This window comes from uncultured Arthrobacter sp. (genome assembly GCF_964021775.1).
Lineage (GTDB): Bacteria > Actinomycetota > Actinomycetes > Actinomycetales > Micrococcaceae > Arthrobacter.
Genome location: NZ_CAXHZI010000005.1, coordinates 55,113 through 112,783 on the forward strand (window position 1 = coordinate 55,113; position 57,671 = coordinate 112,783).

49 protein-coding genes (2 of these 49 cut by a window edge) are annotated in these 57,671 nt (G+C 69.2%); 18 read left to right on the plus strand and 31 right to left on the minus strand.

Features of this window, described 5'->3' with window-relative positions; all coding sequences use genetic code 11:
- Positions 1-684: the 5' portion of an alpha/beta fold hydrolase gene (locus ABIN76_RS06970; RefSeq protein WP_346958984.1), read on the minus strand. Its footprint begins 654 nt before the window's first position; only the first 684 of its 1,338 coding nucleotides appear in the window; its start codon is at positions 682-684; its stop codon lies off the left edge, out of view.
- Positions 685-790: 106 nt separating this feature from the next.
- Between ABIN76_RS06970 and ABIN76_RS06975 the strand changes: the two genes are divergently transcribed.
- The 9 genes from ABIN76_RS06975 to ABIN76_RS07015 all read left to right on the plus strand — a co-directional run bounded on the left by ABIN76_RS06975 (position 791) and on the right by ABIN76_RS07015 (position 11,084).
- Complete coding sequence (locus ABIN76_RS06975; protein ID WP_346958985.1) at positions 791-1,282, plus strand: hypothetical protein; 492 nt, start codon at positions 791-793, stop codon at positions 1,280-1,282.
- A 14-nt stretch (positions 1,283-1,296) separates the two neighbouring features.
- Positions 1,297-1,809: a peptide-methionine (R)-S-oxide reductase MsrB gene (msrB, locus tag ABIN76_RS06980; protein ID WP_346958986.1), complete on the plus strand. Its 513-nt coding sequence runs from the start codon at positions 1,297-1,299 to the stop codon at positions 1,807-1,809.
- 148 nt (positions 1,810-1,957) lie between these two features.
- On the plus strand, positions 1,958-3,373 hold the full coding sequence (locus ABIN76_RS06985; protein ID WP_346958987.1) for a DUF6421 family protein: 1,416 nt from the start codon (positions 1,958-1,960) through the stop codon (positions 3,371-3,373).
- Positions 3,370-4,158: an SDR family oxidoreductase gene (locus tag ABIN76_RS06990; RefSeq protein ID WP_346958988.1), complete on the plus strand. Its 789-nt coding sequence runs from the start codon at positions 3,370-3,372 to the stop codon at positions 4,156-4,158. The genes ABIN76_RS06985 and ABIN76_RS06990 overlap by 4 nt, the downstream gene beginning before the upstream one ends.
- Before the next feature lie 44 nt (positions 4,159-4,202).
- Positions 4,203-5,312, plus strand: a complete 1,110-nt coding sequence (locus ABIN76_RS06995) for a low specificity L-threonine aldolase (RefSeq protein ID WP_346959131.1) — start codon at positions 4,203-4,205, stop codon at positions 5,310-5,312.
- A 69-nt stretch (positions 5,313-5,381) separates the two neighbouring features.
- Positions 5,382-6,026, plus strand: coding sequence for a DUF3000 domain-containing protein (locus tag ABIN76_RS07000; RefSeq protein ID WP_346958989.1), 645 nt, complete (start codon positions 5,382-5,384; stop codon positions 6,024-6,026).
- A gap of 63 nt (positions 6,027-6,089) precedes the next feature.
- A complete protein-coding gene (locus ABIN76_RS07005) occupies positions 6,090-7,493 on the plus strand; it encodes an HRDC domain-containing protein (RefSeq protein ID WP_346958990.1) in 1,404 nt (467 codons plus the stop codon).
- A 214-nt stretch (positions 7,494-7,707) separates the two neighbouring features.
- Positions 7,708-8,922, plus strand: coding sequence for an acetyl-CoA C-acyltransferase (locus tag ABIN76_RS07010; protein ID WP_346959132.1), 1,215 nt, complete (start codon positions 7,708-7,710; stop codon positions 8,920-8,922).
- Positions 8,919-11,084: a 3-hydroxyacyl-CoA dehydrogenase NAD-binding domain-containing protein gene (locus tag ABIN76_RS07015; protein WP_346958991.1), complete on the plus strand. Its 2,166-nt coding sequence runs from the start codon at positions 8,919-8,921 to the stop codon at positions 11,082-11,084. Before ABIN76_RS07010 ends, ABIN76_RS07015 begins: the two co-directional genes overlap by 4 nt.
- Positions 11,085-11,178: 94 nt before the next feature.
- Here the strand turns inward: ABIN76_RS07015 and ABIN76_RS07020 are convergent, their stop codons facing one another.
- The 12 genes from ABIN76_RS07020 to ABIN76_RS07075 all read right to left on the minus strand — a co-directional run bounded on the left by ABIN76_RS07020 (position 11,179) and on the right by ABIN76_RS07075 (position 26,395).
- On the minus strand, positions 11,179-11,529 hold the full coding sequence (locus ABIN76_RS07020; RefSeq protein ID WP_346958992.1) for a VOC family protein: 351 nt from the start codon (positions 11,527-11,529) through the stop codon (positions 11,179-11,181).
- Positions 11,530-11,641: 112 nt separating this feature from the next.
- Positions 11,642-13,216, minus strand: a complete 1,575-nt coding sequence (locus tag ABIN76_RS07025) for an ABC transporter ATP-binding protein (RefSeq protein ID WP_346958993.1) — start codon at positions 13,214-13,216, stop codon at positions 11,642-11,644.
- Complete coding sequence (locus tag ABIN76_RS07030; RefSeq protein WP_346958994.1) at positions 13,213-13,965, minus strand: energy-coupling factor transporter transmembrane component T; 753 nt, start codon at positions 13,963-13,965, stop codon at positions 13,213-13,215. Before ABIN76_RS07030 ends, ABIN76_RS07025 begins: the two co-directional genes overlap by 4 nt.
- Before the next feature lie 3 nt (positions 13,966-13,968).
- Complete coding sequence (locus tag ABIN76_RS07035) at positions 13,969-14,799, minus strand: ECF transporter S component (protein WP_346958995.1); 831 nt, start codon at positions 14,797-14,799, stop codon at positions 13,969-13,971.
- 59 nt (positions 14,800-14,858) lie between these two features.
- Positions 14,859-15,884, minus strand: a complete 1,026-nt coding sequence (locus tag ABIN76_RS07040) for a nucleoside hydrolase (RefSeq protein ID WP_346959133.1) — start codon at positions 15,882-15,884, stop codon at positions 14,859-14,861.
- Between the two features lie 74 nt (positions 15,885-15,958).
- The gene (locus ABIN76_RS07045; RefSeq protein ID WP_346958996.1) at positions 15,959-16,936 is read right to left on the minus strand and encodes an aldo/keto reductase; all 978 of its coding nucleotides are present in this window, start codon (positions 16,934-16,936) and stop codon (positions 15,959-15,961) included.
- A gap of 65 nt (positions 16,937-17,001) precedes the next feature.
- Entirely contained in the window at positions 17,002-17,220 is a 219-nt protein-coding gene (locus ABIN76_RS07050; RefSeq protein WP_346958997.1) for a hypothetical protein, read from the minus strand.
- A 97-nt stretch (positions 17,221-17,317) separates the two neighbouring features.
- Positions 17,318-17,875 (minus strand): hypothetical protein, encoded by a 558-nt coding sequence (locus ABIN76_RS07055; RefSeq protein WP_346958998.1) that lies wholly within the window; start codon positions 17,873-17,875, stop codon positions 17,318-17,320.
- A 97-nt stretch (positions 17,876-17,972) separates the two neighbouring features.
- Complete coding sequence (dxs, locus tag ABIN76_RS07060; protein ID WP_346958999.1) at positions 17,973-19,946, minus strand: 1-deoxy-D-xylulose-5-phosphate synthase; 1,974 nt, start codon at positions 19,944-19,946, stop codon at positions 17,973-17,975.
- Positions 19,947-20,089: 143 nt separating this feature from the next.
- On the minus strand, positions 20,090-22,903 hold the full coding sequence (locus tag ABIN76_RS07065) for an aconitate hydratase (RefSeq protein ID WP_346959000.1): 2,814 nt from the start codon (positions 22,901-22,903) through the stop codon (positions 20,090-20,092).
- 172 nt (positions 22,904-23,075) lie between these two features.
- Complete coding sequence (locus ABIN76_RS07070; protein ID WP_346959001.1) at positions 23,076-24,422, minus strand: TRAM domain-containing protein; 1,347 nt, start codon at positions 24,420-24,422, stop codon at positions 23,076-23,078.
- On the minus strand, positions 24,419-26,395 hold the full coding sequence (locus ABIN76_RS07075) for an APC family permease (RefSeq protein WP_346959002.1): 1,977 nt from the start codon (positions 26,393-26,395) through the stop codon (positions 24,419-24,421). The genes ABIN76_RS07070 and ABIN76_RS07075 overlap by 4 nt, the downstream gene beginning before the upstream one ends.
- A gap of 155 nt (positions 26,396-26,550) precedes the next feature.
- On the opposite strand from ABIN76_RS07075, the gene ABIN76_RS07080 reads away from it, so the two are divergent.
- Positions 26,551-27,222: a TrkA family potassium uptake protein gene (locus tag ABIN76_RS07080; RefSeq protein ID WP_346959003.1), complete on the plus strand. Its 672-nt coding sequence runs from the start codon at positions 26,551-26,553 to the stop codon at positions 27,220-27,222.
- The gene (locus ABIN76_RS07085) at positions 27,223-27,990 is read left to right on the plus strand and encodes a TrkA family potassium uptake protein (protein ID WP_346959004.1); all 768 of its coding nucleotides are present in this window, start codon (positions 27,223-27,225) and stop codon (positions 27,988-27,990) included.
- A 156-nt stretch (positions 27,991-28,146) separates the two neighbouring features.
- On the opposite strand, the gene ABIN76_RS07090 is transcribed toward ABIN76_RS07085, so the two are convergent.
- From ABIN76_RS07090 to dut, 5 genes are all read right to left on the minus strand, one after another.
- Positions 28,147-28,812 (minus strand): DUF1349 domain-containing protein, encoded by a 666-nt coding sequence (locus ABIN76_RS07090; RefSeq protein ID WP_346959005.1) that lies wholly within the window; start codon positions 28,810-28,812, stop codon positions 28,147-28,149.
- 209 nt (positions 28,813-29,021) lie between these two features.
- Complete coding sequence (locus tag ABIN76_RS07095; protein WP_346959006.1) at positions 29,022-29,726, minus strand: DUF3159 domain-containing protein; 705 nt, start codon at positions 29,724-29,726, stop codon at positions 29,022-29,024.
- A complete protein-coding gene (locus tag ABIN76_RS07100) occupies positions 29,723-30,121 on the minus strand; it encodes a hypothetical protein (RefSeq protein ID WP_346959007.1) in 399 nt (132 codons plus the stop codon). Before ABIN76_RS07100 ends, ABIN76_RS07095 begins: the two co-directional genes overlap by 4 nt.
- Positions 30,114-30,827 (minus strand): DUF3710 domain-containing protein, encoded by a 714-nt coding sequence (locus ABIN76_RS07105; RefSeq protein ID WP_346959008.1) that lies wholly within the window; start codon positions 30,825-30,827, stop codon positions 30,114-30,116. The genes ABIN76_RS07100 and ABIN76_RS07105 overlap by 8 nt, the downstream gene beginning before the upstream one ends.
- Positions 30,828-30,906: 79 nt before the next feature.
- Positions 30,907-31,416 (minus strand): dUTP diphosphatase, encoded by a 510-nt coding sequence (gene dut / locus ABIN76_RS07110; RefSeq protein ID WP_346959134.1) that lies wholly within the window; start codon positions 31,414-31,416, stop codon positions 30,907-30,909.
- A 165-nt stretch (positions 31,417-31,581) separates the two neighbouring features.
- On the opposite strand from dut, the gene ABIN76_RS07115 reads away from it, so the two are divergent.
- Complete coding sequence (locus ABIN76_RS07115; RefSeq protein ID WP_346959009.1) at positions 31,582-32,067, plus strand: DUF3093 domain-containing protein; 486 nt, start codon at positions 31,582-31,584, stop codon at positions 32,065-32,067.
- 74 nt (positions 32,068-32,141) lie between these two features.
- On the opposite strand, the gene ABIN76_RS07120 is transcribed toward ABIN76_RS07115, so the two are convergent.
- Entirely contained in the window at positions 32,142-32,441 is a 300-nt protein-coding gene (locus ABIN76_RS07120) for a DUF4193 domain-containing protein (RefSeq protein ID WP_138769577.1), read from the minus strand.
- Positions 32,442-32,765: 324 nt separating this feature from the next.
- On the opposite strand from ABIN76_RS07120, the gene sepH reads away from it, so the two are divergent.
- Positions 32,766-34,172, plus strand: a complete 1,407-nt coding sequence (sepH, locus tag ABIN76_RS07125; RefSeq protein ID WP_346959010.1) for a septation protein SepH — start codon at positions 32,766-32,768, stop codon at positions 34,170-34,172.
- 27 nt (positions 34,173-34,199) lie between these two features.
- Here the strand turns inward: sepH and ABIN76_RS07130 are convergent, their stop codons facing one another.
- The 3 genes from ABIN76_RS07130 to ABIN76_RS07140 are packed head-to-tail and all read right to left on the minus strand — an operon-like array spanning position 34,200 to position 38,991.
- A complete protein-coding gene (locus ABIN76_RS07130; RefSeq protein WP_346959011.1) occupies positions 34,200-35,492 on the minus strand; it encodes a nucleotide pyrophosphatase/phosphodiesterase family protein in 1,293 nt (430 codons plus the stop codon).
- A gap of 1 nt (position 35,493) precedes the next feature.
- Positions 35,494-36,237: a DUF5998 family protein gene (locus ABIN76_RS07135; RefSeq protein WP_346959012.1), complete on the minus strand. Its 744-nt coding sequence runs from the start codon at positions 36,235-36,237 to the stop codon at positions 35,494-35,496.
- Between the two features lie 45 nt (positions 36,238-36,282).
- A complete protein-coding gene (locus ABIN76_RS07140; RefSeq protein WP_346959013.1) occupies positions 36,283-38,991 on the minus strand; it encodes a GNAT family N-acetyltransferase in 2,709 nt (902 codons plus the stop codon).
- Between the two features lie 99 nt (positions 38,992-39,090).
- Here ABIN76_RS07140 and ABIN76_RS07145 point away from each other — a divergent pair, with 99 nt between their 5' ends.
- Positions 39,091-41,613: a DNA topoisomerase IV subunit A gene (locus ABIN76_RS07145; protein WP_346959014.1), complete on the plus strand. Its 2,523-nt coding sequence runs from the start codon at positions 39,091-39,093 to the stop codon at positions 41,611-41,613.
- Positions 41,614-41,673: 60 nt separating this feature from the next.
- On the opposite strand, the gene ABIN76_RS07150 is transcribed toward ABIN76_RS07145, so the two are convergent.
- The gene (locus tag ABIN76_RS07150; protein WP_346959015.1) at positions 41,674-42,057 is read right to left on the minus strand and encodes a VOC family protein; all 384 of its coding nucleotides are present in this window, start codon (positions 42,055-42,057) and stop codon (positions 41,674-41,676) included.
- A 64-nt stretch (positions 42,058-42,121) separates the two neighbouring features.
- On the opposite strand from ABIN76_RS07150, the gene ABIN76_RS07155 reads away from it, so the two are divergent.
- Complete coding sequence (locus ABIN76_RS07155; RefSeq protein ID WP_346959016.1) at positions 42,122-42,640, plus strand: DinB family protein; 519 nt, start codon at positions 42,122-42,124, stop codon at positions 42,638-42,640.
- A gap of 30 nt (positions 42,641-42,670) precedes the next feature.
- Here ABIN76_RS07155 and ABIN76_RS07160 read toward each other — a convergent pair whose 3' ends face one another.
- The 4 genes from ABIN76_RS07160 to ABIN76_RS07175 are packed head-to-tail and all read right to left on the minus strand — an operon-like array spanning position 42,671 to position 49,920.
- Positions 42,671-43,693: a GNAT family N-acetyltransferase gene (locus tag ABIN76_RS07160; protein WP_346959017.1), complete on the minus strand. Its 1,023-nt coding sequence runs from the start codon at positions 43,691-43,693 to the stop codon at positions 42,671-42,673.
- Between the two features lie 22 nt (positions 43,694-43,715).
- Complete coding sequence (gene cydD / locus ABIN76_RS07165) at positions 43,716-47,231, minus strand: thiol reductant ABC exporter subunit CydD (RefSeq protein WP_346959018.1); 3,516 nt, start codon at positions 47,229-47,231, stop codon at positions 43,716-43,718.
- A gap of 6 nt (positions 47,232-47,237) precedes the next feature.
- On the minus strand, positions 47,238-48,287 hold the full coding sequence (gene cydB, locus ABIN76_RS07170) for a cytochrome d ubiquinol oxidase subunit II (protein WP_346959019.1): 1,050 nt from the start codon (positions 48,285-48,287) through the stop codon (positions 47,238-47,240).
- A gap of 34 nt (positions 48,288-48,321) precedes the next feature.
- A complete protein-coding gene (locus ABIN76_RS07175; RefSeq protein WP_346959020.1) occupies positions 48,322-49,920 on the minus strand; it encodes a cytochrome ubiquinol oxidase subunit I in 1,599 nt (532 codons plus the stop codon).
- A 314-nt stretch (positions 49,921-50,234) separates the two neighbouring features.
- Here ABIN76_RS07175 and ABIN76_RS07180 point away from each other — a divergent pair, with 314 nt between their 5' ends.
- Positions 50,235-50,621 carry a BlaI/MecI/CopY family transcriptional regulator gene (locus ABIN76_RS07180; RefSeq protein WP_346959021.1) on the plus strand — a complete coding sequence of 129 codons (387 nt, stop codon included), beginning with the start codon at positions 50,235-50,237 and terminating at the stop codon, positions 50,619-50,621.
- Positions 50,622-50,626: 5 nt separating this feature from the next.
- The gene (locus ABIN76_RS07185; protein WP_346959022.1) at positions 50,627-51,613 is read left to right on the plus strand and encodes a M56 family metallopeptidase; all 987 of its coding nucleotides are present in this window, start codon (positions 50,627-50,629) and stop codon (positions 51,611-51,613) included.
- Between the two features lie 80 nt (positions 51,614-51,693).
- Here the strand turns inward: ABIN76_RS07185 and ABIN76_RS07190 are convergent, their stop codons facing one another.
- A complete protein-coding gene (locus ABIN76_RS07190; RefSeq protein WP_346959023.1) occupies positions 51,694-53,802 on the minus strand; it encodes a DNA topoisomerase IV subunit B in 2,109 nt (702 codons plus the stop codon).
- Positions 53,803-54,030: 228 nt separating this feature from the next.
- Between ABIN76_RS07190 and ABIN76_RS07195 the strand changes: the two genes are divergently transcribed.
- Positions 54,031-54,252, plus strand: a complete 222-nt coding sequence (locus tag ABIN76_RS07195) for a hypothetical protein (protein WP_175321658.1) — start codon at positions 54,031-54,033, stop codon at positions 54,250-54,252.
- A gap of 206 nt (positions 54,253-54,458) precedes the next feature.
- Here the strand turns inward: ABIN76_RS07195 and ABIN76_RS07200 are convergent, their stop codons facing one another.
- From ABIN76_RS07200 to ABIN76_RS07210, 3 genes are all read right to left on the minus strand, one after another.
- Positions 54,459-55,787: an RNA polymerase sigma factor gene (locus ABIN76_RS07200; RefSeq protein ID WP_346959024.1), complete on the minus strand. Its 1,329-nt coding sequence runs from the start codon at positions 55,785-55,787 to the stop codon at positions 54,459-54,461.
- A gap of 277 nt (positions 55,788-56,064) precedes the next feature.
- The gene (locus ABIN76_RS07205) at positions 56,065-57,498 is read right to left on the minus strand and encodes a DUF4192 family protein (protein WP_346959025.1); all 1,434 of its coding nucleotides are present in this window, start codon (positions 57,496-57,498) and stop codon (positions 56,065-56,067) included.
- An 83-nt stretch (positions 57,499-57,581) separates the two neighbouring features.
- A protein-coding gene (locus tag ABIN76_RS07210; RefSeq protein ID WP_346959026.1) for an MFS transporter crosses the window boundary here: on the minus strand, positions 57,582-57,671 show its end. 1,242 nt of this gene lie beyond the right edge of the window; 90 of the gene's 1,332 nt are visible here — the last part of the coding sequence; the start codon falls outside the window, past its right edge; the stop codon is at positions 57,582-57,584.

The window sequence follows — 57,671 nt, forward strand, 5'->3', positions numbered from 1 at the left end:
GACGGCCCGCAGGCCCTCCTGCCGCGAGGCGCCGCGCCCGTGCACCATGATCGCCCAGATGTCCGACGCCGGAGCATCGGCCGCCGGAGCATCGGCCGCCGGGGCGGCCCGGACCAGCCACGCCGGCGCTGTTCCGCCGTCGACCTCGATCTGCACGTCTTCGAACGGCAGCCCGATGGCCGCGGGATCCGGATGGACTGCCCCGCTCCAGTAGCCGCGGCGCGCCGTCGCCAGGTTCCCGCTGTAGACGGCCTCAACGTCGCGCAGGACGGTCTGCTCGGCCGGGGAGTAGGACAGGACCCGGCCCAGCCGGGCGTGCCCGCGGCCTCCGTCGAAAAAGAAACCGTAAACGCCCTCCACGGTGGAATCCGGGGTCGCCTTGAGGATGATCTGCTGCCCGCGGCCCTCCCGGATCACCGCCAACACCTCCTGGTCCTCCTCGCGGACCCGGACCGGGGTGATGACCCGCCGGGCAAAGTACAGGGCCAGCGCCGAGGACCCCGCAGCGAGGAGGCCGGCCGCGGCACCTCCGCCGATGATGCCGCCCACCGCCCACTTGGCGCTCCCCGGGACAGGCGTGTCCGGAATGGCGGTGTCCGGCACCGCCGCCTGCAGGCCGCGGGAGGCCCCGCGGGCAGTTGGGGTCCGGGGCTTTTGCGGGACGAGGCGCAGGGTGGATGCCATGGCACCATTCTTACCGAACTCCCGGCCAAGCCCGGCATCCGGCGCACCGCGGCCCATTCCGTGCCGGGGCGGCGGCCCCCGGCGCATTAACGGCTAGGCTGGGGGCATGAGCGACCCAATCGTCATCCTGACAGAAGAGCCCCTCGGCGCGGACGACCGCGTCAACATCGAAACCCTCGTGGCCGGCGGCGATTCGCCGCTGGTGGTCCTGGTCCCGGCGAACACCGAGCGTCACCTGCTGGTGGACTTCCTGGAGAACCTGTCCATGTTGGAGATCGCCAAGGCGTTCCGGGACTTGACCGCCAAGCAGCCGGATCCGGCCGTGGAACGGACGGCTGCCGCGGAAACCCTGGCTACCTCGCTTACCGCGCTGGGCGGCCTTGGCGGCGGCGTGACCGGCGAAGTCGTCGAGGGCCGGGCCGTGGACGGCCTGGTCGCCAAGGTCAAGGAACTGAACGCCGGGCAGGCTGTGGTCATCACCCGTCCGCACGCCGTCGCGGACACCTTCCACACCGACTGGGCCAACGAGGCACAGGACAAGCTGGGCCTTCCGGTGCTGCATTTGTACGCCGGATCGGGATTTATCGGCGACTCCTAAGCGTTATTGACGTCATGAGTATCTTCAGCAACAAGCCCAAAGTCTCGCCCGTCAGCTCCCCCGCCGGTGATGCCGCCGGCAACCCGCCGGCCGCCGGACCGGCACCGGTTGAAAAAACGGACCAGCAATGGCGCGAGGAGCTGAGCCCGGAGGAATACCGCGTGCTGCGCCAGGCCGGAACAGAACGGCCGTACACCGGCGAGTACTGGGACACCCATACCGAGGGCGTGTACCAGTGCCGGGCCTGCGGCGCTGAGCTCTTCACAAGCCGGGAAAAGTTCGACTCGCACTGCGGCTGGCCCTCGTTCTTCGCGCCGCTGGCGGACGGCACCGTGCGCTACATCCACGACCGCACCATGGGGATGGACCGTATTGAGGTGCGGTGCGCGGCCTGCGATTCACACCTGGGCCACGTGTTCGAAGGCGAGGGATACGGCACGCCCACAGACCAGCGCTACTGCATCAACTCGGTCTCGCTGAAGCTGGTCCCGCCGGCCGGCACGGCCGCCGCCGGCCCGGAGTCCTAAGCAACCCCCGGCCCGGCTGGAGCTGGGAGGCTTCCGGGCGCCCCCATGACTCAGAGTTCCTTATGCTCGACAGCTTTTTGGGTTAGAGCTGCTGTCTGCTTGCTACGCTCGCCGTAGACGTTCCAAGCAACCAGAAAGGCGACCGACGATGACCATGACCGCCCTCACCGCCCCTGCCCCGATCACCGCCGAATCCGCCGACTGGCAGCGGCTCAAGGCCGCCGCCACGGCCCTGCAGGCGCTCCAGATCCAGGACGGCTCCGTGCCGGAACCGGCCGACCACGAGGCCGCGGCCGGGCACGTCGCCACCATCGCGGCGGCTGTCGCGGCGCTCGCCCCGGCGTTCCCGCATGACGGACGCTACCTGGACCTCCTGGTTGCCGATTTCCAGCGCTGGGCCGACGGCGGCTTCGGCGTTCCCGACTTCCTGGACTCGCTCCAGGCGTTCCAGCCGCAGCAGCACCGCGTTAACGGCCTGCAGCACCTCGTGGTCTTCCCGATGTACACGCAGAACGGCAGCAGCAACCGCCTGGTCGAGGCCGTGCTGATCGAGGTCATCTGGCCCGAGTTCATCGCCGGACTGGAAGCGGGCGACTACTCCAACAAGCTCTTTGTCCCGATCCGCTTCCTCGACTTCACCCCGGGTTACGACACCAACTCCGCGGTGCTCTTCCCGGAAACCGTGGCCGTCCGTGAGACCCCCACCTTCACCTGGGGCGCCATCTTCGCCGACCGCGAGGCCGCCCGTTTCCGCCGCGTCCTGCGGGCCGCCGCGGACATCACCTCGCTGCAACTGCCCGAGGACGCCGCCGGCCTGCTCGCGGACCAGGAACTGACGCAGGAGACCTTCGTCATGTGGGACCTAATCCACGACCGCACGCACATGCGCGGGGACCTGCCGTTCGACCCGTTTATGATCAAACAGCGCATGCCGTTCTTCCTGTACTCGCTCGAGGAACTCCGCTGCGACCTCACCGCCTTCCGCGAATCGGTGAAGATCGAAAAGGACGAGGAAGCGGACCCGGAAGCCCGCCGGCACGCCAAGCTGGTCCAGTACGCCGTCATTTTCGACCGCATCTTCCGGTTCGCCATCACCGGCAGCCGCGTCCGCAACTACGACGGCCTTGGCGGGCAGCTGCTCTTCGCCTGGATGCACCAGCACCACGTGCTGCACTGGACCGACAGCAAGCTCAGCATCGACTGGGACGAAGTGGCCGACGTCGTCGTGGAACTCGGCGCCCGGATCGAGGAACTCTACTGGCGCTCGATCGACCGGCCCAAGATGGCCCACTGGCTCGCCGCCTACGAGCTCATCTCCGGCACCGTCACGCCAAACCCGGCCTCGGTCTGGGCCAAGGGGCCAGACGCCCTGCCGCTGGACGGCCCGCCGCGCGGCCTCACCGACCAGGTGCTCGACGACGAGTTCCCGCTCTCCATGTTCTACGAGGCGCTGGAAAAGAAGATGCGGACCGTGATCGAATCGACCGCCGGCATCACGGGGTCGACAGACACCCACCCGGACACGGCCGCCAGCCCCGCCACCCAGGCCATCAACGCCGGATGAGCAGCGGACGCACGCTCAACATCCTGGTGGCCGGCGGCAGCAGCCCGTCCGGAATCGCCGTGGCCCGCGCCCTCCGGGGCGCGGGGCACACGGTGTTCACCGTCGGCTCCGATGCCGCCCGCATCCACGCCGCCGCCGCCGACGCCGGCAGCGGCGTGGTGCCGCTTACCTGCGACCTCGCCGATCCGGCGGCGGTCCGGGACCTCCACGCAGAGCTGACGGCACGGGCCGGACACATCGACGGCGTGATCCACCTGGTGGGCGGCTGGCGCGGCGCGAAGGGCATCACCGACCAGAGCGACGAGGACTGGGAGTACCTGGAACGCAACGCCGTCACCACGCTCCGCAACGTCAGCCGGACCTTCTACGACGAGCTCGCTGCCTCGGACACCGGGCGGCTGGCCATCGTCTCCTCCAGCGCGGTGGCCAGCCCGACGGCGGGCGGCGCCAGCTACGTGGCGGCCAAGGCCGCCGCGGAAGCCTGGACCCTCGCCGTGGCGGACGGCTTCCGGCGCGACCAGGCCCGAAAGTCCGGAAACCCAACCGACGCAGCGAATGCTGCAAACCCAGCCGCCTCCGGAACGGCAGCAGGCCCGGAACAGCAGCACAGCGCCGCCGTCGTTTTCGTGGTGAAAGCCCTCGTCGATCCGGCCATGCGCGCGGCCTCCCCCGAACGTAAATTCCCCGGCTTTACCGACGTCGAGGAGCTGGCGGCGGCCGCCGTCGAGCTTTTCCGGACCCCCGCCGCAGAACTCAACGGCCGGCGGCTGCCCCTTAACCGGTAAGCCGGCACCCCTAGACTGAAAGCGTGAGCAAAGAGATGACCAGCATGGTCGAAACAAACCCGGTCGAAACCACCACCCCTGACGCTGCCCCCGTGGACACCGCGGCGCGGCTCCACGACCCCTCCGTCCGAGGCTTCGCCTCGGACAACTACTCCGGCGTGCACCCCGAGGTCCTCGCCGCCCTGGCCGCAGCCAACGAGGGCCACCAGGTGTCCTACGGCGAGGACGACTACACCGCCCGCCTGCAGGAACTGATGGAACAGCACTTCGGCGCGGGCATCGAGTGCTTCCCCGTCTTCAACGGAACCGGCGCCAACGTCCTGGCGCTGCAGTCGCTGCTCCCCCGCTGGGGCGCCGTCATCTGCGCCTCCACCGCCCACATCAACATGGATGAGAACGGCGCGCCGGAGCGGATCGGCGGCATCAAGCTGCTGCAGGTCCCGACGCCGGACGGCAAGCTCACGCCCGCCCTGATCGACCAGGAAGCCTGGGGCTGGGGCGATGAGCACCGGGCCCAGCCGCTGGCCGTGTCCATCACGCAGACCACCGAGCTGGGCACCTGCTACACCCCCGAGGAGGTCCGCGCCATCGCGGAGCATGTCCACTCCAAGGGCATGAAACTGCACATGGACGGTGCCCGGCTGGCCAACGCAGCGGCCCACCTGAAGGTGCCGCTGCGGGCCTTCACCCGCGACGCCGGCGTGGACATCCTTTCCTTCGGCGGCACCAAGAACGGCCTGCTCTTTGGCGAGGTGGTGATCGCGCTGAACCCCGAGGCCGCCCACGGCCTGGTCTACCTTCGCAAGATGAACATGCAGCTGGCCTCCAAGATGCGCTTTATGTCCGCCCAGTTCATCGCCTTGCTTGAGGGCGACCTGTGGCTGCGCTCGGCCTCGCACGCCAATGCGATGGCTGCCCGGCTGCGCGCCGGCGTCGAGTCGATCCCGGGCGTCGAACTGAGCCAGAAGACCGAGTCCAACGGCGTCTTCGCCGTCCTGCCCGCCGGGGTGGCGGACCGGCTGCGGAAGTCCTTCCGCTTTTACGACTGGAACGAGGCGGCCCGTGAGGTGCGCTGGATGTGCTCCTTCGACACCACCGAGGAAGACGTTGATTCCTTTATCGCCGCGATCAAGCGCGAGCTCGCGGACGGCTAGCAGCTCACCGGTTCCGGCCCGGCGGCGAGCCTGCCGGGCCGGGACGGGCCCGGTGCATAATCTTTCACTGTGAACCCACTCGACCAGGTTCCGGCGGATTTTCTCTTCGCCCTGGGGACGCTTCGAAAAGCACGGTGCCGCAGCGAGCTGCGCTTGGATGAGATCCCGGCTCCCGGCCGGCTCGCTCCCTACGCGGTGGCGCTCGGCGCGGAAGTGGTCGTCCCCGGCGACGCGGCACCGGGCGCGGTCCATGGCCCGGCGGCCGCCGCGCTGGCGCCGGCGTCCGGCAGCGACGACGTCGAACTTGCCACCGGCCGCTTTATCCTGCTGCACGACCCCGACGGCTCCGCCGTCTGGGACGGCGAATTCCGGATTGTCACTTACATCCGGGCCCAGCTGGAGCCGGACATGGGCAATGACGAGATGCTGGGCTCCGTTGCCTGGACCTGGCTCGTGGAAGCACTGGAAAACCACCAGGCGGAGTACCGTTCGGCTGGCGGCACTGCAACCCGGGTGCTCTCCGAGAGCTTCGGCACGCTCGCCGACCGGCCCGGAACCATCGACATTGAACTCCGCGCCTCCTGGACCCCGGCCGGCCGGGACATCACCGCCCACCTGGAGGCATGGTCGGACATGGTCTGCACCTTTGCCGGCCTGCCGCCGCTGCCCGAGGGCGTCTCCGCGCTGCCCCGACGGCGTCCGCGGCGGGCATGATCACGCCCGGAGCGCCGCAGCCTCGGCCGGCAAGGACAGGGTTGTCGGTAAACTGGAGTCATCATGACCCCTCATAATCCGGAAATCAGCACCGCGGGCACCGCCACAAACACCGCCACGAACTCAGCCGCAGGCACAGTCCCCAGCCCGACTGACGCCGCGGACACGGCAGCCCACATCACGGTCGAAGGCTTCGACAGCCTGGTCCCCGAGGTCATTGACCTCGACGCGCCCCGCGACGGCGTCCCCCTCGTCATTGAGACCCGGGCAGGACTGGAACGCTGCGCCGCCGCCCTGGCCGCCGGCCACGGACCTGCGGGAGTTGATGCGGAACGCGCCTCGGGATTCCGTTACGGCCAGCGTGCCTTCCTCGTGCAGATCCGCCGCGAGGGCGCCGGCACCTGGCTGATCGACCCGGAGCCCTTCGGGGACCTGCGCATCATCAACGAGGCACTGCGCGGCGTTGAATGGATCCTGCACGCAGCCAGCCAGGACCTCCCCTGCCTGTCCGAACTCGGTATGTGGCCGGACAAGCTCTTCGACACCGAACTCGCCGCCCGGCTGGCCGGGCTGCCGCGGGTGGGCCTTGCCGCCGTGATCGAACAGCTCCTGGGCTTCGGCTTGGCCAAGGAACACTCCGCCGCCGACTGGTCCACCCGGCCACTGCCGGAACCCTGGCTGCGCTACGCCGCGCTCGACGTCGAGGTCCTCACCGAGCTGCGCGAAGAGCTGATCGAACTGCTCACCGCGGACGGCAAACTGGACTACGCCGAGCAGGAATTCGCCGCGATCCTTGAGGCCGGCCAGACCCCGCCGCGCGTCGACCCCTGGCGCAAGACTTCCGGGCTGCACCAGATCCGCGACCGGCGCCAGCTCGCCGCGGTCCGCGAACTCTGGCTGGAGCGCGACTCACTGGCGCAAAAGCGCGACGTCGCCCCGGGCCGGCTGATCCCCGATTCGTCCCTCGTGGCCGCCGCCAAGGCCATGCCGAGCACCGTCCCGCAGCTGCTCGGCACCAAGGGCTTCCATGGCCGGGCCGCGCAGCGCGAGGCCCCCCGCTGGCTGCGCTGCATCAGCACCGCCCGGAGCCTTGAGGAGCTCCCGCCGCTGCACCTGCCCACCAATGCTCCCCCGCCGCCGCGCGTCTGGGCCGACCGGGATCCCGAGGCTGCCGCGCGGCTCGCCACCGCCCGGCCGAAGCTGCAGACCCGGGCCGAGGAACTGAACCTGCCGGTGGAAAACCTGCTCACCCCGGATTACCTGCGCCGCGTGGCGTGGCGGCCGCCGGCCGAGATCAGCGAGGAAGGCATTGCCGAGGAGCTGCAGAACCTCGGCGCCCGCCAATGGCAGATCCAGCTCACCGCCCCGCTGATCGCCGACGCCTTCCTCAACCCGCAGCCGCTGTCCCCGAAGGAAGCCAAAGCAGCCCCGGCGGAACCGGCAGCACCGACCGACGCCGGTTCCTGACGCCCGGCCCACCAACTCCTTGCCAGCTATGTTACTGATGAGTAACATAATTAGGGATGCCGCCTGATCAGGCCCGTCCATCCGAGCCCCCAACCGGCGGACGGAGATCCGGCACCCATGTCTCAATGAGGAGTAATACGTGAGCCAAGCCAGCAACGGAACCGACAGCGGCGCAAAGCCCAGCACCGGAAGACGCAACACCGTCCGCGACGTTATCTTCGTCGACGGCGTCCGCACCCCCTTCGGCCGCGCCGGCGAGAAGGGCATTTACGCCGGAACCCGCGCCGATGACCTTGTGGTCAAGTGCATCCGCGAACTGATGCGCCGCAACCCGTCCCTGCCGGCCGAACGGATCGACGAGGTGGCCATCGCCGCCACGACCCAGACCGGAGACCAGGTCCTGACCATCGGCCGCACCGCCGCCTTGCTGGCTGGTCTGCCGCGCACGGTTCCCGGCTTCGCGATCGACCGGATGTGCGCCGGCGCGATGACCGCGGTGACGACGACGGCCAGCGGCATCGGCTTCGGCGCCTACGACGTGGTGATCGCCGGCGGCGTGGAGCACATGGGCAACCACCCGATGGGAGCCGGCGCGGACCCCAACCCGCGCTTTATGTCCGAACGGATCGTGGACCCGGCCGCCCTGAACATGGGCAACACCGCGGAAAACCTGCACGACCGCTTCCCCGCCATCACCAAGGAACGCACAGACGCCTACGCCGTGGCCTCCCAGGACAAGCTGGCCGCGGCCTACGCCAAGGAACAGATCCAGCCGGACCTGGTCCCGGTGGCCACCATGAAGCCGGGCCAGGGCTGGACCGTCAACACTGTGGATGAGCCGCCGCGCCCGGGCACCTCGGTGGAGGACCTCGCTGCGCTGCGCACCCCGTTCCGCGCGCATGGCCGCGTCACCGCCGGCAACGCCGCCGGCCTCAACGACGGCGCCACCGCGGCCCTGCTCGCCTCCGCCGACGCCGCCGAGGAAATGGGCCTGCCGGTCAAGATGCGCCTGGTCAGCTACGCCTTCGCCGGCGTCGAACCGGAGGTCATGGGCATCGGCCCGGTCCCGGCGACTGAAAAGGCGCTCAAAAACGCCGGTCTCGGCATCGAGGACATCGGCCTGTTCGAAATCAACGAGGCCTTCGCCGTGCAGGTCCTCAGCTTCCTGGACCACTTCGGCATCGCCGACGACGACCCCCGGGTGAACCGCTACGGCGGCGCGATCGCCGTCGGGCACCCGCTCGCCTCCTCCGGCGTCCGGCTGATGAACCAGCTGGCCCGCCAGTTCGAGGAAGACCCCGGCGTCCGCTTCGGCATGACAACCATGTGCATTGGCCTGGGCATGGGCGCCACCGTCATTTGGGAAAATCCGCACCACGCCGACTACGGCACCGAATACACCCCCACCGAGACTGGAGCCGCAGCATGAGCGCCGCCGATTTCCACAAGCTTGCCGAACTGTTTCCCAACGAGACCGTGACGCACTCCTACGTCCAGGACATCCAGCTCCCCGCCGTCGACGGCAAGAGCCCCGGCACCTTCGCCCTCGTCACCCTGGACAACGGCCTGGACCACTCCAAGCCCACCACCCTGGGCCCGAACACCCTGATCGAGCTCGGCACCGTGCTGGAAGGGCTGCGGGAGCGTGCCGCGCGCGGTGAGATCGTCGGCGTCGGCGTGACCGGCAAGCCCTACTTCCTGGTCGCCGGCGCGGACCTCTCCACGGTCAAGTCGGTCAGCGGCCGTGAACAGGGCCTCTGGATGGCCCAGCTCGGCCACGACGTTTACGCCACGCTGGCGAACCTCGGCGTGCCCAGCTTCGCGTTCATCAACGGCCTGGCCCTGGGCGGCGGGCTGGAGATCGCCCTGCAGTCCACCTACCGCACGGTCTCCACCGGGGCGGGTGCGCTGGCCCTGCCCGAGGCGTTCATCGGGCTGATCCCGGGCTGGGGCGGGGTGTACATCCTGCCGCGGCTGATCGGCCCGGAGAACGCGGTCAAGGTGATGATCGAAAACCCGCTGAGCAACAACCGCACGCTGACCGGCCCGCAAGCCTACGAGCTCGGCGTCGCGGACGCCATCTTCGAGCCGGCCGACTTCGTCGAGCAGTCCGTGGCCTGGGCCGCGCAGGTGATCGCCGGCGCCACCGTCCCCGCGCGTACCAATGCCGTCGACCCCTCCGCCCCGGAGGTTGCCGAGCGCTGGGCCGCGTCTGTCGCCGCCGGCCGGGCGTTCGTGGAGGCGAAGACCTCCAATGCCTCCCCGGCACCGGCCAAGGTGCTGGATGTGCTGGAAGCCAACCGCACCCTGACGCAGGCCGAATCTGCGGAGCTGGAATGCCAGACCCTCGCGGACCTAATGCAGACGGACGAGTTCCGCTCCACGGTGTATGCCTTCCTGGACCTTGTGCAGCGCCGTTCCAAGCGTCCCGCCGGCGCCCCGGACCGCAAGCTCGCCCGCCCGGTGACGAAGATCGGCGTCGTCGGCGCAGGCCTGATGGCCAGCCAGCTGGCGCTGCTCTTCGCCCGCCAGCTCAAGGTGCCCGTGGTGATGACCGACATCGACCAGGCCCGCGTGGACAAGGGCGTGGACTTCGTGCATGCCGAGGTGGACAAGCTGCGGGCGAAGAAGCGGATCAGCGCGGACGCCGCCAACCGGACCAAGGCCCTGGTCAGCGGCTCGGTGTCCAAGGAAGCCTTCGCCGACGCCGATTTCGTGATCGAGGCTGTCTTCGAGGAGCTCAACGTCAAGAAGCAGGTGTTCAAGGAGGTCGAGGCGATCGTCTCGCCCGAGTGCATCCTGGCGACCAACACCTCCTCGCTGTCCGTCACCGCCATGGCGGAGGACCTGCAGAACCCGGAGCGCCTGGTGGGCTTCCACTTCTTCAACCCGGTGGCCGTGATGCCGCTGCTGGAGATCGTCCGCGCGCCGAAGACCGACGACGCCGTGCTGGCCACCGCGTTCGAGCTGGCCAAGGGCCTGAAGAAGTCCGCGGTGCTGGTCAAGGACGCCGCCGCGTTTGTGGTCAACCGGCTGCTGCTGCGGCTGATGGGAGAAGTGACTGCTGCCTTCGATGAGGGCACCCCGGCCGAGGTGGCGGACAACGCGCTGCGCCCGATGGGCCTGCCGATGACGCCGTTCACGCTCGGCGCGATGGTGGGGCTGCCGGTCGCGCAGCACGTCCAGGAATCGCTGCACGCCGCTTTCGGGGACCGCTTCACGGTGTCGAAGAACCTGCAGGCCCTGATCGACAACGGAGTCAGGTCCCTCTGGGATCCGGCCTCGGTGAAGGCCGGCACGCCGGTGATCCCGGCGGAGACCCTGGCCCTGATGTCATTCGGCGATTCACCCTCCACCGCCGAGGAAGTGCTGCGCCGCACGCAGGACGCCCTCGCTGAGGAAATCGGCCTGATGCTGGCCGAAGGCGTGGTGGCCGGACCGGAGGACATCGACCTCTGCATGATCCTCGGCGCGGGCTGGCCGATGTTCCTGGGCGGCATCACCCCCTACCTGGACCGGGTGGGCGCCTCCGAGCGGGTCAACGGCAAGAAATTCCTGGCACCGGGTGTGGCCTCGGAACCTGCCGCCTAGCAGCCGAAGACGAAGGCGCCGCCGCCCGTGCCGTGATGGCGGGGCGGCGGCACCTTTGTTCGTTCGGCCGGCCCGGCAGGGGCGGCCGCTGCCGTTAGCACTCGCAGATCATCAGCACGTTGCCATCCGGGTCCTTGAAGTTGAACCACTGGCCGTCCCGGATCTCCGTGACCTCCGCACCGGCGTCCTGCACATGGGCGTGCGCGGCCTGGATGTCGGAGGTGTTGAGATGGAACGCGGGCACCCGGAAGACCGCGTCAGCGGAGTAGATCTTGCTGTCCAGGACCAGGCCGGCCCCGTTCATCGGCAGCACATAGAGATGACCGAAGAGAATCTCGCCGTCCGCCGGGGCACCGAGCAGGGAGCAGTACCAGTCCCGGGCCTTGGCGATATCGCTGACCGGGACGAAGACCGTCCCGATCTCCGGGGCTATAGCGTTTGTCAACGGTTCCTCCTGGTCAACGGTTCCTCCTAGTCAGGGGCAGGCCCGCTCCGACGCGGGAAAACTCCAAGAAATATACAGTGCCGGGCGGCAGTTGGTTCGTAACCGGCGCTCGTCAGATTTCCCGCAGGCTGCCGCCGTCGAGAACCAGGACGCGGTGGGCGTTGGCGCTCGCGTAGGCGAGGTCGTGCGTGACCAGTACGACGCCGGCGCCGCGAGCCGCCTCCGCGGCAACGGCGTGCTGGAGCCGCTCAAGGCCGTCCCGGTCCAGGCCCACGGTCGGCTCGTCCAGCGCGATGACCGCCGGCCTGCGGGCCAGGACCGTGGCCAGGGCCAGGAGCCGCTGCCGGGACGAGGGCAACTCGGCCGGGTGCGCCTGCGCATCGGCCGCGAGCCCGACGGCGGCCAGCGCCTCCTGCGCCCGCCGGCCCGCCGCGTCCGCGCCGAGCAGCCGGCGCAGCCCGAAGCCGACTTCCCGCAGCACCGTCCGTTCAAAGAGCTGGTCACGCGGCTGCTGGAACAACAGACCGACCGAGGCGGCAACGCGGCCGGTCGGGATCCCGTGGATGCTTCTTCCGCCCACGAGCACCTCCCCGGTGTGCGGCCGCAGCAGCCCGTTCAGGAGGCGGAGCAGCGTGGATTTGCCGGTGCCGTTGGGACCGGTGATGGCGACAATTTCACCGGGCCGGACCGTCAGGTCCAGATCGCGCAGCAGGGCCGTGCGGGTCTCCTGCTGTGCGGGCCGGGCGGGCTTCCTCGCGATGGCCGGTGCCGGTCCGTAGCCGAAGCTGATGCCCCGCAGTTCAAGCACCGGGGCCGCGGCGGCGGCCGCGGCGGTCAGCTGCGCGGGGGTCTGGGCGCTGCCGGACTCCGTCACGACGCCGGCGTCGCTGAGCACGGGCCCGGCAGCCAGCCCGGCCGGCGGGCCTTCCGCGGTTGCCGTGCCGGCATCCAGGACGAGCCAATGCCCGGCACGGCGGGCCAGCGCGTCGGCCCGCTGGCTCAGGAGCACGACGGCGGTGCCGGCGTCGAGCAGGGACTGCACCAGCTCCGCCACCTGGCTGGTCCCTGCCGCGTCCAGGGAGGCCAGCGGGTCATCGAGGACCAGCACGTCGGGCCCGGCGATCACCGCGCAGGCGACCGCCAGCCGGCGCAGTTCGCCGCCGGAGAGCTCCGCAGGGTTCCGCTCCAGCAGTCCGCTCAGGCCGGTCTGTTCGGCGCTCCGGGCCACCTGCCGGATCATCTCCGGGCGGGGCACGCCGCGGTTTTCCAGCCCGAAGGCCAGCTCCTCGGCCACGGTGGAGCGCACCGAGGACAGCATGGCGCCGGCGTCCTGCGGCACGTAGCCCACTCGGCCGGACCAGGCGGCGGGGTTGATCCGGGGGTCGCCGGCGCCGCCGCGGAAGTCCAGGCGGTCCGCGCCGAGGGCCAGGCTGCCGAGCAGGGAGCCGGAGTGGCCGGCCCGGACCCAGCCGGCGAGCAGTTTGCCGAGGGTGGTCTTGCCGCTCCCGGAACCGCCCAGCACTGCGGTCAGGGATCCGGGCAGGACGGAGAGTTGCACGTCACGCAGCACCGCGCCGGTGTCCCCGTGGTAGCTAAAACTGGTGATCCGGGCAGCGGCCGCCGGCAGCGCGGCGGTGGCGGACTGCCCAACTCCTGCGGCTTGCCCGGCCGGCCCGTTACCGGTCACGAGGGCACCCCCGCCGGCCAGGCCGTGATCAGCCGCAGCAACACGGCGGCCGCGGCCAGCAGCAGCGCCGCGGCCCGGAAGATCCGCTGTCCGGGCGGGTCCTCCAGCTGCCGGTAGCTGGTCCGCGGGCCGGGGGCACCGAAACCCCGCGCGTCCAGGGCCTGCGCCCGGAGCCCGGCGTCCTCCACCATGCCCAGGACCAACGGAACCGCCTGCAGCCGCGCGGCCGCGAGCCGGGACAGCAGCCCGCGCCGGACCACGAGGCCGCGCGCTTCCTGGGCGTGCCGGATCCGGGCCAGCCGGGCCGCCATCGCGGGAACCAGCGTGAGCGTGGAGGCCAGCACAAAGCTGAACTGCGGCGGGAGGCGCCGCGCGGCCAACGCCGTCGTGAGGTCCGGGACGTTGACGGTGAAGGAGAAAAGCAGGAGCAGCAGGACACACGCGGCCGTCCGCGAGGCCAGCTCCAGGGCGAAGTTGAGCCCTTCGGCGGTCATGCGGGCCGGCCCCCACTGCGCCAGCACCGTATCCCCTTCCGGGAAGAAGAAGCCGTGCAGTACCAGCAGGGACAGGAACAGCGGTCCGAGGATGACCGTGCCCGCCCCCAGCACCCGTGCTGCCACGCCTGCGCGTGCGGCGAGCAGCACTGCGGCGAGGGCCACGCCGACGGAGAACGGCCAGCTGCCGGCCGCCGTCGTCATGACCGCGGCGCAGCAGGCAGCGGTCAAGGCCGTGAGCGGGTGCAGGGGCACGGCCTAGGCTGCGGGGTCCGCCGGGACCTTGCCGGCGAGCACCCGGAAGCGGCGGACAAAGGCGAACTGGAACGTGGTGCGCCGCGGCAGGGCGTAGGCCAGCAGTGCGGCGATCGTGAAGACGATCGCCTTGTCCATCGGGTCGGAGATGAGGGCCTGCTTTGTGATCGCGGCCAGCAGCGTGTCGCCCATGGCCCGGAACGCGCTGACGATCGCGCCGGTGCCCAGTCCCGCGGTTCCGCCGTAGACAAACGCCGCGATCGGGGCGGAGACGACGCCGGCGAGGATGCCGGTGACGAAGCCGGCCACGGGGGCGAAGTAGAAGCGGCGGAAGAGTCCGGCGCGGGCGGCCAGCCCGGCGAGGAAGCCGATCAGCGCCGCTCCGGCGGCGAAGGGCAGCACGGTGGGGTTGAAGAAGGACCAGACGATGCTGCCGAGCACTCCGGTGGCGGCGCCGGCGGCAGGTCCGGCGAGGACGGCGATCAGGACCGTGCCGATCGCGTCGAGATAGAAGGGCAGTCCGGTACTGCCCATCAGCTGGCCGAGGACCACGTTGAGCACGATCGCTACCGGCATGAGCACCAGGGTGGAGGTGGGCAGCACGGGCAGCACCGCCAGGAGCAGCAGCACCGCGCCAAGCAGGAAGCCGCCGAGGGCCACCAGGGCGGAGAAACTGGCGGGTCCGGTGGCGATGTCCGCAGGCTGGCTGAAGACCAGGAAAACGTAGGTTGCCGCGATGGCCGCGGCACCGGCAAGTTCGAGCAGCCGGCGGCGGCCGGGGGCCGTCCCGGCGCGGGCGTCGGTGTCGGGCAGGGTCAGGGGTTGCGGTGACATGGGAAAAGTCCTTCGGCTGGGGTTTGCTTCGTCCGCCTCATGTCACCTCGGCGCAGCTATCATCTTAGCGATCCGGCAGCCAACGAGCGCGCCAGCGCGCCAACGGAGGAGATCAGCTCGTCGAAGCATTGCCCCGGATCGTTGCCGGTGACGATCCGGGCGTTCGGCGGCAGTCCCCACAGGCCGCGGAAGTCGGCCACCGTGGTGCCGGCCAGCAACGGGGACTCCGTCTCGACGTCGACCGTCGCCCGCCGGGTGCTGACGGGGGTGCGACCGACGGCAGCGCAGGCGGCAAACGCGTCGTGCATGTGCGCCACATAGCCCTGGTCGTAGAGCCGGTGGAACTCCATGTAGAAGCGGATCGCGTCCGACAGGCACGCCACCAGCGGGCTGCTGGAGCTGCTGCGCAGTCCTTCGGGCTGCTCCGGGAGCACCAGTTCGGGTTCCGGCGCGCCGGCGGCCTCGCCGAGCCGCCGCAGGTGCTCCGGCAACATCTCGATCCGCTCCGTGGTTTCCAGCGCGCAGACCACGGGCAGCTTCTCCTCGGGCAACCCGCGGTAGGCCGCGTAGACCTCCTTGGCGGCGTGCGGGTCCACCGCGGTGTTCCACTCCGCCGTCGGCGTTGTGTTGCCTTGGTAGTAGAAGCTGCCGCCCATGATTACCAGGCCCTTGAGCAGCCTGGGGAGCTCCGGTTCGCGGCGCAGGGCCAGGGCAAAGTTGGTCAGCGGGCCGGTGATCAGCCCGGTGATCTCCCCCGGGTGCGCCCTGGCTTCCTCCACCCAGACGTCCACGGCGTGCCGTGCCGAGATGGCCTGGGCGGGGGCCGGCAACTCGGCATAGCCGATCCCCTGCGGGCCGTGGGTCTCCTCGGTGGTAACGAGCGGAATCTGCAGCGGAACCTCGGATCCGACCGCCACCTCAATCCCCGACCGGCCGCACAGCTCCAGCAGGGACAGGCTGTTCAGCGCCACCTGGCGTGCCCCGACATTGCCGGCGGTGCAGGTGATCGCCTGCAACCGGACCTCAGGCCGGGACAGCAGGTAGACGATGGCCAGGGCGTCGTCGATCCCGGTATCGACGTCCATCAGGACCCGGTGTCCGGCGGCGCCCGCTCTGGGCGGTGAAGCGTTCAGCACGGTAGGGCTCAGAGCAGGGAGGCTCAGAACAGGGCAATCTTCGGCGTGCGCGGGAAGATCTCATCGAGCTCTGCCAACTCTGCGGCGTCCGGCACCCAGGCCACGGCGGCGGCGTTCTGGCGGACCTGGTCGGGACGGGTGGCGCCGGCGATCACGCTGCTGACGGAGGGCTGGGCGGCGAGCCAGGAAAACGCCACCTGGATCTCGGTCAGGTTCCGCTCGGCGGCGAAGGCGGAGAACGCACCCAGCTGTTTCCAGTCGGCGTCGTGGACGAGGTTGGTGCGGGTGTGGCTCAGCCGCGATCCTTCGGGTGCCTCCCCCTCGGAGTACTTGCCGGTGAGCAGGCCGTTGGCCAGCGGGAAGTAGGGCAGCACGCCCAGGCCGTACGCTTCGGCGGCCGGGGTGACCTCCAGCTCGGCGCGGCGGTCCAGCAGGTTGTAGTGGTTTTGGCTTGAGATGAAGCGTGCTCCGCCGCGGCTGCGGGCCACGAATTCGGCCTCCGCAATCTGCCAGCCGGCCCGGTTGGAGTGGCCGATGTAGCGGACCTTTCCGCTGGTGACGAGCTCGTCGAGAGCCGCGAGGGTCTCATCGATCGGCGTCAGCGGATCCGGCGTGTGGAACTGGTAGAGGTCGATCCAGTCCGTTCCCAGCCGGCGCAGGGAGGCCTCGGCCGCCTTGATGATGTAGCGGCGCGAGCCGCGGGCACCGAAGTCGTTGCCGTTGGTGCCGCGCATGTCCAAGCCGAACTTGGTGCCGATCACGGCGTCGTCCCGGCGGCCGCCGAGGGCCTTGCCCAGCATGGTTTCGCTAAGCCCGGGCTCCCGGCCATAGGCGTCGGCGACGTCGAAGAAGGTGATCCCGTTGTCCAGGGCCGCATGCACGACGGCGTCGGTCCCCTCCTGCGTCTCGGTGGCCGTGTTTGCCCGGCCCAGATTGTTGCAGCCAAGTCCCACCACGGAGACGGTCAGTCCGGAATTTCCTACGCGTCGGTATTCAGTCATGGGATTCAGCCTATAACGGCCGAGGGCGGGTCCCGGGCAGGCTCCCGGGCGGCCTCCCGGGCAGGCTACCCCGCGGGCAGTTCCAGCCCGTGTTCGTCCATGGCGTCCTGGAGTTGCGCGAGGGTGCGCGGGCAGATGCCCGGCATCCCAGCCAGCCTCCGGCGGCCCAGCAGCACCAGGTGTTCCAGGGTTTCCACTCCCGCGTGCGCCAGGGACTTGCGCGCCGGCGCCGCCAGCCCTGCCGGTAACGGAGTGCTGCCTGGTCGAGGGGATTTACGCGTCATTGACGTACCTTCCAGTCGCTTGCCCCCAAAACTGATGTGAGCCGTGCCCGGCTCCTAACAGGTGGTGCCCGGAGTGCGTGGTGGCTGCCGGTGCTGCCTAGAGCGTGAAACTGTTGGCCGGTTTGGCCGAGTGCTTGAGCTTGAACTCGGTGCTGCCGAACGGGGCGGCGCCGATGCTCAGCTTGGTGAAGTCCAGGTCCTCGCCGCGGATGCAGACCTTGATCGCGTTGACGGTCTTGTTGACGTCCGGGGTGAGGCAGAAGATGTTGAGCTTGGCGTCGGCGAACTCGGAGCGGTCCACCACGCCGAGGCCGCGCCAGGCGAGGTGGCTGATCAGGGCGTCCTTGGCTTTTTCCTCAAGGTAGCGGTCGCGGCTGGTGCCGTCCTTGGTCTTCAGCGCGTATTGCGCCACCACCCAGAACTGTTCCTCGTCCGGGATTTCCGCGTAGCCGTCCTCGGCGCACTGCGCCGCGAAGGCCTCCATCAGCCCCTCGCCCGCGGCGGCGTCGGCAGCCTCGGTTTCCTCGGTCTTGCTCTGGTGCCCGACGACGCCGTGGTTCATCACGAACTCGTGGTATTCCTCGTCGATCCAGGCTTCCCGGAAGTGCAGGACTCCTTCTTCGTCGCGTTTGTAGACCCGGATGATGCCGCTCATGGTAAGTCCCTTCGTATACCGTCCGCGGTCTTTGCCGTCGAAGGGTGCTTGCTGTGCCTTGACGGCCTGGTAAAGCTGGTGGGGCGCGGGGTCGCGCTCACAGGATCGGCAGGCTGCCGGTGCTGGGGTGCTGTTGGCCGGGCAGCGGCCGCGCGAACGGGACCTTGGTTCCGAGGACCTGCGCGACGACGTCGTGGGTGATTTGCTGGGCGGTCAGTCCGACGCGCTCCAGGACCTGGCTGCGGCTCCCGTGGTCGAGGAACTCCACTGGCAGTCCCACCTCGTTGAGCGCGGTGTCCACCCCGGCGGCCCGCATTTCCTGCCGGATCCGGGAACCGACGCCGCCGGCCCGGACGCCGTCTTCGATGCAGATGACCAGCCGGTGGTGCGAGGCGAGGGCGATCACGGAGTTGGGCACCGGGAGGACCCAGCGCGGATCCACGACCGTGGAGCTGATGCCTTGGGCGCCGAGCCGGTTGGAGACGTCCAGCGCGAGTTCGGACATGGCGCCGACGCTGACGATCAGCACGTCGTTGTCGCTGGAGCCGGCCGGGCGGCGGGCCAGCACGTCCACGCCGTCGTTGAGCCGTTCGAGGGCTTCGACTTCGGCGCCGACGGTGCCCTTGGAGTAGCGGATCACGGTGGGGGCGTCTTCGACGGCGACGGCCTCGCGCAGTTCCTCGCGCAGCCGGGAGGCGTCGCGCGGCGCGGCGAGGTGCAGGCCGGGCACGATCTGGACCATCGCCATGTCCCACATGCCGTGGTGGCTGGCGCCGTCAGGCCCGGTGACCCCGGCCCGGTCCAGCACCACGGTGACGCCGGCCTTGTGCAGGGCGACGTCCATCAGCAACTGGTCGAAGGCGCGGTTCAGGAAGGTCGCGTAGACGGCCACCACCGGGTGCAGTCCGCCGAACGCCATGCCGGCCGCGGAGGTGAGGGCGTGCTGTTCGGCGATGCCGACGTCGAACACGCGCTCCGGGTGGCGGGCGGCGAACTTGTGCAGCCCCACCGGGATCAGCATGGCCCCGGTGATGCCGACGATGTCCTTGCGTTCGTCGGCGATGTCGGCGATCTCGTCCGCAAAGACCGAGGTCCAGGACTTCGCGCCGCCGGCTTCGGTGGGCTCGCCGGTTTCCGGATCGATGATCCCGACGGCGTGGAACTGGTCCGCTTCATGGGCGCGGGCCGGGGCGTAGCCGTGGCCCTTTTCGGTCATGGCATGGACGATTACCGGTCCGGCGTAGTTCTTGGCCGTGGCCAGCGCGTTTTCCATGGCCTGGAGGTTGTGGCCGTCCACCGGGCCGATGTACTTCATGCCCAGGTCCTCGAACATGCCCTGGGGCGCCCACCAGTCCTTGATGCCCTTCTTCATGGCGTGCAGGCTCTTGTAGGTGAACTGCCCGGCGGGGCCGCCGCTCTGCAGCCGCTTCTTCCACCAGTCCAGGGCGCCTTCGTAAGCCGGCGCGGCCCGGAGCGAATCGATGGTGGGGCGCAGTGAGGCGAGGTAGTCGGCGACGCCGCCGACCGTGGGGGCGTAGGAACGGCCGTTGTCGTTCACGACGATCACGACGCGGCGCTTCTTGTCCGCGGCGATGTTGTTGATGGCCTCCCAGGCCATGCCGCCGGTCAGGGCGCCGTCCCCGACGACGGCGATCACGTAGCGGTCCCCGTCGCCGGTCAGCTGCCGGGCGCGGGAGATGCCGTCGGCCCAGGACAGCGAGGAGGAGGCGTGCGAGCTTTCGACGATGTCGTGTTCGGATTCAGCCCGATCCGGGTAGCCGGACAGGCCGCCCTGCTGGCGGAGCGTGCTGAAATCCTGCCGCCCGGTGAGAAGTTTGTGCACGTACGACTGGTGGCCGGTATCGAAGACGATGCTGTCGCGGGGGGAATCGAAGATCCGGTGCACCGCAATGGTGAGTTCAACGACGCCGAGGTTCGGCCCGAGGTGCCCTCCCGTCTGGGAGACGTTGCCGATCAGGAACTCCCTGACCTCGGCAGCCAGCTGGTCCAGCTGCGCCTGGGACAACTTGCTCAGGTCCTGCGGATTCCGGATGGTCTCCAAGATTCCCAACGGCCCCTCCTTGCGGGTAGTAGACATGCCTTTTAACTCTAACGCCTCTTCGGCGGGCCCGGCGCCCGGCGGGTGCCGGAACGGGAAAGCCCCGGTCCGTCAGGGACGGACCGGGGCTTTCCCGTTTGGCTGCTTAGACCGCGCTAGTTAGCGGAGATCTGGCGTAGCACGTACTGCAGGATGCCGCCGTTGCGGTAGTAGTCGGCTTCGCCCGGTGTATCGATGCGCAGGACCGCATCGAAGGACGTGACGGTGCCGTCTTCGGCCGTGGCGGTGACCTTGAGGGTCTTCGGCGTGGTGCCTTCGTTGAGGGCGGTGACACCCTCAACCGCGAAGGTTTCCGTGCCGGTCAGGCCCAGGCTGGCGGCGTTCTGGCCGGCCGGGTACTGCAGCGGCAGGACGCCCATGCCGATCAGGTTGGAGCGGTGGATGCGCTCGTAGCTCTCCGCGATGACAGCCTTGACACCCAGCAGTGCGGTGCCCTTGGCGGCCCAGTCACGGGACGAGCCGGAGCCGTACTCCTTGCCGGCCAGGACCACCAGGGGGGTGCCGGCGGCCTGGTAGTTCTGCGCGGCGTCGTAGACGTAGGCCTGCGGGCCGTCGGCCTGGGTGAAGTCGCGGGTGAAACCGCCCTCGACGCCGTCGAGAAGCTGGTTCTTGATCCGGATGTTGGCGAAGGTGCCGCGGATCATGACTTCGTGGTTGCCACGGCGCGAGCCGTAGGAGTTGAAGTCCTTGCGCTCCACACCGTTGGCCAGCAGGTACTGGCCGGCGGGGGTGTCCGACTTGAAGGAACCGGCCGGGGAGATGTGGTCCGTGGTGACCGAATCACCGAGCTTGAGCAGTACGCGCGCCCCGGTGATGTCCTGGACGGGCTCCGGCTGGGCCTTCATGCCCTCGAAGTACGGGGGCTTCCGGACGTAGGTGGACTTCTCGTCCCAGGCGAAGGTGTCACCGGCCGGGGTGTCGAGCGCCTTCCAGCGGTCGTCGCCCTCGAAGACACCCTCGTAGCCGCGGGCGAACATGCCCTTGTCAATCGAGGAGTCGATGACCTGCTGGACCTCGACCGGGTTCGGCCAGATGTCCTTCAGGAAGACGTCGTTGCCGGCTTCGTCCTGGCCCAGGGCGTCGTTCTCGAAGTCGAAGTCCATGGTGCCGGCCAGGGCGTACGCGATGACCAGCGGCGGGGAAGCCAGGTAGTTCATCTTGACGTCCGGGTTGATCCGGCCTTCGAAGTTGCGGTTGCCGGAAAGCACGGCGGTGACGGAAAGGTCGTTGGCCTGGATGGCCTCCGAGATTTCGGCGTCGAGCGGACCGGAGTTGCCGATGCAGGTGGCGCAGCCGTAGCCGACGATGTAGAAGCCGAGCTTCTCCAGGTACGGGGTCAGGCCCGACTTGTTGTAGTAGTCGGTGACGACCTTGGAGCCCGGAGCCACGGAGGTCTTGACCCACGGCTTCGAGGTGAGGCCCTTGTCCACGGCGTTGCGGGCCAGCAGCGCGGCGGCCAGCATCACGGACGGGTTGGACGTGTTGGTGCAGGAAGTGATCGAGGCGATCGACACCGCGCCGTGGTCCAGCTCGAACTCGCGGCCGTCGGCGGTCTTGACGGCCACCGTCTTGGTCGGACGTCCGTTGGACTTCGGACCGTGCCCGTGCGGCGCCTGCTCCGTGAGGTGCGTCGCCGAGGCGGTGAACGACGGCGAGTCGGACGCCGGGAAGCTCTCGTCGATCGCTTCGTCCAGGCTGCCGTCCGGGAGTTCTTCCTTCACGTAGTTGCGCAGGTCCTCGCGGAACTGGGCCTTGGACTCGGTGAGGATGATACGGTCCTGCGGGCGCTTCGGGCCGGAGATCGACGGGACAACCGTCGACAGATCCAGCTCGAGGTACTCGGAGAACTTGATCTCGCGGGAGGGATCGTGCCAGAGGCCCTGTTCCTTCGCGTAGGCCTCCACGAGGGCCACGTTCTCGTCGGAGCGGCCGGTGAGGCGCAGGTAGTCGAGGGTGACGTCGTCGATCGGGAACATCGCGGCGGTGGACCCGAACTCGGGGCTCATGTTGCCGATCGTGGCGCGGTTCGCCAGCGGCACGGCCGCGACGCCTTCGCCGTAGAATTCCACGAACTTACCGACCACGCCGTGCTGGCGCAGCTGCTCGGTGATGGTGAGCACGACGTCGGTGGCGGTGGCGCCGGCCGGGATGGACCCGGTCAGCTTGAAGCCGACGACGCGCGGGATCAGCATGGAGACGGGCTGGCCGAGCATGGCCGCCTCGGCTTCGATGCCGCCGACGCCCCAGCCGAGCACGCCCAGGCCGTTGACCATGGTGGTGTGCGAGTCGGTCCCGACGCAGGTGTCCGGGTAGGCGCGGAGCGCGCCGTCAACTTCGCGGGTCATGACAGTGCGGGCCAGGTATTCGATGTTGACCTGGTGCACAATGCCGGTGCCCGGCGGGACGACCTTGAAGTCGTCGAACGCGGTCTGGCCCCAACGCAGGAACTGGTACCGCTCGCCGTTGCGCTGGTACTCGATCTCCATGTTGCGCTCCAGCGCGCCGGAGTTACCGAAAGCGTCGATCTGGACGGAGTGGTCAATGACCATTTCCGCCGGCGCCAGCGGGTTGACCCGCTTGGGGTCGCCGCCGAGTTCCTTGACGGCCTCACGCATGGTGGCGAGGTCGACAACGCAGGGCACGCCAGTGAAGTCCTGCATGATCACGCGCGCCGGCGTGAACTGGATTTCAGTGTCGGGCTCGGCGTTGGGATCCCAACCGGCCAGTGCGCGGACGTGATCGGCCGTGATGTTGGCGCCGTCCTCGGTCCTCAACAAGTTTTCAAGCAATACCTTGAGGCTGAACGGAAGGTTTTCTGCACCTTCAACGGAGTTCAACCGGAAAATTTCGTATTCGGTACCGGCTACATTAAGTTTGCCTTTTGAACCGAAGCTGTCCACAATGCTCATCGCAGGACTCCTCTCGCAACAGTTTCATCTTTGTCGCGCCGCAGACCCCTTGCTAGTTAGGTCATCCTAACTAGAGCTTTTCCTTGTTTGCACAAGGATCGGCGCTTGGGTGCAGGAGGTCAGCCGTGATTACGGAGCGCGACGTCGGACTACTCCGCCCATCCTAGTGGCCTCAGCCTCTGGGAGTCAGTAACGCCACAGTCTCCATGTGGTGGGTGTGCGGGTACAGGTCGAAGGCACGCAGTTCCTGAAGCCCCCAGCCGGCCTGCTGGAAGTAGCCCACGTCGCGGGCGAAGGACGCCGGATCGCAGGAAACGTAGGCCACCGCCCGGGGCCCGGCCGCGACCAGCTGGTTCACGACCGCCTTGCCGGCGCCGGCCCGGGGCGGATCAAGGATCAGGGCGTCGAAATTGCGCGGCTGCTGCCGCAGCACCCGCTCCACTTTCCCCTGGATGATTTCGACCTGGGCGGCGCCGTGCAGGTTCTTGCGCGCATCCCGGCTGGTGCCGTGCGCCCCTTCTAGGGACAGCACCGACCCGGTGACGCCGACGGCGTCGGCGAGCGGCGCGGTGAAGAGTCCGGCGCCGGCGTAGAGGTCCGCCACCACGGAGCCGGCGCCAAGGTAGCCGCCGTCGTGCAGGAAGCCGGTCACGGCCCCCACCAGGGTGTCCGGGGCGTCGCGGTGGATCTGCCAGAAACCGTCGCCGGTGACGCGGTAGTCGTGGCCGGCCGCGGTTTCCTGCACCCAGGTGCGGCCGCGCAGCTGGGTCACGGCGCCGGTGCCGGGGTCCACCTGCGCCACGGAGACGTCGGCGGGCAGTTGGGCGACGATGGAGCTGAGCCGCTTGGCGCGGGTGCCGGCGGCCGGGACCAGGAGCACCAGCGGCCGCGAACCGTTGGCGGGAGCTGCCACCTCAACCCGTTCGATCCCCTGCAGGTCGATGTCCCAGAGCCTGAGAGCGTTGATGCCCTCGACGGCCAGCGGCATCTCGCGGACCGGGAAGACGGCGTCGGAGCGGTGCGCGTGCATGCCCAGCTTGCCGCCGGGCGTCACGGCGAAGCCCGCGCGGGTCCGCCAGGCAAGGCCCGTGGGGGTGCCACCTGCGGCCTCCCCCACAGCTTCGACCGTGACAGGCACGTCGACGCCGGCCAACCGGTGCAGCTGTTCGGCCAGGACGTCGGCTTTGAGTCCGCGCTGGCGCTCCAGCGTAATGTGGCCCAGTTCGGCGCCGCCCACGGGCGGATGGCCGTGCGACCAGGACCGCTGCGCGTCGGCCGCATGCCAGAAGTGGTCCACCCGGTCCGGGGAGGGTTCCAGCACCTCGACGACGTCGGCGCGCCAGAACTTGGCGGAGTCGCCGTCGTCGGTGAGCCGGATCCGGACCTTTTCGCCGGGGATTCCGTGCCGGACAAAGATCACCCTGCCCTCGTGCCGGGCCACGCAGTGGCCGCCGTGCGCGACGGGGCCGACGTCGACGACGAGCTCGGTTCGGGCGGGGGTCCGGGTGTCGGTGCTCATTGGATATCCTGCAGTTTCTTGGCTTCTTCAGACGATTTCAGCTGCCACGGCACGCTGGCGACCATCACGCCGGGCTCAAAGTGCAGCCTTGTCTTGATCCGCAGCGCCGTCTGGTTGTGGACCAGCTGCTCCCACCATTTGCCGACGACGTATTCGGGGATGTACACCACGATCAGGTCCCGCGGTGAGTCGCGCCGCATGTTCTTGATGTACTCCATGATCGGCGTGACCGTCTCACGGAACGGACTGGCCAGCACCGTCAGCGGCACCGGGATCTCCAGTTTTTCCCAGTCCGCCAGCGTCTGCTCGGTCTCTTCCGGGCTGATGTCCACGGTGATGGCGTCCAGCCGCGAAGGCCGGGAGGCGCGGGCGTAGGCCAGTGCCCGGAGCACCGGTTTGCGCACGTGCGAGACGAGCAGCACGGCGTGGACCCGGGTGGGCAGCGCGCGGGGCGAAGAGTCCTCGTCGACGGCGAGTTCCTTGGCCACGTTGTCGTAGTGCGCGCGGATGCTCCACATGATCAGGAAGAGGATGAACATGGCCAGCAGCGCGATCCAGGCGCCCTGCTCGAACTTGGTGATCAGCACGATCACCAGGACCAGGGCCGTCATGCCGAAGCCGATCGTGTTGATGGTGCGCGACTTGATCATCCGCAGTTTCGCGGCCGGGTCCTTGGCGAGCTTCAGTTCGCGGCCCCAGTGCCGGATCATGCCGAGCTGGCTGAGGGTGAAGGAGATGAAGACACCCACGATGTAGAGCTGGATGAGCTTGGTGACGTCGGCGTCGAACGCGATGATCAGGACCAGTGCGCCGGCGGCCAGCGCCAGCACGCCGTTGCTGAAGGCGAGCCGGTCGCCGCGGGTGCGGAGCTGGCGCGGCAGGTAACCGTCCTGGGCGAGGATCGAGCCGAGGACCGGGAAGCCGTTGAAGGCGGTGTTGGAGGCGAACACCAGGATCACGCCGGTAGCGGCGACCACGATATAGAACGGGATGGAACCGGCGCCGAAGACCGTCTGCGCGATCTGGCTGATGGCCGGGTTCTGGATGTAGCCCTCGTCCAGCGGCTTGCCGTTGAGCAGGAACTCCGTCGCCGGGTCCAGCACAATGTGCACTTTGGTGGCATTGGCGAGGTAGATGATCCCGGCGAGCATGGCGGCGGCGATCGCGCCGAGCAGCAGCAGCGTGGTAGCGGCGTTCTTGCTCTTGGGCTTCTGGAAGTTCGGCACGCCGTTGCTGATAGCTTCGACGCCGGTCAGGGCGGCGGCACCGGAGGAGAATGCGCGCAGCAGCAGGAATGCGCCCGCCAGCCCCACCAGCCCCTCGTCGAAACCGGCAGCCGGGACGATCTCGAACGCCGCCGAGGGCGCCTGGCCGAGCTGGCCGGTGGCGGCCTGGAAGATGCCTACGGCGGTCATGCCGAGGATCGAGAACATAAAGATATAGGTGGGGACCGCGAAGACGCTGCCGGCTTCGCGGATGCCGCGCAGGTTCACGAGGGCCAGGATGACGACGCCGATCGTGGCGATCGCGGCCTGCTGGCCGTGCAGGGACGGGACGGCGGTGGTGAGGTACGCGGCGGCCGAGGACATCGACACCGCGACGGTGAGCACATAGTCCACCAACAGGGCCGAGGCGACCGTGAGGCCGGCGTACTTGCCCAGGTTGACGTTGGCGATCTCGTAGTCGCCGCCGCCGGAGGGGTAGGCGTGGACGTTCTGGCGGTAGGACGCCACCACGGTAAGCAGCACCACCATCACGGCGAGCCCCACCCAGGGCGAGAAGGCCACAGCGCTGACGCCGGCCAGCGCCAGGGTCAGCAGGATTTCATCGGGTGCGTACGCCACCGAGGAGAGCGCATCGGAGGCGAAAATGGGCAGCGCAATCCGCTTGGGCAGCAGGGTGTGGGCCAGACGGTCGTTCCGGAAGGGCCTGCCTACCAGCACCCGCTTCACGGCGTTGAAAATTGTCAGCACCAGACAAAGCTAGTCTGATTCGGACGCGATGTCATGACGGCGGAACCCGCCTGACGGCCGCCGGCTTGCCGCACCGCCGCCGGACCGGCTCCGGGGCCCGGGTGGCCGGTAGAGTTTTACGCAGCATCAGACACAGAAAGCTTGAGGAGGCACGGGTGGCGCACTTCGTGATCATGGGTTGTGGCCGTGTTGGGGCAACCCTGGCGCACACACTGGAGGACGCCGGCCACTCGGTCGCGATCATCGACCAGGACGACCGTGCTTTCCGGCGGCTCCGGACCGGTTTCACCGGCCGCAAGGTCACCGGCGTCGGCTTCGACCGGGAGACGCTCAAGCAGGCCGGAGTCGAGGAGGCCTACGCCTTCGCGGCAGTGTCCAGCGGCGACAACTCCAACATCCTGGCCACCCGGGTGGCCCGTGAGACCTTCCACGTGCCGCATGTCGTGGCGCGGATCTACGATCCGGGCCGCGCCGAGATCTACCAGCGCCTGGGCATCCCCACGGTCGCGGCGGTGCGCTGGAGCGCGGACCAGGTGCTGCGCAGGATCCTTCCCGAGCAGCACCTCGCCGGCGACTTCCGCGATCCTTCCGGCCGGCTGGTGCTGGCCGAGGTGGACGTGGAATCCGGCTGGATCGGGCACCCGGTCACCGCGCTCGAGAAGGCCGCCGACATCCGCGTCGCCTACCTCACCCGTTTCGGCGAGGGCATCCTCCCCGGGCCCGGAACCCTTTACCAGGACGGCGATACCGTCCACGCCATGCTCAGCGTGGACCGCACCACCGAGGTCGCCCACATTCTCGCCAAGTCCCCCGCCAAGGAGTCCTAAGTGAAAGTCGTTATCGTCGGGGCGGGCAGCGTCGGTTCCTCGATTGCCCGTGAACTGCTGGCCCACAAACACGAAATCCTGCTGATCGACCTCAAGCCCGAGGTGATCGGCCGCAGCGGGCTGCGCGGCGCGCACTGGCTGGTCGGCGACGCCTGCGAACTCAGCACGCTCAAGGACGCCCGGCTGGAGGACGCCGACGTCGTGGTGTCCGCCACGGGCGACGACAAGGTGAACCTGGTGGTCTCGCTGCTGGCCAAGACCGAGTTCGGCGTCGGACGGACCGTGGGCCGGGTCAACAACCCGAAGAACGACTGGATGTTCGACGATTCCTGGGGCGTCGACGTCGCGGTGAACACCCCGCAGCTGATGACCGCCCTGGTGGAGGAAGCCGTGGAGATCGGCGACCTGGTCCGGTTGCTGACCTTGCAGACCGGGGTGTCCTCGCTGGTGGAGTTCACCGTGCCGCATGATTCGCACGTGATCGGCCTGACGGTGGGTGATATCGAGTGGCCGGAGGACGCGACGCTGGTGGCGATCCTGCGGGACCAGGCGCCCATCACGCCCAGCCGGGACGACGTGATCGACGGTGGCGACGAGCTGTTCTTCGTCACCACGATCGCGGCGGAGGACGGGCTGCGGGCACTGCTGTCGGCGCCGGAGTCCGCCGACGACGCAGCCGGCCAGGCTTCCGGGAGCGGCCAGCGGGCCGGCACGGACCAGCACGGCCGCGAGACCCAGCCCGCCGGCGACGACGGTTTCGACGGCTGACCCGGGCGCTCAAAACGACACGCGACACGTTCCGGAAGGAAGCAGCCTGGCAACGCGACGAGTCAATGGGCTGATTTACGTTCCTTGTCCCGGGTGCGGGCGCAGGCTCGGATCCTTCACCGCTCCCAGTACGACTCACGGATGAGTGCTGCGGCTTTAGTCGTGTTCAGGGTGCAGGGTTGCATCTGCATCGGTCTCAACCCATCGGGTGAAGGTGGTCGTGAGGTTAGCCCGAGTGGGCGAGGCACAAAATGGGCCGACCTCGGCACTTACTGTTTCATCCAGAGGAGCAACGCGGACGAGCCGGAAAGGCTCATCCCCGGCGCGGGCCCTGATGGTGACGGCGTTACCGGCCCTGCTCAGCCGCACTGTGATTTCCCGATTGATCCACTCAGGGACAGGTGCCACCGACCAGTCGGAGACCCCATGTGTTACGACGGCCCCAACCTGTGGGACTCCGTCGGACACCTCCACACCGGCCTTGATCCAAGAAAGTTCCGAAACGTGAAGATAGATCCCCGCCTGGTCGAACTGCTCGGTGTAATTCAGAAGGAATGAAACCTCCACCGCCCCCTCAGCGGGCAGCGGTGCCAACAGGGCATGCGCGCTGTCATGGACGAAGCCGTACGAGGTGTGCCTCCAGGCGTCACTGTTCTCGGCTGCGGTTACCCGCAGAGTCCGACCATCCGCGACGACACGCACGGGCGGGTTGCGCCACCTTCCCCGGTCCCAGGAATCGTGTGCTTCCTTTCTCACTTGTGTCACGTCAGATCCCCTAAGTCGATAGTTCAGTCGGTAAGTCCTATTCAAGCAGTGGCACATCCAACACAACGGCGATTGCCCGTTGACCGATCGGCTAACGGGAACCTCTTGGCCGGGTGTCTGCGGAGTATTATTCCTCTGATTTCGCCCGCCCCTAGGCTGGGCTCATGGCTATTGTTCATAGAGCTACTCTGACTCCATCGAAAATGGAGCTCCTCGAACAGTGGCTCCACCTGCTTGACAAACATAGAAGCGTCAACAACTGCGAGTTAGTTGGGGCCGGCCGACCCGTCAACGGGGGCCGGGGCCGGGCGGGTGAGCAGCCACGCCACCCACATGCCCAGGATGTACAGCGGCGCGCCCATGATGAGCCGGGTGGTCGCGAGGCCCGCGAGGCCCTGCTCCCCCATCAGGTACAGCGGGACCTGGACGAGCAGGCGCAGGGCGAGGACCGCGATGATCACCCAGGTGCCGATCCGGTACGCCTTTACCCGGGCCGGGTGCTTGCGCCAGTCCAGGCCTTCGTTCCGGATAAAACCGAACAACAGCCCGGCGAAAGGCCAGCGCACGGCGATCGAAAGGGACATCGCGAGGATGTAGCCGAGGTTGGTGAAGAATCCCAGGACGTAGAAGTCCTCGGCCTTGCCGGTGGAGTTCGCCAGCCAGGCTGACAGCCCGACGCCGACTATACCGGCCAGCGCCTGCGTCAGCGGCTTGCGCTGGACCAGCCGCGCGACGGTGAACACCGCGGCCACGGCCAGCGCGCCGATCAGGGCCAGCGGGAGTTCCCGGGTCACCGTGTACGCGATCAGGAAGACCAGGCCGGGCAGGATACTTTCGGCGATGCCCTGGACACCGCCGGCGCTCTTGAGCACGTCGATATTGCCGTTGCTGGAGCGGTGCAGGCCCGCTTTGGCCGCGTAGCCTTCGGCGAGCTGGGCCACGGTGGGCTGCGGGTCTTCGGGCGTGCTCATTGCTCCTCCTTGCGGGAGAGTATTTCGTAGCGCGGATTGAACATGGTGGGCAGCCCGTCCCGGACCGTGACCATGCCCTCGAGCCGGAGCTCCAGGCCGGCCTGGACGCCGGGGATGCGGCGCCGTCCCAGCCAGACCACCCGGAGCCGGTCAGCGGCCACGGCGGGCCGCTTGCGGCCGGCGCCCTGCTGGGCGGCCTGGACGGACGACGCCGCCGGCCGCGCCTTGGCCGCCGGGGCGTCGTGGTCGGTGACGATCGCGGTGAAGGCGGCCACCTCGCTGGCCGGTGCGTACGTCACGGATTCAATGAAGCCGCGGCACAGCACCCGTCCGCGCTCAGGCAGCCCCCGCACGGGGACGGCGTCGGCGGGTTTCCTGCCGGGGGCATCAACCAATCTGGGTAATCTCCGGTCCGCGCTCGGGCTGTTCAAACTCCGGGGCGCCCTGCGGCGCCGAAACGCCGGAGTCACGGGGAAGGCGGAGCTGGAGCAGGTCGCGCGGCGGCATGGGGTTCTCGCCCCGCACCACAACGATCTGGCGGAACAGCTCTTCGAGTCCGGCGGCGGCGGCGCGGTCAAGTGCCGCTTCGCCGCCGAGCACACCGCGGAGGAACCAGCGGGGACCGTCGACGCCGATGAAGCGGGCCACCCGGTAGCCGTCACTGCCGTCACCGGCGGGGAGCTTGGCGACGAGCTCGATGCCGAAGTGGCCCTCGATCTCTTCGACCTGGCCGCCCTGGCTGCCGACGGACTGGCCGATCTGCTCGCGGATTTCGTCCCAGAGGCCCTCGGAGCGGGGCGCGGCGAAGGCCTGCAGCTGAAGGCTTGAGCTGTCCAGGTCCATGGTGACCGCCACCACGCGCTGGGTGGCTTCCTCGACCTCCAGCCGGAGCTGCAGCCCTTCGCGCGGGGCAATCAGCAGGGCGCCAAGGTCCACGTAGCCGTCCTGGTTTTCAATTTCCGAGACGTCGTAGGGACCGGCGCTGCGCGCGCCGTCGCTGGCCTCGGCCGGCGCGTCGGTTCCCACAGCTGCGTCCTCCGGGGTCTCACCGGCGTCCGTCGTCTGCTCCTGCTTGGCTTTTCTGCCACGCCCAAAAACCATGGGGTTTGTCTCCTTAGTTGTGATCCTGCGCGAAGGGCCCGACGGCCGCACAGGGAAGAGCTGCGTCTATCGGGCCGGTTTAGGCCTCTGGGGCGCCAAAGCCGCCGGTGGAGCCGAAACCGCCGGCGCCGCGGACTGAATCGCTGAGCTCCTGGACGGGCACGAACTCCGCGTACTCCACCCGCTGGATGACCATTTGTGCAATTCTATCGCCGCGGCGCAATTCAATCGCCTCGTCGCGGTCGGTATTGAGCAGGGTCACGGCAATCTCCCCGCGGTACCCCGCGTCCACCGTACCGGGCGCGTTGACCACGGTTAGTCCGTGCTTGGTGGCGAGGCCGGAGCGCGGGTGGATGAGGGCGACAAAGCCGTCGGGCAGGGCGATTGACACACCGGTCGGCACCAGCCGCCGCTCCCCCGGCCCGAGCACCACGTCTTCGCGGGCGCGCAGGTCCGCGCCCGCGTCGCCCGGGTGGGCATACGACGGCGGTTGCAGACCGTCGTCGAGCATTTTCAGCTGCACGGTCAGGGTGGGGGCTCCGTACGCGGTAGGGCCGCCGGCTGCGGGCTCTGCCGGCGGGGTGTTCACGGCAGTGGTTTCTTCAGTCACAGTTCCCCACTGTAACGCCCGCGGGGAGGATAGGCCTACCGTGGGCTGCTCCTCCGGGGCTCCCCGGCGGGCCGGGCGACGGCGGGCCCGGCTACGCGGGACGGCCAAGGTGAAATGGCCCGGGAAAAGTGGAAAGCTGGGCTCATGCCCGAATCCAGTGCAGCCGTGCCTGCCTCCAACAGCACCCCCGACGACGCCACCGTCCTGTTCAGCGAAAAACTGTGGCCGAATTTCTGGATCTGGCTGGTGGCTGCCGGGCTGGCCGGGGCCGGGATCCTGGTGTTCGCACCGATCAGCATCGCCGCGGGGATCACCGCGGCCGTGGTGCTCTTCGCGATTCTGGCGGTGTTGCTGGTGCTGTCCACGCCGTCCATCTCGGTCACGGCCGCCACCTTGCGCGTAGGGCGGGCGACGATTGAGCGCCGCTTCGTCGGCACCGTCCAGGCTTTCCGCGGCGCCGAGGCGACGGCGGAGCGCGGCACCCGGCTCAACGGGCTCGCCTTTATGTGCATCCGCGGCTGGATCGACCCGGTGGTCCGGATAGAGATCACCGACCCCTCGGACCGCACGCCATACTGGCTGGCGTCCACACGGCACCCGGATGAGCTCGTCGCCGCCCTGTCCCGCTGAGTGCTGAGCCGCCGCGTGCCGCCAGTCCCTGCCGGGCCCGGAGCCTCCGCGGTGCTCTTTGCCCCCGCAGTCCTTTAGCCCTCGCAGTCCTTGCAGTACTTCAGGCCGTCCTTTTCGCGGGCGATCTGCGAACGGTGGCGGACCAGGAAGCAGGAGGCACAGGTGAATTCGTCTGCCTGGGCTGGCAGCACCCGGACCAGCAGCTCCTCGCCGGACAGGTCGGCGCCCGGGAGTTCGTAGCCTTCAGCAAGGTCGGTCTCGTCTTCATCAACCACCGCGGAGGGCTTGTCCGTACGCCGCGACTTCAGCTCCTCGATGGAATCCTCGTTGAGGTCTTCCTCGGTCTTGCGCGGCGCATCGTAGTCTGTCGCCATTAGTAGTTGCTCACACTCCGCAGTCGTTTGGTTGGATCGCCGCGTCCGCACCGGCGGGGCTGGTAGCCCCGGTACGGCCCGGGTTTGGTTCACCGATGTCAACGCCGGACAAACGCTTTTTCTGCCCGATGTCGGGTCATTTTTGCGCACATCCCCTGCCAAACACCAGAGGCCAGTGGTCCGGCCGCATCTCCGCCGGACCTGGACGGGCCAAATGGGCCGGAAAGTCGCGGAAAATCACGGCGCGCCCTCCCTCCTACCCCGAATTGCGGCCCAACGGTGGCAGAGTTTCGAATGTTAGTAATGCCAGGGTGGAGGATTTGTATGCAGGATCTACGGCTTGTAGGCGTCCACGACGACGGGGAGCATCTCCTGTTGAGTGGCACCGGCGGCGAGATGTTCCAGCTGCCGATCGATGAGGCACTTCGGGCGGCAGCCAGCCGGACGCCCGCGAGGGCCGCTTCCGGCGTGGGCGCCGAGCCCATTGCCATGTCCCCCCGCGATATCCAGGCCAGGATCCGCAGCGGTGCCACCGCGGCGGAGGTGGCGGAGCTCTCCGGCATTCCGCTGGCCAAGGTGCAGCGCTACGAGGGCCCAGTGCTGGCCGAGCGCGAGTACGTGGCCCAGCAGGCCCGCAAGGTCGAGGTGGCTACCCCGTCCGCGGGACATGACAGCTACCGCTCCTTCTTCGGCGACCAGCCTGCAAACCTGGATGACATGGTCATGCACCGGCTTCGGGCGCACGGGATCGAGCCTTCCTCCGTGGAATGGGACTCCTGGCGCCGGCCGGATGGAAGCTGGAATGTGGTGGCGCGGTTCGAAACGCAGCCCGGCGCCCATGCAGCCATCGGTGAAGAGCCGCCGGCCATGTGGACGTTCAGCCCGGCGCGCAAGTCGCTGCAGAACGCCAACCGCTGGGCGCAACAGCTCAGCGAACTGGAGCCGATGGACGGCCCGGTCCCGGCCCGCCGCCTCTCCGCCGTTTCGGACCGGCCCTTTGATTTTGAAACCGACGCGGAAGCAGCCGCGCGCGGCGCGACCGCGCAACTCAGCGTCGTCCAGCAAAACAGCACCCAGCAGGAAAAGGACGCCGACGGACTGCTGGACATGCTCCGCACCCGCCGCGGCCAGCGCCTCGGCCTGGATGAGGACGCCGACGACGCCCTGGCGCTGCTGCTGACCAACGGAGTGCCCGCAGCCCACCCGCGCCCTTCCGAAGTCCCGTCGCTTGACGACGCAGAAGACGACGCGGCGGAAGTTGAGGCGCCCGCGGAGGACGCCGAGGCCGTGGAAGAGACCCCGCCCGCGGCGCCAGCCGAACCGCATTCGATTCCCAACCCCGACGTCCTCTCCCGCCGCAGGGATGCACGGCCGTCCATGCTGTCCCGCCTGAGCCTGGCGCCGCGGCACCAGGACAGCACCGACGACGACGCGCTGAAGCTCCACGAGGGGGTCAGCACCGAAACCCGGGAAATCACCATTGCCGCCTCACAATTGCGGCCGGTGCGGTCCGGACCCTCGTCGAGCCCGGGACTGGATGAGCTCGTAGGCGGCGGGCCGTCGCGGCGCGCGCAGCACGACTCCCCGACTGCTCCCCGCCCGGATGCATCCCGCACCGACACACCACGCGCCGAGCGGGAGCCCGAGACCCCGGAACGCCAGCCTTCCAAGCCCAAGCGCTCCAGTGTGCCCAGCTGGGATGAAATCGTCTTCGGGACCCGCAGCGACTAGGGCCGCGGCCAGCCGGAACGTTCCGGCTTAGCGGCGCGAAGCCTGCCCTGCGGCTTTTGCGCCTGCGGTCCTGGCGCCTGCTTTTCCTTCGGCCGCGAAGCACAACAGCGGCACCTCACGCTCCGCCTTGGTCAGCGAGCCGTGCTGCCCCACCACCTCGAGCGCCCGGGCCTGGACGCGGCGGGTGTCGTAGAAGGCCAGCGCGTCGCGCGCGGCGATCATCACGTCGCCGATCCGCGGTCCGACCCCGGCCCGGACCTCGCCGAACAGCCCGGCAGCCACGGCCTCTTCCCGGGTGAAGGCCCAGATCCGGTCACCGAACCGCGACCGCCATGCGTCCAGCAGCCGCCGCCGGCCGGCGTCGTCCGCTTCGTCGTCGAGGTAGAGGTGCACCATGCGGGGCTCCCCCGCCGTGTGCCGGACTCCGGCGATCAGCTCCGCCTCGGCGGAGTAGTCAATCCGCTGCGATGCCGGCACGTCCAGCATGCCGTGGTCTCCGGTGACCAGCACGGTGGTGCCGGCCGGAAGGGTGGCATTGAGCCGGCGCACGGTGGCGTCGAGCTCTTCGAGCTGGTGCTCCCATTGCGGTGACTGGCAACCGTACCGGTGCCCGGCCTTGTCCAGTTCGTGGACGTAGAAGTACATCAGCGAACTGTCCGCGCCGGCCATGGCCTCCGCGGCCGCCGCCGTCCGGGCGTGCGAGGTGGTCCCGGCCAGGAACCGGCCGCCCCGCAGCGCGGCCCGGGTCATGGCCGAATCACTGAACCGCGGCAGCGCGACCGTAGTCACGTCCACGTGCCCGGCGGCCCGCTCGAAGACGGTGGGCAGGGGCTGCCATTTCAGCGGGTCCACGCCGTCGTCCCAGTTCCCCAGCATGTTGACCACCCGGTCCTGGTCCGGGTCCAGGACGTCGTAGCCGACCATCCCGTGCTGCCCGGCGGGCTGCCCGGTCCCGAAGCTGGCCAGCGACGCGGCGGTGGTGGAGGGGAAGGCCGCATCGAGCCACACCGGCACGGCGCCCTGGCCGGCCTGCAGCACCGAGCGCAGGAACGGCGTGTGCGCGGACTTCTGCTTGAGCAGCTGGCGGCCCAGGCCGTCAGCCAGCACCACGCAGAGGTGCTTCGCGGCGGGAAGGTTCAACCGGTTGCCGAATCCGGGGACACCGAGGCTGGCCGCGGCACTGCTGAGCACCTCGGCAATGGAACGTTCCCCGTAGGCCGGGGGCGAGGGCAGCCCGGCTGCTGCGCCGGCCGGCGCTGACGCCGGGGCGGCTGGCTGCGCGGAGGCTACCGGGGTCTCGGCGGCTCGGTCCGGCCCCATCTCAGCGCTGGTGGCCGCGGCTGAGGCGGTTGCCGAAGACGCCGCTGCGGGAGCGCTGCGGAAGGGCGGAAACCCCGTGCGGGGCGGCCGCGGTCGACCCGGTGTTCACGGCCCGGAGCGCCCGGGCGAAGAGCTTGGCGTCCTGGACGGCCTGCAGGCCGTCCGCTTCGGCACTGATCCGCAGAACGATGTCCTCCTGCGCGATCGTGCCGCTGTAGCCGTGGTCCGCCTCGCACTGCGGGTCGCCGCAGCTGGCGGGGCCCATGTCGAGGCGCTGCCCGCCGGACCAGGCAATCGAGAGGGTCAGCTCACGCACCGGGTCCGAGGGCTTGTAGTCCTGCGGCTGGGCGTAGACGTAGCTGAGCACCACGGAGCGGATCTGTGTCACGGGGACGGATTCGGTGGAGACCTGGGCGACGATCTGCTCGCCGGCTTCGTCGAGCTGCTGGTCGTCGACGTGGGTGATGACCAGCATGTCCTCGGTCAGCACCAGCACGGTGATGTGCCGGCGCACCTCGGCCCGGTCGAAGTGGGTCTCCAGGTGGACCAGATGGGCCACGCAGTCGCGGCCGTCCAACGCGTCGGCGACGACGTCGGCCACCAGACGGGGGTAGAAGCCTGCCTGCTGGAGGGCGCCTTCCAGGCTCTGGCCCTGCGCGCTGTGGTCGTGCAGGCCGTGGTGCGGCGAGCCGTGGCGGCCGGGGACGGACACCTGGGGCTTGGATGCTGGAGGCTGGGAACTCATGGCTTCCATTTTCACAGATCGGCTGGGGACATGCTAACTGCGGCGCTAGCTGCGCATCGCGCGGCGGGCCGTGTCGGTGCGCTGGGCGGCGTTGGCAATCCGGACGTCGGCGGCCAGGATGACCGCGCCGTCGGGACCGGCCAGGACCGGGTTGAACTCGACCAGCACGATCTCCGGGTGGTTGTCCTTGAGCCGGGTCAGCCGGGCCGCGAGGTCCTCGAGTGCGGCGGCATCGACGGCGGGCAGGCCCTGGTAGCCGAAGAGTTTGCGGGAGGCACGGGGCGCGCGGATGAAGTCGTGGACGTCGGAGCCGGAGAGCGGCGGGACCCGGTGCGCCCAGTCGTCCAGCAGGTTGACGGCGTCGCCGGCCAGCCCGAACGACACCACCGGGCCCAGCAGCGGGTCCTCGATGGCGCGGAAGGTGCAGGCCTGACCCACCGGGGCCATGGACTGGACCTCCAGCGACGGCGAGCCGTAGCGCTGCAGCGACTTGCGCATCTGGGCGATGTTGCGGCGCAGCGAGTCGGCGTCCTGGATGTCCAGGCGCACCCCGCCGAGGTCCAGCCGGTGCCGCAGCGCCGGGTCCGTGGTCTTGAGCGCCACCGGCCAGCCGAGCCGGTCCGCTGCCGCGACGGCGTCGTCCTCGCCCTCGAAGCCTTCGGAGGGCAGCACGCGGATGCCGTAGCGGCCCAGCAGCTTCGCGGCGGAGTCGGGGTCCAGCCGGACCAGCTGTTCGCCGCCCACGGGCCGGAGCAGCTCTTCGAGGTCTTCGTGGGCGGCCTCCGGGTCGCAGCCCTCGGGCTCCACAAAGAGCCCCTGGTCGCGGACCACCCACTGGGCGTAGCGGACTACGGCCGCGAGGGCGGCCACGGCGGCGCCCGGGTTGGAGTAGCAGGGCACGCCGGGAGCGGCCTCAGGCGCAGCGTCGTCGGCGGCTGCCCCGACCATGCCCTCCACGTAGATTGACGGGTCAAGGAGGCCGGTGAACGCCGCGACCACCGGTTTCCCGGCCGCCGCCGAACACTCGGCCAGCACCGCGCCGATCTTCTCGACCGTGAGTCCGCGGGCCGGCAGCAGGGCCACCACCACGGCGTGCACCGAGTCGAGGGTCAGAGTTTCCTGCAGGCTGCGCCGCAGGGCTGGCAGCGCCCGGGACATGCCGGTGTCCAGGTCGACGTCGGCGACGATGCGTTCCACGCCGAGGCCGGCCGCGGCCGCGCTGTCCGCCACCACCTTGCCGAGCGCACGGGAGTTGCTGAAAACGGCCACACCGGGGCCCTGGGGCAGCGGCTGGCTGGAGACGATCTGTGCCACGTCCATGAGCTGTTCGATCGTTTCCACCCGGATCACCCCGGCCTGGCGCATCATGGCGTCCAAGGCTTCGGGGGGCGCCTGTGTGGTGCGCACGGCGTGGCCGGGCGGCAGGTTCAGGCCCATGGCGTCCGACTTGGCCACGATTACCGGTTTGGTCCGCGCCAGCCGCCGCGCCAGCCGGGAGAATTTGCGCGGGTTGCCGATGGATTCGAGGTAGAGCCCGACGGCGGTGGTGTCGGCGTCGTCCTCCCAGAACTGCATCATGTCGTTGCCGGACACGTCGGCGCGGTTGCCGGCGGAGAGGAAGGTGGAGAGGCCCACCCGGCGGCGGCTGGAGGCGGCGTAGAGCGAGACGCCGATCGCCGCGGACTGGCTGAACAGGCCGAGGCCGCCGCGGCGCGCCAGCGACGGCGCCATCGAGGCGTTGAGGGACACGGCGGGGTTGGTGTTGACGATGCCCAGCGAGGCCGGGCCGATCACGCGCATGCCGTTGGCGCGGGCCTGGCGGACCAGGTCACGCTGCCGGGCGAGCCCGCGTTCGCCGTCGTCCGCGAAGCCGGCAGTGGCCACCACAATTCCCTTGACCCCGGCGTCCCCGCACTCCTGCACCACCTTGGGCACCTCGTCGTACGGGACCGCGATAATGGCGAGCTTGACCGGGCCGGAGACCTCGGAGAGCTTGGCGAAGGACAGCATGCCGGCGAGCTCCAGGGCCTCCGGGTTGATGGCGTAGACCGGGCCGGTGAAGCCGCCCTCGATGATGTGTTCCAGCAGCTGGTACCCGACGGTGCCCCATTTGCGGCTGGCGCCGATCACCGCCACGGAGGACGGGGCGAGCAGTTCCTGGATGCTGCGGGCCTCGGCGCGGTGTTCGCGGGACTCCATCACGGCACGGGACTTGTCCGTGGGGTCGATGTTGAACTCAAGGCTGACGACGCCGTCGTCAAAGTGCCGCTTGACGTCGTAGCCGGCATCGGAGAAGACCATCAGCATCTTGCGGTTCTCCGGCAGCACTTCGGCGCTGAACTTGCGGATGCCGTTTTCGCGGGCCGCCGCGGCGAGGTGTTCGAGCAGGATCGAGCCGATGCCGCGCCCCTGGTGCGCGTCGGCAATGTTGAAGGCGACCTCCGCCTCTTCCGGGTCATCGAGCCGGTCATACCGGCCTATGCCCATGATTTCGCCGCCGATGGTGATCACCAGGGCCACCCGGTCCTTGTAGTCGACCTCGGTGAAGCGCTTGAGTTCCTTGGCGGAGAGCTTGGACTTGAACGCGAAGAAGCGCATGTAGATGGACTTCTGCGACTGGCCCACGTGGAAGGCCTGTACCGCGTCGGAGTCGGCGGGGTGGATGGGGCGCAGGTGCGCTGTCCCGCCGTCGCGCAGCACGACATCGGCTTCCCAATGTTCCGGATATACGCCGTCCGCGGGCTGATCCACCATAGGCTTAGCCTAGCCATAAACTTGAGCTGCCCGCCGTCATCGCGCCTCAACAGCCACGCACCATCAACTGAGTAACCCGTAGAAGGACCCACCAGCCCCATGGCACGCCGCCAAACCACGCCCCCGGCAGGGGAAGCCAGCCCGGATTTCACCGAGAACATCGTCGACATTGACGTCACTTCCGAAATGGAAGGCTCGTTCCTGGAGTACGCCTACTCGGTGATCTACTCCCGTGCCCTGCCCGATGCCCGCGACGGCCTCAAGCCCGTGCAGCGGCGCATCCTGTACATGATGAGCGAGATGGGCCTGCGCCCGGACCGCGGCCACGTCAAGAGCGCGCGTGTGGTGGGCGAAGTGATGGGCAAGCTGCACCCGCACGGCGACACGGCGATCTACGACGCGATGGTCCGGATGGCACAGGACTTCTCGCTGCGGCTGCCGCTGATCGACGGCCACGGTAACTTCGGCTCGCTCGACGACGGTCCGGCCGCCCCGCGGTACACCGAGGCCCGGCTGGCGGCGGCGGCGCTGACCCTGACGGACCACCTCGACGAAGACGTGGTGGACTTCGTCCCGAATTACGACAACCAGCTCACCCAGCCGGATGTGCTCCCGGCTGCGTTCCCGAACCTGTTGGTCAACGGCGCCACCGGCATCGCCGTCGGCATGGCCACCAACATGGCCCCGCACAACCTCGGCGAGGTGGTGGCGGCGGCGCGGCACCTGATCGCGCACCCGGACGCCTCCCTCGAGGACATCATGAAGTTCGTCCCCGGCCCGGACCTGCCCACCGGCGGCCGGATCGTGGGCCTGGACGGCATCCGCGACGCGTACGCCACCGGCCGCGGCTCCTTCAAGACGCGGGCCAAGGTGGAAGTCGAACAGCTTTCGGCGCGCCGCACCGGCCTGGTGGTCACGGAACTGCCGTACATGGTGGGCCCGGAGAAGGTGATCGAGAAGATCAAGGATGCGGTCAACGGCAAGAAGCTGACCGGCATCAGCGACATCGTGGACCTCACCGACCGCAAGCACGGACTGCGGCTGGTGATTGAGCTGAAGAACGGCTTCAACCCGAACGCCGTGCTCCAGCAGCTCTACCGCTTCACGCCGATGGAGGACTCCTTCGGCATCAACAACGTCACGCTCGTCGACGGGCAGCCGCAGACCCTGGGCCTGCTGGAACTGCTCTCCGTCTACGTCAACCACCGCATCAACGTGGTGCGCCGCCGCACCTCGTTCCGCCTGGGCAAGAAGAAGGACCGCCTGCACCTGGTGGAGGGCATGCTCATCGCGATCGTGGACATCGACGAGGTGATCCAGATCATCCGGTCCTCGGACGAGGCCGCCGCGGCCCGCACCCGGCTGATGTCCATCTACGACCTGTCCGAGGTCCAGGCCAACTACATCCTGGAACTCCGGCTGCGGCAGCTGACCAAGTACTCCCGGATCGAGCTGGAGAAGGAACAGGATGAGCTGCGGCGCGAGATCGCCGAACTCCAGGCCATCCTGGACTCCCCCGAGCTGCTGCGCGGGCTGGTCTCCGACGAGCTTGGCGAGCTCGCGGACAAATACGGCACCCCGCGCCGGACCGTGCTGCTCGAATCCGAGGCCGTCTCCCCCACGGTTGCCGCGGCCCTCACCGCCGCGCCCGGCGCCAAGGGCAAGACGGCGCCGCTGGCCCTGGAGATAGCGGACGACCCCTGCTGGGCGATCCTGACGGCGTCTGGGCAGATCGCGCGCACGGCCAACCAGGACAGCCTCGCCGAATCGGGCCCGCGGACCAAGCACGACGTCTTCCGCTCAGAGGTGAAGACCTCGGCGCGCGGCGAGATTGCCGCGGTCACATCCCAGGGCCGGATGCTGCGGCTCCAGGTGATGGACATGCCAGTGCTACCGCCCACGTCCGGGACGCCCAACATGGCCGGCGGCGTGCCGGCCAAGGACTTCATTACGCTGCTCAAGGGCGAGTCCCTCGTGGCGTTCGCACCGCTGGACCAGGTCCTCGCGATCGGGACCGCGCAGGGCGTGGTTAAACGCGTCCAGCCGGACTACCCGTTGAACCGCGAGGACTGGGAAGTGATCGCGCTCAAGGACAAGGACACCGTGGTGGGCGTTGAGCCCGCCGCCGCGGACGACGTCGAGCTGGTCTTCGTCACGCGCCAGGCCCAACTGCTGCACTTCAGCGCCTCGGCGGTCCGGCCGCAGGGCCGCACCGCGGGCGGCATGGCCGGGATCAAACTGGCCGCCGGTGACCGGGTGCTGCACTTCGGCACTGCCCTCGCCACGGACGACGCCGCCGTGGTGGTCACCATCGCCGGCACCGAGGGGGCGTTGCCCGGCACAGCCCCGGGCGCGGCCAAGGTCACGGCGCTGGCTGAATACCCGGCCAAGGGCCGCGGCACGGCCGGCGTCCGCGCGCACCGTTTCCTCAAGGGCGAGGACACCCTGCTGCTCGCCTGGGCCGGCCACGGCCCGGCGAAGGCGTCCTCGCTGGCCGGGGTGGCGCGGTCACTGCCGGGCGAGCACGGCCGCCGCGACGGCTCCGGTATCCCGCTCTCCCAGGCCGTCGACGCGATCGGCCCGAGCATGGCGTGGGCCGCGGAGGACGCCGCGGAGGGCTAGCGGCCCGCGGCTGACCCAGGGCCGCCGCCTGGTGCGGCCGCCCGGGGTCAACCGTCGGGCTTACATCCCCGAGTTCAGGTTCAGGATGTTGCCCTCGCTGTCCAGGAACCACGCCGCGGTGCTTCCGTCCGGGAGGGTCGCAACGCCGTCCTCGGTCTTCAGGCCCGGGAAATCGTAGTCCTCGAAGACGACCCCCGCCGCGCGGAGCTCGGCGACGGCGGCCGGAACGTCCGGAACCATCCAGCCCATCTGGGTGTTTTTGGCCGATCCGGCGTTGGGCGTCAGGTACACGAGAAATCTGCTGCCGGAGCCGCAGGTGTATTGCAGGTTGTCCTCGGCACCCGGGTTATCCGGTTCGAGTCCGAGTTTGTCGCGGTAGAAATCGCGCGCGCGGGCGATGTCGGCGGCCGGCAAGACGGCGCCGACCAGCTGGTCCTTGAGCATGGCAATGTCCCTTTCCAGGCCCTTCCCCCGGAACGGATTTTACTCCTTCGCCTAGACTGCTCCCATGCCTATCGTTCCCGATCAAAAGGACTGGACCTGGGTGCTGTCACGGCCGTGCCCCGACTGCGGTTTCGACATCTCTGCCTGCACCCCCGCCACGGCGCCGGGACGGGTGGCCAGTATGCTGCCGCGCTGGCGCGCCGTGCTGCGGCGCCCGGATGCCGCCGTCCGCCCGGACGGGAACACCTGGTCGGCGCTGGAGTACGCCTGCCACGTCCGGGACGTCTTTACCCTTTTCGACCACCGCCTCAACCTGATGCTGACCCAGGACGACGCCCGCTTCGAGGACTGGGACCAGGACCGGACCGCGGTGGAGCAGGACTACGCGGGAGCCGACCCCGCCGAGGTGAGCGCCGAGCTGACGGCCGAAGGCGAGCAAATCGCCGCGTCCTTCGGCCGCGTCCCGGAGCAGGACTGGGGCCGCAAGGGCACCCGCAGCAACGGCTCGGAATTCACGGTGCTGAGCTTCGCGCAGTATTTCCTGCACGACGTCGTTCACCACCTCCACGATGTGGATGGATAGCGTGTGGATGGCTGACGTGCCGGGGACTGTCTAGAGTTCCTTGTCCCAGGCCATGCTGCGGTTGACCGTGCGGTATCCCATCTTGGTGTAGAGCGCCAGGGCTCCCGTGGGGTTCTCCGAGTCGACATCGAGCGAGGCCTTGTCCATTCCCCCCGCGGCAAAGCGGCGCATCGCGTCGGCCAGCAGCGCCTGGGCGACGCCCCGTCCGCGGAACTCGCGGCGCACTCCGAGCAGGTCGGTGTAGCCCTCCTTGAAGCCGCGGTCCGCCGCGCCCTCGGCATCGTGGCTGGCGAGCTGGTAGCCGGCCACCCGGCCGCTGGCCTTCTCCACGACGACGGCGCTGAGGTCAGGCCGCGCCTGCGGATCGTTCACCACAAAACCCCAAGCCTCTTCGTCGCGGGGTTCGCTGCCCCAGTGGTCCCGGAAGGCGTCATTGTGGGCCTGACGCACGGCCTCGTGCAGCCCCGGCCCAAAACCCACCAGTTCCAGGCCGCCGTCCAGGACAGCCTCGGGAATGGCCTGGTCCAGCGGCCGGTGCATTTCGTTGTAGTAGCGGACAACCCGGTAGCCGCAGCCGCCTAAGAGCGCCGCCTGATGGGCATGCTTCTCTTCCATGTAGAGGCGCAGTTTTGGCACGGCCGCCCGGGCCGCCGGGTCCCCGGAGTCCGCAGCCCCTTTCGAGTCTTCGGCGAACCGCTGCCGGGTTCGCGCTTCCAGCCAGGCCAGCAGCCCGGTTCCGACGCCGCTGCCCTGCCACCCGGGGTCCACGCAGCCGTAGCCGACGGCCTTGTCCCCGTCCGCGTTTTTCGTGAGCCTGGCGTAGGCCCGTGCGACACCCTGGCCGTCGAAGCCGAGGATGCTGTGCGTGGTCGCCGGGTTCGTCCGGGAGTCCAGGATCTGGGCCAGGTCCGCGCGCCGCTCGAACCAGACCGGCCGCTCGACGGCGGCCGTCCGGGCAATCAGGGCGGCCCAGTCGTCAAGCTCGGCGGCGCCGGCGGGCCGCCACGTCAGGCGGCGGTCCAGGCCGGCTCTCGGGTCGGTGCGTCCGTTCATGGCTTACAGGCTAACGCCGGCCCTACCCCCGCGCCAGCACCGGCGTGGTCTGCCGGAGCCCGGCCACGTCCAGGTCCAGCCGGTTATCCTCAGGGCTGATGTCCTCCGGGTTGTGCGTCACCAGGACCACCGTGCGGCCGGCCAACCCGCGCCGCAGCTCGGCCAGCATGGTCCGGCCCGTTTCCGCGTCCAGGTGGGCTGTGGGTTCGTCGAGCAGAATCACGTCGGCACCGGTCAGCAGTGTGCGGGCCACCGCCAGGCGCTGCCGCTCGCCGCCACTGAGGAACGCCCCTCCGGGCCCGATGGGGGTATCCAAGCCCCGGTCGAGCCGCTGCAGCAGCGGTTCCAGGCCGACGGCGGACAACGCAGCCGTCAGCAGCCGGTCGAGCCCGGCGGCCGCGGCCGGATCGGTTGCTCCGTCCGTGGGACGCTCCCCCTCTGGCAACCCCAGCATCAGGTTGCCGCGGATGGTGGAGTCGAAGAGGTGCGCCTCCTGCGGGCACCAGGCGGCCCGGCCGGTCAGGAACAGCTGGCCTCCCGCGGCCGGCAGGAAGCCGAGCATCACGGCCAGCAGGGTGGACTTGCCGGACCCGGAGGCTCCGGTCACGGCCAGCCAGCGGCCCGGTTCGGCGCTGCCGGTCAGCCCGGTGAAAACCTCCGTGCCGCCCGGCCACGCCGCTGCCAGGTTTTCCATTTCCACGCCGGGCCGCCCGCCGGGCCGCCCCGCCACCGGCACGGGTCCGCCGGTTTCGTCCGTCGCGGCCGGCGTGAGGACCCCGGACGCGTTGATCCGCCGCAGCACGGAGCGCAGCGCCGGGTACTGGCGGACCGCCGTCGTGATCGCCGAATAGGGCTCCACGAGCGCCAGCTGCAGCAGCACTACGACGGCGACCGTCGCCGGCTCGGCAGCGCCGCTGAGGGCAAGCGGGGCAGCCAGCACCGCGCTGGCCAGGGCGGCGGACCCGCAGGCCAGGACGGTGAGCGCCTGGCCGAGCCCCTCGGCCAGGGCCGAACGCTGCGACGCAGCTGTCGCGGCCCGGTCGGCCTCGTGGATGCCGGCAAGGACCGGGGAGCCTACGCCGTTGGCGTGCAGTTCGGCGCGGGCGTCCAGGGCCGCCGCGACCCGGCGCAGCACACCGGAGCGCAGCCGCTGCTCGGTTCCGGCGGACATCCGGTCCGCGAACAGTGCCAGGGCGGGCGCGGCGGCGAGGCTGACGAGCGCGGCGGCGATCACGGCCGGCAGCGCCGCCGGGAGCAGCAGCCCGATGCCGGCCACGGCCGCCGCGCCCACGGCCACGGCGGTCAGCGGCGGCAGCACGACGCGCGGCAGCAGCTCGCGGACGGTGTCGACGTCGTCCACCACGGCGCCCAGGACGTTGCCGCCCTGCAGGAGCCGCCGCAGCGACAGTGCCCGCCGGCTCAGCGACTCCCACAGCTGGCCGCGGAGCCGCGTCAGCGCGGTGAAAATGGCGTCGTGCAGAAGCAGCCGTTCGGTGTACCGCAGGGCGGCGCGGCCCACACCGAAGAAGCGCACGCCCACGATTGCGGTGAGCAGGTACAGGATGGGCGGCTGCTCGCTGGCGCGGATGATGAGCCAGCCGGACAGCCCGGACAGGGCGACGGCGAACAGCGCGGCCAGGACCCCGACCGCGCCGGCCGCGGCAAACTTCCCGGCGACGGGCGCCAGTAGCCGCCGCAACAGGGCGGCCGTCGCTCCGAAACGGACAACGCCAGCCCTGTCCGCACCGGCGCCTGCAGCACTTTCCGCGGAGTCTGCGGCGGCCCCTGCGGCGGCCCCGGTCCCGCCGGTTGCTGCCGGCTGGAGGGCTTCCCGGTCCGCGGTGCGGTGGCCGGCAGTCGACGCCGGCGCGGCGCCGGACACGCTTTCCGGCACGGCCGCGGCGACGGTGGCGTCGGTGCGTCCCCCGACGGTCACCAGCCGGTCCGCGAGTTCGCGGGTCTGCCGGTCGTGGGCAACCAGCAGCACGGTGACCTTGCCCCGGAGGCCGGCGATGGTGCGGCTGACTGCATCCGCGGATGTCCGGTCCAGGTGCGCGGTGGGCTCGTCCAGCAGCAGCAGCGTGGCGCCGGCGGCGATCCGGGCCAGCCCGCGGGCGACGGCCACCCGGCGCAGCTCCCCCGGGCTGAGCTCGGCAGGGTGTTTCCCGGCGAGGTGTTCGGCGGCGCACGCGGCGAGGCAGCGTCGGGCCTCGGCAGTGTCTTTGGTGCTGGCCTGCGCCGGGGACCGGTCCGGGGAGGTGCCCAGGTAGAGCAGGACTTCCGCGAGCACCGTGGGTTCGACCAGCACGGGGTGCTGGGGCACCCAGGCGAGGTCATCCCTGGTGAACCCCGCCAGCCGCCCGGTGAGCTCCGTGCCGGCGCCGGCGCCGATGGTGCCGGCCAGCACGCCCAGCACGGTGCTCTTGCCGGCCCCGCTGGGGCCGTCCAGGGCAGTGACCTGCCCGGGGGCGGCGGTGAAGCTCAGCGGGCCGACGGCGGGTTCCGCGCGGCCGGCGTAGCGCACGGCCAGGCCGTGGACCGTGACGGCCGGCGGACTAGCGGCGGACCGGCCGGCGGCTGGGCTGGCGGGGGCGAGCGGCACGGCCTGGGCGGCGTCGAGGACGTCCGTGGTGTCCGCGAGCGCGGCACGGCCTTCGTCGCTGGCGTGGTGGGCGGTGCCGAGTTCGCGCAGCGGGAGGTAGCAGTCGGGGGCCAGGATCAGGGCCAGGAGTCCCGCCTCGAGGGCCATGTCCCCGTGCACCAGCCGGACGCCGATGAAGACGGCGACCACGGCGACCGAGATCGTGGCGATGAGCTCCAGGGCCAGGGCGGAGAGGAAGGCGGTGCGCAGGGTCCCCATGGTCTTGGCGCGGTATTCCTCCGAGATGTCCTCGAGGGCTTTGCGCTGGGCGGCGGCGCGGCCCAGGCCCACCAGCACGGGCAGGCCTTTGGCGAGTTCCAGCATGTGGCCGGAGAGCCGGGACAGCGCCGACTGGGCTTCCCGGACCCGGTCCTCGGTGTAGCGGCCGATCAGGACCATGAACAGCGGCACGAGCGGGACGGTCAGGACGATCACCACGGCGCTGATCCAGTCCGAGAAGAGGATCCTGGCCCCGAGCAGCAGCGGGATGGCGGCGCAGTTCACCAGTGCGGGCAGGAACTGGGTGTAGTAGTTGTCCAGGGCGTCCAGTCCCCGCGTCGCCAGGACCGCGAGTCCGCCGTCGGCCGGCCCGGCTGTGCGGGTGCCGGTGTGCAGGGCCCGGTCCAGGAGCTCTGAGCGCAGCTCCTCCTTGACCCCCAGCGCGGCGCGGCGGGATGCCACGGCCTGCGCCCACACGGTGAGCGAGCGCAGCACCACCCCGGCCAGGCCCCAGCCGAGCTGCTCGGCCCAGGCGGGGTTGTGCCCCATCAGCCCGGCCAGCATGGCGGCGACAGCCTGCCCCATCAGCACGAGGGACAGCGCCTTGAGGGCAGCCAGCAGCCCCAGCAGGTAGAGCGCCGAGCGGGTGGCCGGTCCAGTCGGGAACTGCGGTCTCATGGCCGGTTAATCCTTCGGGGCCAGGGCCTTGGCGGCAATCGCGGGCAGGAAGCTGTGCGCCTCGGGGATGTGGGCGGCGCTGACCCGGCGCCGGAACACCCAGTAGGTCCAGGCCTGGTAGGCGAGGACGAGCGGGAGCCCGATGCAGGCCACGACCGTCATCAGGCCCAAGGTGTAGTCCGAGGATGAGGCGTTGGTGACGGTCAGGCTGAAGTCCGGGTTAAGGGTCGAGGGCAGCACCACGGGGAACGCGGCGCCGAAGATCGAGGCGCTGCCCAGCAGCAGGAAGATGCCCAGTGACAGGAAGGCCCTGCCTTCCGCCCCGCCGCGCGCAAAGTTCCAGGCCAGGGCGGCGGCCACCACGGCGGCGACGACGGCGGCCCAGGTCCACGCCTTTCCGCTCTGCAGCTGCAGCACAATCGCCCAGCCGGCGATCGGCAGGAGCAGCGCCGGCAGCAGCCGGACGAACCACTGCCGCGCTCGGTGCCTAACTTCGCCGTCGGTCTTCAGTGCCAGGAACGCCAGCGCGTGCAGCAGCGAGAAGCCGACGACGGCGAGGCCGCCGAGCACGGCGTAGACGCTGAACCAGGCGAACGGGCCGCCTTCGCGGTCACCGTTGGCGTTCAGCGGAAGCCCGGTGGTGGTCAGTGCCAGGGCCGCGCCGACGCCGAACGCGGCGACCAGGGAGCCCAGCGCGATGGCCCAGTCCCAGCGCGCACGCCATTGCGGGGTGTCCACCTTGCCCCGGTATTCGAACGCCACAGCGCGGAAGATCAGCGCCACCAGGACCAGCAGCAGCGGCAGGTAGAGGGCGGAGAACAGGGAGGCGTACCAGAGCGGGAACGCCGCGAAGGTGGCGCCGCCCGCGGTGAGCAGCCACACCTCATTGCCGTCCCACACCGGGCCGATCGTGTTGAGCAGGACCCGGCGTTCGGTGTTGTTCCTGGCGAAGCCCTTCATGAGCATGCCGACGCCGAGATCGAAGCCCTCCAGGAAGAGGTAGCCCGTCCACAGCACCGCGATGGCAATGAACCAGATGGTGGGTAGCAGTTCCATGCTGAATATCCTCTGCAGCTTGTTTTCGGGGCCGTTAGTAGGCGAAGGCCAGGACGTCGTCGGCTTCGGGCTTGCCGCCGGTACCGCCGGGCGGGGTCTGGTCCTCGTTTTCGTCCGCCGGGGCGTGGGCCAGCTCGGGCATCGCGGACACGACGCCGCCGCGGATGTACTTCACCAGCAGCTTCACCTCGACCACCAGCAGCACCGCGTAGACGGCGGTCAGCACCACCAGGGAGGTCAGCAGCTCCCCGGCGGAGACCCCCGGAGATACCGCGGCGGCGGTGAACATAAAGACCTGGTCGATGCCGCTGGGATCCGGGTTGGGGGCCACCACGAAAGGCTGGCGGCCCATTTCGGTGAAGATCCAGCCGGCGGCGTTCGCGCCGAAGGGGGCCAGGATCCCGAAGACGGCGAGCCGCATCAGGCCGCGGGAGGCCGGGACGGTGCCCTTGCGGGTGATCCAGAGTGCCACGAGGGCGGCGAGGGCCGCCAGACCGCCGAAGCCGATCATCATCCGGAAGCCCCAATAGGTGACTTCCATGACCGGGACGTACTGGATTTCCTGGCCGGCGCGGTCCCCGTAAATCGGGTTGTCCGGCAGGTGCGTGCCGTAATCGGCCTTGTACTGATCCAGCAGGCTGTTGACGCCCTTGACCTCAGTGGTGAAGTCGCCCTTGGCCAGGAAGGAGAGAATGCCGGGGACTTCGATCACGGCAACGACGTCGTCACAGTTCTTGGAGCCGACGTTGCCCACGCTCAGGATGGAGAAGCCGGTGCCGTCGTGGCAGGCGGCCTCGGCGGCGGCCATCTTCATGGGCTGCTGTACGAACATGAGTTTGCCCTGCAGGTCGCCCGTGATGGCGGTGCCGGCGAAGGAGACCATCGCGACGACGGCGCCGATCCGCAGCGAGCGGATCCAGACGGCGTGGTCGGCACGGTCGCGGCCGGGAATCCGGGACTCGCCGGGAACAACCTTTCCGTCCGCCCCCACCGTGTCGATGCCGTCGTGGCGGCGGCGCCACAGGTGGTACCAGGCGATGCCGAGGAGGAAGGAGCCGGCGACGGCGAGGGCGCCGAAGAGGGTGTGCGGCACGGCCACGAGTGCGGTGTTGTTGGTGAAGACGGCCCAGGCGTCCGTCATTACCGGCCGCCCGTCAATCATCTCGACGCCCACCGGGTGCTGCATCCAGCTGTTAGCCACGATGATGAAGTAGGCGGAGAAGACCGAGCCGATCACGGCAATCCAGAGGCAGGCCAGGTGCACTCCGCGCTTGAGCTGCTTCCAGCCGAAGATCCAGAGGCCCAGGAAGGTGGACTCCACGAAGAAGGCCAGCAGTGCCTCCATGGCGAGGGGGGCACCGAAGACGTCGCCGACGAAGCGGCTGTACTCGCTCCAGGCCATGCCGAACTGGAACTCCTGCACAATGCCGGTGGCGACGCCCATGATGAAGTTGATCAGGAAGAGCTTGCCCCAGAACTTGGTCATCCGGAGATACTCGGGCTTGCCGGTGCGGTACCAGAGCGTCTGGATCACCGCCACCACCAGGCCCAGGCCGATGGTGAGCGGCACCATCATGAAGTGGTAGACGGTGGTGATACCGAATTGCCAGCGTGCGATTTCCAAGGCGTCCAAGGCAGTCCCTTTGGCTAGGTTCCCGAGAGTTTTCTACGATGCGTAGAAATAATACTTCTACAGAGTGTAGAACAAGTCCGCACCCTCCCGCACCCAGCGTGGCACGGCACGCCGCACCCCGCAATGGAGCGGCCGCCCGCCGCCGCGCCGACCGCACGCCCCGCAGGCCCGCTGCGGCCGACACGCCGCGGCGGCCCTGTTCTACCTCATGTAGAAACTGCGCGTAAAACACGGTAAATTTAAAGCTGAAGTATCGGCACACCATCCGGGGCGGAACCAACCCCCCAGGGCGGCACTCAAGAAGGACGTACGGAATGGCAAGTCTCGGCGAACTGGAACGGGCAGTGATGGACCTGCTCTGGGCAGGCCAGGAGGCTGCGACTGCGAACACCCTGCGGGACCTGCTCGCGCAAAGCACCCGCGCGGCGGGCGGCACGGCCGGCCACGAAGGCAAGGACCTGGCCGTCACCACGGTGCTGACCGTCCTGTCCCGGCTTGAGCGCAAGGGCCTCGTGGAGCGTGAACGCGGCACCCGTCCGCACCGCTACCAGGCCGTCTCCAGCCGCGCGGACCACACCGCGGAACTGATGCACGAGGTGCTCGGCTCCGCGCCCGACCGCGAGGCCGTGCTGGCCCGCTTCATTGGCTCCGTCTCCGCCACCGAGGCGGAGACGCTGCGCAAACTGCTGGGCCACAGCTAACACCGGTGTTCTGGACCTCATATTTTCTGGCGGTCCTGGCGATAGCACTGGCCTGGCCGGTGCCTATCCTTCTTTCGCGCGCCCAATGGCCCGCCCGCTCCCCCTTTACGGCCATGCTGCTCTGGCAGGCGATCGCCCTTGCCGGCGGCCTGTCCATGATCGGGGCCATGCTGGTCTACGGCCTGGAGCCGGTCGGGGACAACCTCCTGGCGGGCCTGCGGTCCCTGGCCGGGATGGTTTTCCGCAATGAGCCCACTACGGCGCTGGGCTTCTGGCATATCTTCGCGCTCTCGGCCGCGGCGCTGCTGAGCGCCCACCTGGTCTTCACCCTGTTGCTCACCTACTACAAGATCCAGCGCCAGCGGCGGCGGCACCGCGAGCTGCTCGCCCTGCTTGCCTCCCCCTCGGCCGACGGCCCCCGGACCTTGGTGATCAGCCATGACTCGCCCGTGGCCTACTGCCTGCCCGGTGGCGCCCGCTCAGTCACCGTGCTCTCGGACGGACTGATGGCGGCGCTGGAGCCGGACGAGCTGCGCGCGGTGCTCATCCACGAAAACGCCCACCTGAGCCAGCGCCACCACCTGCTGCTCTGGGCGTTCGCGGCCTGGCGGCAGGCCCTGCCCTGGCTGCCCACCACCCGGCTGGCGCAGGAAGCGGTGAATTCGCTGATCGAAATGCTGGCCGACGACGTCGCCCTCAAGACCGAGAGCAAGGCCACCTTGATCAAGGCCATCGCGATCGTCGCCAGCGGGTCCGGCGGGGCCCAGGGCGCCCGGATGGCCTTCGGCGAGCCGGGCGGTGAGGCCGACGCCGGCCAGCCCGGAGCCACCGGCGGCGCCGGTTCGGCCGTCACCACAGTGTCCCGGGTCAGCCGGCTGCTCTCACCCCAACCGCCGCTGCCGGAGGCCCTGCGCTACGCGGTCCTGGGTGCCTGCCTGCTGCTGCTGGCGGTGCCCACAGCGCTGCTGATCGTGCCCGGCTTGCTCGGCTGAGCCGCTCGAACCGGTGTACCCGCTAGGCTCGGCGAGCCCGGCACTCAGTCCCGGAAACCAGTCCCGGGAACCGGGCCCGGTCAGGCGTCGATGCGCTCCCGGTCCAGGCTTGCGGCCCCCGCGATGATGAAGTCCTTGCGCGGGGCGACGTCGGAGCCCATCAGCAGGTCGAAGGTCTCCTCGGCCTGCTTCGCGTTTTCGATCCCGACCTTACGCAGGGTGCGGTGCCTTGGGTCCATCGTGGTCTCCGCGAGCTGCTCCGCATCCATTTCACCCAGGCCCTTGTAGCGCTGGATCGGCTCCTTGTACCGCTTGCCTTCCTTGGCGAGGCGGTCCAGCAGCACATGCAGCTCCGCCTCCGAGTACGTATAGATCATCTCGTTGGCCTTCTGTCCGGCGTTGATGACCTCCACCCGGTGCAGCGGCGGGACGGCGGCAAAGACGCGGCCCTCGTCGATCATCGGGCGCATGTAGCGGAAGAACAGCGTGAGCAGCAGGGTCCGGATGTGGGCGCCGTCGACGTCGGCGTCGGTCATCAGGATCACCTTGCCGTAGCGGGCGGCGGTGATGTCGAAGCTGCGGCCGGAGCCGGCGCCGACGACCTGGATCAGGGCAGCGCATTCGGCGTTGGAGAGCATGTCCCCCACCGAGGCCTTCTGGACGTTCAGGATCTTGCCGCGGATCGGTAGCAGCGCCTGGAAGTCCGAGGAACGGGCCAGCTTGGCGGTACCGAGGGCGGAGTCGCCTTCCACGATGAACAGTTCGGAACGCGCGACGTCGTCTGTGCGGCAATCCGCCAGCTTGGTGGGCATCGAGGAAGTCTCCAGGGCGTTCTTGCGCCGCTGGGTCTCCTTGTGGACGCGCGCCGAGATGCGCGACTTCATCTCACTGACGACCTTTTCCAGCAGCAGCGCCGACTGGGCCTTGTCGTTCCGGTTGGCAGAGGTGAGCTTGGCGTTGATCTCCCGCTCGACCACTTTCGCGACGATGGCGCGGACGGCGGAGGTGCCCAGGATTTCCTTGGTCTGGCCCTCGAACTGCGGCTCGGCGAGACGGACCGTCAGCACAGCTGTGAGCCCGGCGAAGATGTCGTCCTTTTCGATCTTGTCGTTGCCGGCCTTGAGCTTGCGGGCGTTGGTTTCCACGGCCTTGCGGAACGTCTTGACAAGGGCCTGTTCGAAGCCGGACTGGTGCGTCCCGCCCTTGGGGGTGGAGATGATGTTGACGAAGCTGCGCACGGTGCTGTCGTAGCCGATGCCCCAGCGCAGGGCGACGTCCACCTCGCAGTCGCGCTCTACTTCGGCCAGCTGGCTGTGTCCGCGCTCGTCCAGGACCGGGACCGTCTCCTTGAACTTGCCGGCGCCGTGCAGCCGCCAGACATCGGTGACGGCCGGGTCGGCGGCGAGGAACTCGACGAACTCGGAGATGCCGCCGTCGTGGTGGAAGACCTCCTCGTGCGGGCCCAGCTCCCCCGGGGTGCCGGCAACCCGGCGTTCGTCCCGAACGGTGAGTTTCAGCCCGGGGACCAGGAAGGACGTCTGCCGGGCGCGGGCGGCGAGCTCGTCATAGGAGAACTTCGCGTCCGGGGTGAAGATCTGCCGGTCGGCCCAGTAGCGGATCCGGGTGCCGGTGACGCCGCGCTTGGCCTTGCCGACGACGTCGAGCACGGAGCCGTCGACAAAGGGCTCGAACACGGCGGCCGGGTCGGGTTTGGTGCCGGGGTCCTTGAAGCGGCCGGGTTCGCCGCGGCGGAAGGACATTTTGTAGGTCTTGCCACCGCGGTCCACCTCGACGTCCAGCCGGGAGGAGAGGGCGTTTACCACGGAGGCGCCGACGCCGTGCAGGCCGCCCGAGGCCGTGTAGGAGCCGCCGCCGAACTTGCCGCCGGCGTGCAGTTTGGTGAAGACCACCTCGACGCCGGTGAGCCCGGTCTTGGGTTCGACGTCGATCGGGATGCCGCGGCCGTCGTCGTGGATCTCGACCGAATTGTCCGTGTGCAGAATGATCTTGATGTCGTGGCCGAATCCGGCGAGGGCCTCGTCCACGGAGTTGTCGATGATCTCCCAGAGGCAGTGCATCAGGCCGCGGGAGTCGGTGGATCCGATGTACATGCCCGGGCGCTTGCGGACGGCCTCGAGGCCTTCCAGCACGGAGAGATGCCGGGCGGTGTAATCAGAACTTGGTGCCACGGGTCGGAAACTCCTTCAGGGATGGAACGTGCAGACGCTCTTCTTAGGTTAGTCGTCCCGCCGCCGTAAGCCGGGTTGCCACTCCCCCCGCAGGGACAACAGAGCGAAGAGAACCCCGCCGCCGTTACTGAGCCGTGATACGCGGACAGCGAAAGTGTCCCATCCTTGCCATGGAACGGCCGCGAATGCTGGTTATATAGATGTATCGATCTACCAAGGAGGCCGAACATGACAACAGCAGTTGCGGACCGCACACTCACCACCGTTGACCGGTGCGACCGTTGCGGAGCTCAGGCATACGTCCGGGTTGTTCTCGGAGCCTCCGGCGGTGAGCTTCTGTTCTGCGCTCACCACGCACGCGCCGTAGAGCCGAACCTTCGCCCGCTCAGTTCCGACTGGCACGACGAGACGGGCCGCCTCCACGAGAAGGCACCGGTTCCGGTCGACTAGACGTACTCAGGGATCCCCAGGGATCCGCCCGTAGGGCCCCTCCGTTGTGGAGGGGCCCTACTGCTTTAACATCCACGACGGGCAATCACGACGTTCAAGCCGCCGCTTAAGACAAACAACGCGGGGCCACGTCGCGCCCATGGATCCGGAGATCATGGGCGGGACGTGACCCCGCGTTGGCCGAACCGGCGCCCGGTCCGGGCAGCTTAGTCCAGGTAGTCGCGCAGGACCTGGGAGCGGGACGGGTGGCGCAGTTTGGACATCGTCTTCGATTCGATCTGGCGGATGCGTTCGCGGGTCACGCCGTAGACCTTTCCGATTTCGTCTAAAGTCTTCGGCTGTCCGTCGGTCAGGCCGAAGCGCATCGCCACGACTCCGGCCTCGCGCTCGGAGAGCGTGTCCAGGACCGAGTGGAGCTGTTCCTGGAGCAGCGTGAAGCTCACCGCGTCAGCCGGTACCACGGCTTCGGAGTCCTCGATCAGGTCGCCGAACTCGGAGTCGCCGTCCTCGCCGAGCGGGGTGTGCAGCGAGATCGGTTCGCGGCCGTACTTCTGGACCTCGACGACCTTTTCCGGAGTCATGTCCAGCTCGAGGGCCAGCTCTTCCGGGGTGGGTTCGCGGCCGAGGTCCTGCAGCATCTGCCGCTGGACGCGGGCCAGCTTGTTGATGACTTCCACCATGTGCACCGGGATGCGGATGGTACGGGCCTGGTCGGCCATGGCGCGGGTGATGGCCTGGCGGATCCACCAGGTGGCGTAGGTGGAGAACTTGAAGCCCTTGGTGTAGTCGAACTTCTCGACCGCACGGATCAGGCCCAGGTTACCTTCCTGGATGAGGTCCAGGAACAGCATGCCGCGGCCGGTGTAGCGCTTGGCCAGCGAGACGACGAGGCGGAGGTTGGCCTCCAGCAGGTGGTTCTTGGCGCGCTTGCCGTCGTGGATCACGAACTCGAGCTCGCGCTTGAGCTTGGGATCCATGGAGCCGTCGTCCGCCGCGATCTTCTCCTCGGCGAACAGCCCGGCCTCGATCCGCAGGGCCAGGTCAACTTCCTGCTCGGCGTTCAGCAGCGCGACCTTGCCGATCTGCTTCAAGTAGTCCTTGACCGGGTCGGCGGTGGCGCCGGCGGACATGACCTGCTGCACGGGCGCGTCATCGTCGTCGGCGTCGGAGTAGACGAAGCCGGAGCCGGTGGTGGCTGCTGCCGCCTTGCCGGCTACCTCTTCGCCGTCTTCACCGAGCTCGACGGCGTCGGGGGTCACCTCATCGAGGTCCTCTTCGACCTCGACATCGTCGGAATCTTCGTCCCGGGACTTGCTTGCGGCTTCGGCCGCGGCTTTGGCGCCGGGCTTGGGCCCGCGCTTCTTGGGCTCAGGCTTGGCGACTGCCGAGGCGGTGTCATCACCCGAAGCGGCGTCCTTTGCAGCCTTGTTGGCTGCACGCGTGGCGGCACGCTTGGCGTTTGCCGCTGCCTTCTTCTCCTCGGGGGACAATACGGCCTGGTCGGCGGGTTCCTTCTTCGCGGAAGACGGGGTCACAGAAAACCTTTCTAGCGGCGGTCTGTGGAATCACCATACGGGCAACACCACTATGACCCTGTCAAGTCCGTGTTTCACATCAGGCGCAATCACGTCCAGCAGAGCCACTTAGTAGAACTGCCGGGGCGACCGTAATGTTCCCTGTTTCCAAGGTTCGCTACACGCACTCGATACACGGACCCAACCGGGTCTCGCCAACTATTGTCTCACGACTTTTGCGGATCGGGGCCCCGGAGCCCGCGCCTCCGCGCAATGTGGCGGCCCGCGCCGCCGGGGCTCAGGCTGCATCCGGGTCGAACTTTTGCCAGGCGGCCTCCTTCCGGCGAGCCCAGCCGCAGAGCGTTCCGCGGCGGCCCAGCTCAGCCAGCAGCTCCGCGAGCCGGTAGCCGGGTTGTTCCGTTGTGGCGGCGGCGAACAAGGCGTCGGCAAACGAGCCGCGGCCACGGCACCATTCTATCCAGCCCCGGGCTGTGAGGGCCGCGGCCCGGGCTTCGCCGCCGCCGCAGTTGCCCAGCTGGATAAGGACCCGGTCGAGTTGCGCCAGGCGCATCCAGTCGGGCATAGGCGGCTCAAGGCCCAGGAGAACGTCCCCGTAGCCGGGGGTGCCGCCGGCTACGGGGACGTTGGACCCGGTCGCTAGAGCTGGCGCGGCCACCGGCTGCCGCCGCGCTCGAGGCTCAGCTGCCGCCGCCGTTTCCGATGCCGCGGCCGGGACTCCCTCGAGGTCCGGCAGCGGCGCGGGCCTTCCCGGGCCGCCGTCGAACATGCCAAAGTCTTCGGCACCGGCGACGGCTGCGTCCCGACCGGCGGCCGCCATCACGAGAACCGCGTCCCTCCAGGCCGCGACGCACAACGTGGCACGCAGGTAACCAGCAAGTCCTACCGGCAGGGCGGCAGGCCCCGGCTCTGCAGCGGACACCGCCCCACTCGGCGGACGTGGTGCCGGGGGCCCGCCTGCCGCGGGCGGGGCGGGCGCAAGCACGCGCTCCCAGATGTCCAGCACCGCGCCGAACTGTGCCCGGTCCCGCCACCGGCCGGAGAACTCCCGTTCCCAGATTTGCTGGGCTTCCAGGACGCCCGGCTCCGGCTGGTCCGGCAGCACGTCCAATGCGGAGTCTCGCGGGGCGGCGCCCACGCTGCTGCCGCGGAAGACAAGCTCGGCATTCAGGCGGCTGTTCCTGATCTCTTCGATCGGCCGGCCGGGCGGGGTGCAGCACGCGGGGTCCAGGCAGTGGGCGTTGCGCCAGTACCGCTCACCGACCAGCCAGGCGTCCCGCACCGGCAGGCCCGCTTCGCCGAGGGTACGCTCCAGCTGCTGCAGCAGCCTGGCCAGCGCGGCGGCATCCGGGTTGCCCTCATCCGCAACGCCGTCGTCCGCACCGCCAGGGTCAAAGTCGCCAGGGTCAAAGCCGACCTCTGCCGTGTCCCCGGCGGAATCTTCCGCCGGAGGCCCGGCGAAAAGGGCGAGCAGGGTGCCGTCCGCCTCCGCGTCTGCCTTGAGGTAGTCGCGGACGGTCCGGGCGAAGGCCTTCAGCCCGGAACCGCGGCAGCGGGAGGCGTCCGGGAGGTCGACGCGCAGGGTGGCTCCGAGCCGCTTCCCCTGCATGGTCATGGCTACCAGGCTGTTGGCCGGCCAATAGCCGAGCGAATGCGGGATGAAGCCGAGGATGTCTTCAGGGCCGGTGATTTTCAGGTGGTCGGGAGCTGTCATGGTGCCAGATTCGTCGGTGCCGGCACAGGGAGTCAGCCCCGATGTTTCCTATGTGGATAAGTCCGGCAGGTGGGATAAGTCCGTCAGGGCGTACGGCGGCGCTGCGCGACGACCCGGCGCTGCTGGGCGAGGGCTTTGAGCAGCGGCGGCACCACAACGCCCTGCGCCGCCAT

Bases quoted from the DNA above. Each gene is read 5' to 3' on its own strand.
- ABIN76_RS07105 (WP_346959008.1), bottom strand. From the start codon at position 30,827: ATGGTTTTTGGGCGTGGCAGAAAAGCCAAGCAGGAGCAGACGACGGAC.
- ABIN76_RS07130 (WP_346959011.1), bottom strand. From the start codon at position 35,492: ATGGGGCCGGACCGAGCCGCCGAGACCCCGGTAGCCTCCGCGCAGCCA.
- ABIN76_RS07005 (WP_346958990.1), top strand. From the start codon at position 6,090: ATGACCCCTCATAATCCGGAAATCAGCACCGCGGGCACCGCCACAAAC.
- ABIN76_RS07055 (WP_346958998.1), bottom strand. From the start codon at position 17,875: ATGAGCGGCATCATCCGGGTCTACAAACGCGACGAAGAAGGAGTCCTG.
- ABIN76_RS07120 (WP_138769577.1), bottom strand. From the start codon at position 32,441: ATGGCGACAGACTACGATGCGCCGCGCAAGACCGAGGAAGACCTCAAC.
- cydD (WP_346959018.1), bottom strand. From the start codon at position 47,231: ATGAGACCGCAGTTCCCGACTGGACCGGCCACCCGCTCGGCGCTCTAC.
- ABIN76_RS07205 (WP_346959025.1), bottom strand. From the start codon at position 57,498: ATGACAGCTCCCGACCACCTGAAAATCACCGGCCCTGAAGACATCCTC.
- ABIN76_RS07035 (WP_346958995.1), bottom strand. From the start codon at position 14,799: ATGTCACCGCAACCCCTGACCCTGCCCGACACCGACGCCCGCGCCGGG.
- ABIN76_RS07040 (WP_346959133.1), bottom strand. From the start codon at position 15,884: ATGGACGTCGATACCGGGATCGACGACGCCCTGGCCATCGTCTACCTG.
- ABIN76_RS07070 (WP_346959001.1), bottom strand. From the start codon at position 24,422: ATGAGCACCGACACCCGGACCCCCGCCCGAACCGAGCTCGTCGTCGAC.
- ABIN76_RS07160 (WP_346959017.1), bottom strand. From the start codon at position 43,693: ATGAACGGACGCACCGACCCGAGAGCCGGCCTGGACCGCCGCCTGACG.
- ABIN76_RS07095 (WP_346959006.1), bottom strand. From the start codon at position 29,726: ATGAGCACGCCCGAAGACCCGCAGCCCACCGTGGCCCAGCTCGCCGAA.
- ABIN76_RS07045 (WP_346958996.1), bottom strand. From the start codon at position 16,936: ATGACTGAATACCGACGCGTAGGAAATTCCGGACTGACCGTCTCCGTG.
- ABIN76_RS07195 (WP_175321658.1), top strand. From the start codon at position 54,031: ATGACAACAGCAGTTGCGGACCGCACACTCACCACCGTTGACCGGTGC.
- ABIN76_RS07145 (WP_346959014.1), top strand. From the start codon at position 39,091: ATGGCACGCCGCCAAACCACGCCCCCGGCAGGGGAAGCCAGCCCGGAT.
- ABIN76_RS06995 (WP_346959131.1), top strand. From the start codon at position 4,203: ATGGTCGAAACAAACCCGGTCGAAACCACCACCCCTGACGCTGCCCCC.
- ABIN76_RS07065 (WP_346959000.1), bottom strand. From the start codon at position 22,903: ATGAGCATTGTGGACAGCTTCGGTTCAAAAGGCAAACTTAATGTAGCC.
- ABIN76_RS06975 (WP_346958985.1), top strand. From the start codon at position 791: ATGAGCGACCCAATCGTCATCCTGACAGAAGAGCCCCTCGGCGCGGAC.
- sepH (WP_346959010.1), top strand. From the start codon at position 32,766: ATGCAGGATCTACGGCTTGTAGGCGTCCACGACGACGGGGAGCATCTC.
- ABIN76_RS07015 (WP_346958991.1), top strand. From the start codon at position 8,919: ATGAGCGCCGCCGATTTCCACAAGCTTGCCGAACTGTTTCCCAACGAG.
- ABIN76_RS07140 (WP_346959013.1), bottom strand. From the start codon at position 38,991: ATGGTGGATCAGCCCGCGGACGGCGTATATCCGGAACATTGGGAAGCC.
- ABIN76_RS07180 (WP_346959021.1), top strand. From the start codon at position 50,235: ATGGCAAGTCTCGGCGAACTGGAACGGGCAGTGATGGACCTGCTCTGG.
- ABIN76_RS06985 (WP_346958987.1), top strand. From the start codon at position 1,958: ATGACCATGACCGCCCTCACCGCCCCTGCCCCGATCACCGCCGAATCC.
- ABIN76_RS07050 (WP_346958997.1), bottom strand. From the start codon at position 17,220: ATGACGCGTAAATCCCCTCGACCAGGCAGCACTCCGTTACCGGCAGGG.
- ABIN76_RS07135 (WP_346959012.1), bottom strand. From the start codon at position 36,237: ATGAGTTCCCAGCCTCCAGCATCCAAGCCCCAGGTGTCCGTCCCCGGC.
- ABIN76_RS07150 (WP_346959015.1), bottom strand. From the start codon at position 42,057: ATGCTCAAGGACCAGCTGGTCGGCGCCGTCTTGCCGGCCGCCGACATC.
- msrB (WP_346958986.1), top strand. From the start codon at position 1,297: ATGAGTATCTTCAGCAACAAGCCCAAAGTCTCGCCCGTCAGCTCCCCC.
- ABIN76_RS07115 (WP_346959009.1), top strand. From the start codon at position 31,582: ATGCCCGAATCCAGTGCAGCCGTGCCTGCCTCCAACAGCACCCCCGAC.
- ABIN76_RS07155 (WP_346959016.1), top strand. From the start codon at position 42,122: ATGCCTATCGTTCCCGATCAAAAGGACTGGACCTGGGTGCTGTCACGG.
- ABIN76_RS06990 (WP_346958988.1), top strand. From the start codon at position 3,370: ATGAGCAGCGGACGCACGCTCAACATCCTGGTGGCCGGCGGCAGCAGC.
- cydB (WP_346959019.1), bottom strand. From the start codon at position 48,287: ATGGAACTGCTACCCACCATCTGGTTCATTGCCATCGCGGTGCTGTGG.
- ABIN76_RS07090 (WP_346959005.1), bottom strand. From the start codon at position 28,812: ATGTGCCACTGCTTGAATAGGACTTACCGACTGAACTATCGACTTAGG.